This window comes from Klebsiella sp. K5-204, assembly GCF_030128585.1.
Taxonomy (GTDB): Bacteria; Pseudomonadota; Gammaproteobacteria; order Enterobacterales; family Enterobacteriaceae; genus Klebsiella; species Klebsiella quasipneumoniae.
The window spans coordinates 1-56,092 of record NZ_JAKUZS010000010.1; the positions used below are offsets into that span (position 1 = coordinate 1).

The following is a 56,092-nucleotide window of genomic DNA, read 5'->3' on the forward strand; positions in this document are numbered from 1 at the left end:
TGGTCCCACCTGACCCCATGCCGAACTCAGAAGTGAAACGCCGTAGCGCCGATGGTAGTGTGGGGTCTCCCCATGTGAGAGTAGGGAACTGCCAGGCATCAAATAAAGCAGAAAGCTCAGTCGAAAGACTGAGCTTTTTGTTTTTGTGTCCACCGGCGAGGGTGTCGACATGCTTCCCCCGGTGGCGCTGCGCTTACCGGGGCTACGGATCTGACATGGGGCTACGCCCCTGTGGCGCGGACAAGATATGCAGCACCGACTCAGGAAAAATATCGCCTGAAGTCCTGCTACTGCTTCGCTAATCCGCCAACCTGACGCTCTCCAGGCGGGTGGTGTCAGAAACCTGCAACACGGGTATGGTGAATAAACAACCTCTGCAACGCTGCGGATAAAATACCTATCTATTTGCCTCGAAAAATACTGAGAATTACGCGCGTGGTGTGGTCGCTCGTACCGTGAATTTATCCAATGATACGAGTCGAAAAATAATTATCAGTAGCTACGGTTAAATATCTCTCTCTATTTCAGCGCTATTATCTTGTGCTCTGCGAAATAATAGCGCTGCTTCTTCTTTCGGGATATTAACGCGTTAGCGAAATTACGAAATTATTTCCGCCGCTGAGGACTTCACTCCCCATTTATTGCAACAATGGGTATGCATCTTGCCGGTTTTTGGGCTTGATGCGCTATATCATTAACACTTTGTTAACTTGATCTGGTTTATATGACAGCAAATTTGATATACAAAGAGGGATGATTGCCTGTATGGATGCTGTCCGACGTACCTTGCGCTATCTGCTCTGGTTATCGGCTGGCAATATGAGAATAGAAATGAAAATCCTGCTTAACTGGTCGCCGTTGCGCCGGCTCTTCACCTACCTTCAGGAGCGCTTTACCTTTCTGGTGCTGCTCTGCTGGCCAGCGATAATCTGGCTGTTCTGCCGGGTCGGCGTGTGGCTGACGGATAACCTGTATGAACTGCTGGGGAAATCACCCGCCCAGTCCTTCACTGTCTATCTGCAGCCGTTTATGACCCCCGGCACGCTGCTGCGCATCTCCATCAGCTGGGTGGTGCTGCTGTTCATTCTCTTCAGCATGGCGATGGCCTTCACCTGGGGTCTTCGCCACTTTATGAATCGCCACAAATAAACCATTCGGGCCGCCGGGAGTCGACGGCCCTTCTTAAGCCCTTACGCCATCTGACCAATCGTTTTGCGAAAACGCAGCAGGGCGATAGTAAAGAACACCGCTCCGATAGCCAGCAAGGTTAAGAACTGCGGCCAGACGATACTGAAGCTGGCGCCGCGGTACAGAATCGCCTGCGCCAGACTGACGAAGTGGGTGGTCGGCATGGTCAACATGATATCCTGGACCAGCTGCGGCATACTTTCCCGGGGCGTGGAGCCGCCAGAGAGCATCTGCAGCGGCAGCAGCACCAGGATCATCAGCAGCCCCAGCTGCGGCATCGAGCGGGCGAGGGTGCCCATAAAAATGCCGATCGAGGTGGTGGCGAACAGGCTAAGCGCCACCCCCAGCATAAACAGTGGAATCGACCCCTCAATGGGCACCTGCAAAATCCCCTGAACCATCAGCAGCAGCGACAGCCCGGAGACCACCAGCACCACCAGCCCCATCGACCAGATCTTGGCCATCATGATCTCAAACGGCGTAACCGGCATCACCAGCAGGTGCTCGATGGTACCGTGCTCGCGCTCGCGGATCAGCGCCGAGCCGGTGAGGACAATAGCCAGCATGGTGATGTTGTTGATGATCGCCATCACCGCGCCAAAGCGCTCCTGTTCCAGGTTAGGGTTAAAGCGCATTCTTACCGCCAGCTCTACCGGCAGCACGCTGTTCTCCCGGTAGCGGGCAATGAAGCCGTTTACTTCGCCGTGAATAATATTCTGGATATAGCCGTTGCCGGTAAAGGCCTGGCTCATGCGCGTGGCGTCGACGTTGACCTGCACTTCCGGCTGGCGGCCGGCCAGCACATCGCGCTGGAAATTTGGCGGAATATTGATGGCGAAAGTGTAGCGCCCGGCATCCAGGCCGGCGTCCATCTCATTGGCGGTGATCAGCTCCGGTTCGAGAAACCAGGGGCGGTAGAAAGCGTTAATGATGCGTGAAGAGAGCTGCGACTTATCCATATCGGCAACCGCAATTGGCGCCAGGTGCAGCGAGCCGGGCATCACCGTAGCTGAGGAGTACACCGACACGGTAAAAGCAAACACGATCAGCGCCAGCATCGCTTTATCACCCAGCAGGCTGCGCAGCTCTTTAACGCCGAGGTTATAAATATTACGTAATCCGCGCATCACCCCTCCTGTTTCTTCAGCAGCAACACGCTCAGCCCGAGCACCAGCGGCACCGCAATCAGTAGGGGAATAAAGGAGCCCCACAAATCGCTGAGATTCAGCGCCTTGGAGAAGGTGCCGCGGGCGATAGTCAGGAAGTGGCTGGTCGGGTAGATTTGTCCAATCCAGCGCCCGGGGCCTTCCAGCGACGCCACCGGATCGATCATCCCGGAGAACTGGGTCGCCGGGATGAGCGTAATGATGGCGGTGCCGAAGATGGCGGCGATTTGGCTCTTCATAAAGGTTGAGATCAGCAGTCCCAGTCCGGTGGCGATGGTGACATAGAGCAGCGCCGCCAGGCTCAGCGTCAGGAAGCTGCCCTTATGTGATACGCCAAAGACGAAGACCGACAGCGCGCACAGCAAAAAGAAGTTAAACATTCCCAGTACGATGTAAGGCACCTGCTTGCCGAGTAGGAATTCGCTGCGGGTGGTCGGCGTCACGTACAGGTTGATGATCGACCCGAGCTCCTTCTCGCGTACCACGCTCAGGGCGCTGAGCATCGCCGGGATCATCATCAGCAGCAGCGGGATCACCGCCGGGACGATGGCCGGCAGGCTCTTCACGTCCGGATTATAGCGATAGCGGGTCTCAATGGAGATGAGAGAGGTAGCGCGCTGCGGACTGCTCTGCCGGGCAGCCATCTCCTGCAGCCAGGCCAGATGCATGGCCTGCACGTAGCCGCGCACCGTTTCCGCGCGGTTTGGCATTGCGCCATCCACCCAGACGCCGATTTGCACCGGCGTGCCGCGGGCGATATCGCGGCCAAAGTTCGGCGGGATCTCTATCGCCACCGCCAGCTCGCCGTCGCGCATCCGCCGGTCGAGCTCATCGTAACTGCGCAGCGGCGCCTGTTCGATAAAGTAGCGTGAGCCAGCGATATTCTGCGACCAGCCCTGACTGCTGAGGGTTTGATCGCGGTCGAGTACCGCAAAGCGCAGATCCTCGACGTCCATGCTGATCCCATAGCCCATGATAAACATCAGGATCACCGTTCCCAGCAGCGCCAGCGTCGAGCGCACCGGATCGCGGCGCAGTTCCAGCGCTTCGCGGCGGCTGTAGCTGAACAGCCGTTGCAGACTGAAGGCCTGGCGCGGGGCCGCGCGTTCTGGATGGGATGCTGCAGCTGGCGCAGGTTCCTCAGGAGCTGCGGCGGTTGGCTGCGCCTCCTGGAGCCAGGCGATAAACGCCTCTTCGAGGCTGGCGGCACCGCGCTGCTCGACCAGCGCCTGCGGCGTATCGCTGGCCAGCACCTTGCCGGCGTGCATCAGCGAGATGCGGTCGCAGCGTTCTGCCTCATTCATAAAGTGGGTGGAGATAAAAATGGTCACCCGATCCTGACGCGCGAGGTCGACCATCAGCTGCCAGAACATATCCCGTGCCACCGGATCGACCCCGGAGGTGGGTTCGTCGAGGATCAGCATTTCCGGGCGATGGATGACCGCCACCGCCAGCGACAGACGCTGACGGATGCCCAACGGCAGGGCGGTGGGCAGGACGTCTTCCACCTCGCTGAGCATGAAGCGCTCGCTCATTTCCGCCACCCGACCGGGGATTTCGCCGTCCGGAATATGAAACAGGCGGGCGTGCAGTTCGAGGTTTTGCCGGACGGTCAGTTCGCTATAGAGCGAGAAAGCCTGCGACATATAGCCCACCCGCTGGCGGGTAGCGATATCTTTCGGGTCGACCGGCTGGCCGAACAGCCAGGCTTCGCCTTCGCTGGCGGGCAGCAGGCCGGTGAGCATCTTCATGGTGGTGGATTTGCCGCAGCCGTTGGAGCCGAGGAAGCCGAAGATTTCACCGCGGGCGATGCGGAAGTTAACGTGGTCGACGGCGACGAAGTCGCCAAAGCGCATGGTCAGCCCACGGGCTTCGATGGCGATCTCTTCCTCGCGGTCGTCGCGCGGTGGGATTACCACTGCCTTATGCGCCTGGCGCTGCGCTTCCGGCAGCAGGGCGATAAACGCCTGCTCCAGCATCTGACTGCCGGTCTGCGCTTTCAGCTCCGCAGCGGTACCGGTCGCCAGCACCTCGCCGGCGTTCATCGCCACCAGCCAGTCAAAGCGCTCAGCCTCTTCCATGTAGGCGGTGGCCACCAGTACGCTCATCTCCGGCTGGCGCTGACGAATGCTGTCGATAAGCTCCCAGAACTGCGCCCGGGAAAGCGGGTCGACGCCGGTGGTGGGTTCATCGAGGATCAGCAGCTGCGGGTCGTGGATAAGGGCGCAACAGAGCCCCAGCTTTTGCTTCATCCCGCCGGAGAGCTTACCCGCCGGGCGATCGCGAAATGGCGCCAGCCCGGTGCTCTGCAGCAGCTCGTTGATACGAGATTCGCGTTCGGCTTTATCGTGGCCAAACAGGCGGGCGAAGAAGTCGACGTTTTCATACACCGAAAGGGTGTGATAGAGGTTTTTCCCCAGCCCCTGCGGCATCCAGGCAATCTTCGGGCACACCTCGCGGCGGTGATGAACGTCGCGCATATCCCCGCCGAGCACCTTCACGTTACCCTGCTCAATAGCCCGCGCCCCGGCGATGAGAGAGAGCAGGCTCGATTTGCCGACGCCGTCCGGGCCAATCAGGCCGACCATGCGCCGCGCCGGGATCGCCAGACTGATATCCCGCAGCGCCACGGTGGTGCCGAAGCGCTGGCCAACGTTGTCCAGCCGGGCGACGGGGGGCGAGGTATCCTGTGGCGTCAGTATCATTGCGGCAACCTCACCGTCAGGGCTTCAGGCCAGGACTGCTGGTTATCCAGCCGCACGTAAGCCATGCCGGGCAGACCGGTTTTGACATACTCCAGGTGCTGCGCCAGCAGCTCCGGCGGGATACGCGCTTTGACGCGGAACATCAGTTTGAGACGCTCGTCGCGGGTCTCCACCGTTTTCGGCGTGAACTGGGCGACGCTGGCGACAAAGCTGATATTGGCCGGGATCACCAGATCCGGAGCGGCATCGAGGATCAAGCGCGCTTCGCTGCCGAGCGCCAGCAGACCTGCCTGTTCGGTGGGCAGAAAGAAAGTCATATAGACGTCGGCGAGATCGACCATATTCAGCACCCGACCACCGGCGGCCAGCACTTCGCCGGGCTCGGCGACGCGATACTGAATACGGCCGTCGCGGGGGGCTTTCAGCTCGCTATCGTCAATATCGGCGAGGATCCGCCGCTCGGTCGCCTGGGCGGCTTCGACGCGGGTTTGCGTCTGAATAATACTGGTGCGGGCGGCCTCGATGGCGGCGCGGGCGGCAGAGACCTGGGCTTTCGCCGACTCCAGCGCCGCGCGAGCGCTCTCCGCCGCGGCGCGATCGTCATCCAGCTGCTGAGCGGAGACGGCGCCGCGCTGGGAGAGAGTGTGCGAGCGGACGTGACGTTTCGCCGTGGAGTCGAGCTCCGCCTGACGCTGCTTCACTACCGCTTCGCTGGCGCGCATTTCACTTTGCCGCTGATCGAGCAAGGCTCTGGCGGCCAGGACCGCGCTTTCCGCTTCCTTGATTTGCGCGGCGGCTTCAAGACGCTGCTCGTTCAGTACACGGGTATCCATTCTCGCCAGCACCTCTCCCTGGTGCACGAACTGACCCTCTTTGACCAGAATGGTGTCGATACGCCCGGCGATTTTGCTGGCAATATCCACCTCGGTGGCTTCGATTCGTCCGTTGCTACTGGCAAAACCCTCCGGGAGGCCCGGCGGGCGCAGCAGCCACCATGCTGCGGCGGCGAGTACCACCAGTAAGCCGACAAAATACCCTGTCCAACGTTTCTTTATTTTGTCCATACGCGACTCGCTTGATTCCCTGTGCGAAGTGATACGCGTGTCTTCTCCGACGGGCGGAGCGTCCTCCTTGCGAAGGACGAATGAGTGGGGAAGGGCCGCTGACGCAGCGCTCTACCGCGTCGATGCGCAGCCGAACGCTGTACTACTTATGTGGTCATCATCAGCGATCCTGGCCTTAATGAAACACGCATAGTGAGAGCTACCGTTAACGTGATAGTAACATCCGCGGCGGTGTTGTCCACATGAAAGGCAGGGTCTTGTCGACGCGTTAACAAAATATCCACTACCGGAAACCTTTCACCACCTCAGAACAGGACCGGCAGCCCCAGACCTCGTTTCACCTCATGCAGCGTCTGCTGCGTCAACTGGTGGGCGCGCTCGCTGCCCTGACGCAACAATTCCAGCAACATCCCTTTATCCTGAATAAAGGTGGCCCGCCGTTCGCGGATCGGCGCCAGGAGCGCCTGCAGGCAGGTTTCCAGTTCATTTTTACACTGGCGATCCCCCAGCCCGCCGCGCTGATAGTGGGCTTTCATCTCAGCCACCAGTGCCTTATCGCTATGGAAAGCGTCGAGATAGGTAAACACCACGTTGCCGTCGACATGCCCCGGATCGCTGACTCTCAGGTGCGTCGGGTCGGTATACATCGCGCTGACCGCGCGGTGGATCTCCTCTTCACTGGCCGATAACGTCAGCGTATTGCCCAGCGATTTCGACATTTTGGCGTTGCCGTCGACGCCCGGCAGGCGGCTCACTTCGCTGAGTAGCGCCTTGCAGTGGCGCAGCACCGGTTCGCCGGTGAGGCTATTCATCTTGTGGACGATCTCGTTGGTCTGCTCAATCATCGGTAGCTGATCGTCGCCCACTGGCACCAGTTCGGCTTTGAAGGCGGTGATATCTGCCGCCTGGCTAATCGGATAGGCGAGAAAGCCCACCGGCAGCGAACGGGCGAATCCCTTCTGGGCAATCTCATTTTTGACCGTCGGATTACGTTCCACGCGGGCGACGGTGACGATATTCATATACAGCGCGCTGAGCTCCGCCAGCGCGGGCAGGGCGGACTGCAGGCAGAGCGTGGTGAGCCTGGGGTCAATGCCGACGGCCAGATAATCGGCCATCACTTCGAGAATATGATGGCTTATTTTTTGCGGGTTGCTGCCGTTGTCCGTGAGCCCTTGCAGGTCGGCGATCAGGATAAACTGCTGGTGGTCGTGCTGCAGCGCGACGCGCTGGCGCAGCGAGCCGACGTAGTGGCCAAGATGTAGCTGGCCGGTGGGGCGGTCGCCAGTGAGGATGGTTTGCGGATGGTTCATCAGGGACTCCTTATCAGACTGTTCAGCCGAAAGACGTCCTGAAAACACCAAAGCCGCCTTCCGGCGGCTTTGAAAATGGAAACGTGTATCGTGCCGCCTGTTATGCAGGCAGCCACCAACGGCGGGGATAGGTTACGATCGCGTTTCTGTTCATCTTTTTATCCTGCCACGGAATAGGCCAAGAGCGCAATCAAAAACCATATGATTTTTCTGGTATTATTTTTTTGTTGTTTTGCGGTAAATGACCAGACGGGAAAATAGGTTTTCTCATAGACCTGATAATTATTATGGAACAATAAAGTATGTTGCAGGCTTTTTGTGAAAAAGCTCACGTCACAGGATTATAGTATTATTATCCATATTTATAGCTGGATATTACCTGTCTGCTGTTACAGCTTGTGTTTATTCTCTTCTAAATTATTAACATTATTACTATTTATATCTTTTTTCCATTTTGCGTCATACCCCTGTCTGACTACAACGTATTGAGGCTAATTATTATGCATAAACGTCTGGTCGTTAATATTTTTTCATCCTTGCTGTTGGGGGCTGCGCTTATTTCCGCGCCGGTATATGCGGCGGAAAAAACGGTAGTCAATATTTCAAAAGTAGATGGCATGCCATGGTTTAACCGGATGGGAGAAGGGGTAGTCCAGGCTGGGAAAGAGTTTAACCTCAACGCCTCTCAGGTTGGGCCGTCCAGCACCGACGCGCCGCAGCAGGTGAAAATTATTGAGGACCTGATTGCACGTAAAGTGGATGCCATCACTATCGTGCCTAACGATGCCAACGTGCTGGAGCCGGTATTCAAAAAAGCCCGTGACGCCGGCATCGTCGTGCTGACCAACGAATCGCCCGGGCAGCCGAGCGCCAACTGGGATGTGGAGATCATCGATAACGAGAAGTTCGCCGCTGAATATGTGGAGCATATGGCCAAGCGGATGGGTGGCAAAGGCGGCTACGTTATCTATGTAGGTAGTCTTACGGTACCGCAGCACAACCTGTGGGCCGATCTGCTGGTGAAATACCAAAAAGAGCATTATCCGGACATGCATGAAGTCACCCGCCGCATGCCGGTAGCGGAAAGTGTTGATGATTCCCGCCGTACCACGCTCGATCTAATGAAAACTTACCCGGATTTGAAAGCGGTGGTCTCTTTTGGTTCGAATGGTCCGATTGGCGCGGGGCGCGCGGTGAAAGAGAAGCGTGCGAAAAACAAAGTTGCGGTCTACGGGATGATGATCCCATCGCAGGCGGCCTCCCTCATTAAGAGTGGTGATATTACAGAAGGCATTACCTACGATCCGGCGACAGCCGGCTATGCCCTCGCGGCCGTCGCCAGCACCCTGCTGAACGGCAAATCCATTGAGCCAGGATTTGAACTGAAAGAGCTCGGTAAAGCGGATGTCGATAGCGACAAGCATATTATCCGCTTCCATAAAGTGCTGCTGGTAAATAAAGACAATATTGATTCGCTCTACTAATCCATCTTCCGGGGCGCCTGGCGCCCCGGCTTAACCTGCCAGGGGATGTTATGGAACCTTTCCTTTCCCTTCGTCACGTCAGCAAAACCTTCCACGCCAACCGCGCGCTCAATGATATCAGCATCGATTTTATGCCCGGGGAAGTACACTGCCTGGCCGGGCAGAACGGTTGCGGGAAGTCGACGTTGATCAAAATTATCTCCGGCGTCTATCGCCCGGATGAGGGCGCGGCGATGGAGCTGGGCGGCAAGACGTGGCCCAGACTGACGCCTGCGGCCTCTGTCGCCCATGGGATCCAGGTGATTTATCAGGATCTGTCGCTGTTTCCCAATCTCAGCGTGTGGGAGAACATTGCCATCAACCACTATCACCGCGGCGTGCTGGTAAAGCGCAGCGAACTGCGGCGCAGTGCGGAGCAGGCGATGCGGAGTATTAACGTCTCGCTGCCGCTTGATGCCACCGTTGAGTCGCTCTCCATCGCCCGCTGCCAGCTGGTGGCGATCTGCCGCGCGCTGGCGCAGGACGCCCAGCTTATCATTATGGATGAACCCACGGCCTCATTGACCCATCAGGAAGTGGAGGGGCTACTGAATGTCGTGCGCCAGCTACGTGAGAGGGGGATCTGCATCGTCTTTGTTAGCCACCGTCTGGAAGAGGTCATGGCCGTATCGGATCGCATCAGCGTGCTGAAGGATGGCAATCTGGTCGGTACCTTACCGGCGGCAGAGGTGACTACTCGGCGACTCGGTTTTCTGATGACGGGCCAGGAGTTTGATTATCAGGTGCGCGACCTGTGGCAAGGGAAGGGCAGCACGCCGGTACTGGAAGTGCGCAATCTCAGCCGCAAGGGGGAATATCACAACGTCTCTCTGAAGGTCGAAGCCGGAGAAGTGGTGTCGATAGTCGGCCTGCTGGGTGCGGGGCGAACAGAGTTGTGCCTGAGCCTTTTCGGCATGACCCGCCCCGACAGCGGCGAGATCCTGATAAATGGCCAACCGGTGCGGTTGCGTAGCAATCAGGACGCTATCCGCCACGGTATCGGCTATGTCTCTGAGGACCGTATGTCACGCGGCCTGGTGATGAGTCAGTCGATTGAAAATAACATCATCAGCACGGTGTTTCATAAAGTGAAAGGCACTTGCGGACTATTGAGTGACAGTAAAGCTCAGCAACTGGTCACGAGAATGGTCAACGCGTTGACCATTAAAGCGCCAGATACGCATTTGCCGGTGAATACCCTCTCCGGCGGCAATGCCCAACGCGTCTCTATCGCCAAATGGCTGGCGATCGCCCCTAAGCTGCTGATCCTTGATAGCCCGACGGTGGGGGTGGATATCGCAAACAAAGCCGGGATCTATCATATCATCAGCGATTTGGCTGCCCATGGCATCGCCGTGCTGATGATTTGTGACGAGATCGAAGAGGCGTGGTACCAGAGTCATCGCATCCTGGTGATGAAGCAGGGCGAATTGACACATAGCTTCCTGCCGGACAGCAGTAACCAACAGCAGATAGCGGAGGTGGTTAATGGCTAATCTGTTGAAACAACATGAATTCTGGTTAGGTATGTTTATTATCGCGCTGTGCCTGATGCTGGGCTGGCGCAGTGAGGAATTTTTCACTTTCGGTAATATTTACGACCTCGCTAATAACTACGCGATGCTGACTATCCTCGCCTGTGGCCTGTTCGTGGTGCTGATCGCCGGCGGGATTGATATCTCCTTCCCGGCCATGACCATTATCGCCCAGTACGGCATGGTGGTGATGCTGCAAAAAGTGGGCGGCAACTTCGCGGTGGCCTTTGTGCTTGCCGGCGGTATCGGCGTGCTACTGGGGCTGGTTAACGCGCTGTTGGTCAATCGTCTGCGGGTCCCCTCGATCATTATCACCATTTCCACGCTCAATATTTTCTACGGTTTACTGCTGTGGTTAAGCAAAGGTGTCTGGCTCTATGACTTCCCCCCGTGGTTTGAAAAGGGGGTCATGCTGTTCAAATACACCGATGCCGATGGTTACGATTACGGCCTGGGGCTGCCGCTGCTGACGATGATAGCGGTGGTGTTGTTGACCGCGTTTATCATGAATTTCACCACCGTTGGCCGCCAGATCTATGCCATGGGCGGCAACCGGGAATCCGCCAGCCGCGTCGGCTTCAGTGTGCTCCGCCTGCAGTTGTTCGTTTATGGCTATATGGGGTTGATGTCGGGGGCCGCAGGTGTCGTGCAGGCATGGACAGTGATGACTGTCGCGCCGGATTCATTGCTGGGCTATGAGCTGACGGTGCTGGCCGCGGTGGTGCTGGGCGGTACCAGCCTGATTGGCGGGCGCGGAACCCTCACCGGTACGCTGCTGGGGGTGATTTTACTGGCGGTGATGCAGAACGGCCTGAACCTGCTGGGGGTCTCCTCCTACTGGCAGACCCTGATTACCGGGGCGATCATCGTCGTCAGTATCAGCGTAACGGCCTGGAGCCAGCATCAGAACCGGAGCTTGTTATGAAAAAATCATGGCGCAATAACGTTGAGTTTTACCTGATCGGCCTGCTGCTGCTGACGGTTATCGCCTTTAGCATTGCCATGCCAAACATCTTCTGGTCTGTCACTAATTTCCAGTCGATTGCCTCGCAAATGCCGGTGTTGGGGATCCTGGCGCTGGCGATGGCAATGACCATGCTTTGCGGCGGCATTAATCTGTCAATTATCGCGACCGCCAACGCCTGCTCGCTGGTGATGGCCTGGGTAGCGACAAGCTATCCACCGGGTGCCGCCACTGCGCTGGCGACGCTGCTGGCCGGCGGAGGGGCGGCGATGATCATTGGCCTGTGCAACGGGATACTGATCGCCGGGATCCGTGTTTCGCCGATCCTGGCTACCCTCGGTATGATGACCCTGCTCAAAGGGATAAATATTTTGATCACCGGCGGCAGCGCCATCGCTAACTATCCTCAGTGGGTGCTGTGGCTGAATCATGCCCAGTGGTTTGGTATTCCGCTACCAATGTGGCTTTTTGCGGTGGTGGCGATCGGGCTGTGGGTGCTGCTGGAGAAAAGCCCGCTGGGTCGAGCGATCATGTTGATCGGATCCAACGAGCGGGCGACCCATTATTCCGGGATCAATACCCGACGGGTGTTGATGTGGGTATATGTCATCTCGGCCCTGCTCTGCGCTGTGGCCGCGTTTCTGATGATGTCGAAGCTGAACTCAGCCAAAGCGTCTTATGGAGAATCGTATCTGTTGGTGTCGATCCTCGCGGCGGTGCTTGGCGGCGTGAATCCGGATGGCGGCAGCGGGCGCATCGTCGGGATGGTGCTAGCGCTGTTCCTGCTGCAGATCATTGAGAGTGGGTTCAATATCCTCGGTATCAGCCCCTATCTGACGATGGCGCTGTGGGGTGTATTGCTGCTGTGCTTTATCCAGGCGCGAGGCATGCTGGGGCTGGAGAGAGTCGGATAAACTACCCATCCTCGGTGGCGAAGACGGGCAGCGTTTGTCTTCTACTCGCTACGCAGATGCACCGCCAGGCCGCTTTGCCCCGGCGCCAGCTCCGGGCGAAGCGTCAGCGATGGGATCAGATAGTCGCCATGATTTTGCCGGCGAAATGGAATGGGCTCGGTTTGCCACAGCGTGTCCAGCCGCCCGGCCAGGGTGGCGCACTGGTTGGCGAACTGCGCGGCATCGGTTTTGTCCGTGCAGTAGAACACCAGCGGCGGAAGCACCTCGAAGCCGGGATAGAACAGCATACCGTGCTGAATGGGGAACAGGATGTCGTCGATGGGGCCATTGATCCCGCGCGGTGAATAGTGTTCCGCCCAGCCGCCGGCGGTGACGATCAGCATTGCCCGCTTGCCGACGAAGGTGCCTTCCCCATAGCGATCGCCCCAGTGGCGGTCGCTGTGCTCGCCGACGCCATAGGCAAAACCCCAGGCGTATACCCGATCGATCCAGCCTTTCATGATCGCCGGCATCGAGAACCACCACAGCGGGAACTGAAAAATCACCGTATCGGCCCATAGCAGCTTTTCCTGCTCGGCTGCGATATCCGCGCTTTGAGTTCCTTGCGAAAAGGCCAGTTTTGAATCAAGGGTAGGACGCCAGAACTCGCCGACCGGCGGCGCGCCGCTGTCGTCGGCGTCATACTCGGCCTTCCAGCGCATGGCGTAGAGATCGGACACCTGGACTTCATGACCGGCCTGCTGCAGATGACGGATGGCGAAATCTTTGAGTCCGCCATTGAGGGAGCGCGGTTCCGGATGGGCGTAAATCAGCAGTACTTTCATAACATCACCTCTGAAGTGGGAAGATCTGCAGAGTAGGAAAGCTGGCGCTATAGTAGAAATTAATTACTTCAATCCCAGGTATAGCTGTGATTAATTTACATCGTCTGGATCTCAATCTGCTGCGCACGCTCGACGTGCTGCTCAGTGAAAACAACGTCACCCGGGCGGCGCAGCGGCTGAATCTGTCGCAGCCGTCGGTGAGTATTCAGCTCGCCAGGTTACGGGAGATGTTTGCCGACCCGCTGCTGATGCCGGGCCCGCGCGGCATGCAGCCCACCGCCCGCGCCGATGAGCTTCGCCAGCCGCTGCGCGCCGCGTTAGCCGCGCTGGAGCAGGCGGTGGCGCCGGTCAGCCCTTTTGATCCGGCGACGGCGGCGGAGACCTGGCGGGTGGCAGCGACGGACTATATGGCCTCGGCGATCCTCCTGCCGATGCTGGGCAGGCTACGCCTGGCCTCTCCCGGCAGTCGGCTGGCGGTGTTCGAGCTACAGCCGGCGCGGCTGGAGCAGCAGGCGGCCAGCGATACAGTAGATCTCTTCTTTCATACCCGCGAGGGCGCGCCGCCGGGGCTGCATCAGCGCCTGCTGTTTCGCGAACGCTACGTGCTGGCGGGCCGGGCCGGGCATCCGGCGCTGGGGCAAGGGTTGAGTCTGGAAACGTTCTGTCAGCTGGAGCAAGCGATCGTCTCCCCGGACGGGGGCGGCTTCAGCGCGGCGACCGATACCGCGCTGGCGAATCTTGGCCTGGCGCGGCGGGTTGTCCTTTCCGTGCCACATTTCCTGTTTATGCTGGAGACTCTGCGCAACAGCGATTTGGTGGCGATGCTGCCGGAGCGGCTGGTGCGCGGGCAGAGCGGGCTGGCGGTCGTCGAGCCGCCGCTGGCGGTCGCCGGCTTTGAGATGCTGATGCTGTGGCACGAGCGCTGGCACCGCGACCCGGCGCATCAATGGCTGCGCCAGTTCATTGTGAATTCACTGGAGGAACAGACATGCTGAGCGGACTGAATCACCTGACCCTGGCGGTCAGCCAGCTGGCGCCGAGCGTGGCGTTTTATCAGCAGCTGCTGGGTATGACGCTGCACGCCCGCTGGGAGAGCGGCGCCTATCTCTCCTGCGGCGATCTGTGGCTATGCCTGTCGCTGGATCCGCAGCGGCGCATCACCCCGCCGGAGGAGAGCGATTACACCCATTATGCGTTTAGCATCAGCGAAGCCGATTTCGCCTGCTTCGCCGCTCGCCTTGAGGTTGCCGGCGTGGCGGTGTGGAAGCTGAACCGCAGCGAAGGCGCCTCGCACTACTTCCTCGACCCCGACGGCCATAAGCTGGAGCTGCACGTCGGTAGCCTCGCCCAGCGTCTGGCCGCCTGCCGCGAACAGCCGTATAGGGGGATGGTGTTTTTTGACCAGTGAAGCGCTTTGCTGACGCGGGATCATCCGTAGCCCCGGTAAGCGCAGCGCCACCGGGGAGAACAGGTTGCACTTCACTCCATCGCCACCTTCACCGCTTCTCCCAGCTTCACCATCACCGCTTTATGTTTCTCGGTCGGCGGCAGGGCGCAGTTGATCCTGACGCAGTTGCGGTACTTGCCCGCCGCGGAAAACAACGAGCCCGGCGCGACCTGGATCTTCAGCCGGCACAGCTGTTTGGCGACGCAGACCATATCCACCTGCTCCGGCAGCTCCACCCACAGCATAAAACCCCCCTTCGGCCGGGTGACGCAGATCCCGCAGGGGAAAAATTCCCGCAGCCAGCAGGTATAGATCTCCATATTGCGCTGATAGATCTGCCGCATCCGCCGCACATGACGGTGGTAGTGGCCTTCGCGAATAAAGTTACAGGCCGCCAGCTGAGTGGAGGGGACGTTGGTGCCGCTGGCGGCGTACTTCATCTGTAGCAGCTTGTCGTAGTAGCGACCAGGGGCGATCCAGCCGATGCGCAGCCCGGGGGCGATGGTTTTGGTAAAGGAGCTGCAGAGCATCACCCGACCGTCGATATCCCAGGAGTGAATCGTGCGCGGGCGCGGGTACTCGGTAGCCAGCTCGCCGTAGATATCATCCTCGAAAATAACGATATCGTGGCGCTGGGCCAGGTTCAGCACTGCGCGTTTGCGAGCGTCCGGCATGATAAAGCCCAGCGGGTTGTTGCAGTTCGGCACCAGGATCACCCCTTTGATCGGCCACTGATCCAGCGCCAGCTCCAGGGCCTCGATGCTGATCCCGGTTTCCGGATCGGTGGGGATCTCAATCGTCTTTAATCCCAGTCCGCGCAGCATCTGCATGGTGCCGTAGTAGCAGGGGGATTCCACGGCGATGATGTCCCCTGGCTGGCACACCGACAGCAGGGCCAGCGACAGCGCGCTGTGGCAGCCGCTGGTGAGCACCAGATCGTCGGCAGTCACCACCGATCCGCCGTCGAGCATCAGGCGGGCGATCTGCTCCCGCAGCTCGCGGCGCCCGGCCAGTTCGTCATAGTTCAACACCTCAGTGAGGTTGTGCTGGATCGCCCGGCTCAGTTCGCGCCAGATGGGCTTCAGGCTTGGCTGCGTCACGTCCGGCGAGCCGCCGCCGAAGGGGATGATCGTTTTATCGTAGCGGGCGTCGAGCATGGTCAGCACCTGATCCCACTGGGTGATCTCCACCGGGCGCTGCACCGGGCGCGACATCGGCGGCACCGGCGGCTGGGCCTTGCGGGGGGCGACGAAATAGCCCGATCGCGGCTGCGGCACAATCATCTGCTGCTGCTCTAGCAGCTGATAGGCCTGCTGGACGGTGCTGATGCTGACGCCGTGCTCCTGGCTCAGGCTGCGCACCGACGGCAGTTTTTCGCCGTGGCGATACAGGCCCTGTTCAATGCGTTCGGCCAGCAGCGTCGCGAGATGTTGATAGCGGGTCATGTGTATCCTTAATTGCCGCCATACAGATGGAATAACCAGTACAGATGGCCGTAAAAAGTGGGGTCTGCTGTACGTTTTAGCTAATCTGTATGTTAAAGAAAAGTGTTTTGTGAATCTGTATTCCTTACCCCCAAATCCGTGAAGATAAAGCCTCTGGCAAGGTGAGGAGGTAGAGGATGGAATTTCACGAGAACAGGGCAAGACAGCCATTTATCGGTTTCGTACTGCTGGCGCGATTTGTCAAAAAATGGTGGCTTCGGGAGCAAACGCGCAGAGCTTTGCAGAAAATGAGCGACGAACAGCTGAAAGATATCGGCCTGCGTCGGGATCAGATCAATTAAAAAGTGCGGTTTTTTTTCAGACATCATTTCTTCTTTGCCCCGGTAAGCGCTGGCGACGCCGGGGAAACATTCACGAAATTTATCAATTGATGCGACGCGACCTTCCGTTTCTTGATACTTACCCTGATAAGTATTATTTTCTTCTCAACAATGAGAGGAAAAGCTGTGACTGAAGACGAACTGTTTGCCCGCCGCCCGCTGGGGATGCGGATGGCCATGGTGGTGCGCCAGTGGCGCGCGATTATTGACTCCGCTATCACCGATACGGGACTCACCCAGTCCAGCTGGACGGTGCTGATGCAGTTGCATCAGCTGGGAGACAACGTCTCGGTCAGCGAACTGGCGGAGGTGCAGGGGATTGAACTGCCGCCGCTGACGCGCACCCTCTCATTACTGGAAAAGCAGGGCTATCTGTTGCGTTCCACATCGCCATATGACAAACGCATTCGCCTGCTGACGCTGACCGCCGAGGGGCGGGCTATTCTGGAAAAACTGAGCCGCGTGATCGAGACCTATCAGGAGCGCGTAACCCAGACCATCCCGGAGGCCGACCTCGCCACCTTCAGCGCCACGTTAAATCAAATCGCCTGCCGTTTGCGGACTATCCGCGAAGAAGATAACAAGATCTAACACACTATGATGACGCCTGAACAAAAATTTGCCCGCTGGGTACGGGTGAGTATTGCCGCTTTTCTGGGAATATTCGCCTGGTTTATCGTTGCCGATATCTGGATCCCGCTGACGCCGGACTCCACCGTCATGCGCGTGGTGACCCCGGTTTCGTCGCGGGTCTCCGGCTATGTCTCGCACGTCTACGTGCATAACAATAGCCAGGTGAAAAAGGGCGACCTGCTGTATGAGCTCGACCCAACACCATTCATTAATAAAGTTGAAGCGGCACAGATCGCCCTTGAACAGGCGAAGCTGAGCAACCAGCAGCTGGACGCGCAAATCGCCGCCGCCCGCGCCAACCTGCGCACCGCGCAGTACACCGCCCGTAACGATAAGGTCACGCTCGATCGCTATCAGCGCCTGAGCACCATGCAGAACGTCTCGCAGTCCGATCTCGACAAGGTGCGGACCACCTGGCAGACCAGCGAGCAGTCGGTCTCGGCGCTGAACGCGCAGATCCAGAACCTGCTGATCCAGCGCGGCGAGCGCGACGATAAGCGCAACGTCACCCTGCAGAAATACCGCAACGCGCTGGAGGAGGCGCAGCTGAACCTGGCCTGGACCAAAGTGCGTGCGGAAACTGACGGCATGGTCAGCAACCTGCAGCTTAACCCGGGGATCTACGCCACCGCGGCGACGGCCGTGCTGGCGCTGGTCAACAACAATACCGATATCGTCGCTGACTTCCGTGAGAAGAGCCTGCGCCACACCGCGGTAAACACCGATGCGGCGGTGGTCTTTGACGCCCTGCCGGGGGAAGTCTTCCCGGCGCATGTCACCAGCAGCGATGCCGGGATTCTGGCGGGGCAGGAGGCGGTTAACGGTCAGCTGTCGCAGCCGGAACAGTCCACCCGCTGGGTGCGCGACGCCCAGCGAATGCGCATTCACGTCGCGCTGGATCAGCCGCTGGAGAAACCGCTGCCGACCGGCGCCCGCGCCACGGTGCAGCTGTACAATAGCGAGGGACCTTTCGCCCGCACCTTCGCCGGCCTGCAGATCCATCTGGTGAGCTGGTTGCACTATGTCTATTAATACCCTGGCGCACGTCTTTACCCCGCACGGCAATATCGTCTACACGGCGAATGATTTTCGCCAGACGGTGCGTATCGCCGTGGCCGGGACCATTGCCCTCAGCATCTCCACCTTCTACGACGTGCAGTACGGCGTATTTTTTGTGGTTTATCCGCTGATGCTGATGTCGCTGGTGCCGGTGTTCAACCGCCATGTCGCCCGCCAGTTTGTATTCAGCGCGGCGGTGAACTGCGTCGAAATGGTATTGATCGTTGGCTATCTGTCACAGTGGCCGGTGATCATGACGCTGGTGGTGTTCGCCCTGTACGTGATGCGTTTTCGCTTTATGAGCCAGGGGCCGCTGTTTCTGCTGGGGTCGATGGGGGTGGTGTGTCAGAGCACGATGCTCAACTTTATGAGCTACCCGACCAGCAACTGGCACACCCTGATGTTCTCCAACATGGAAGCGTGCGTGCTGGCGGTGGCGCTAAGCGCGCTGCTGCATTACCTGATCCCGGACGTCGAGCCGCGCAAGCCGCCGCCGCGCCTTGAAAAAGACGCCGCCCGCATCCGCCACGAGTCGCTGCTCTCCGGCACGGTGGCGACGATCATCTTCGTGGTGTTTCAGATCTGCGATCTCAGCGACTCGCTGTCAGCGCTGATGGCCGGGATCCTGATCCTGTTCCCGATGCACTATCGCGGGGCGGTGATCAGCTCGATCTGGCGCGTGGCGGGGGTGGTGCTGGCCTGTCTCTATATTCTGGTGGTGCAGTTGATTATCTATGACTTCAGCAACCACATGGTCCTGATGATGCCGCTGATTGGCCTCGGGCTGGCCTTCAGCGCCCGTCTGCACGTGATGGAGAAAGTGGGCGCCGGGGTGGGCTTCGCCAGCATCACCACCATCGGCATTATGTTTGGCCAGAATCTGCATCCCTATCAGGATCTGGTATTCAGCGATCTGTACCGCATCACCTCGGTGACGGTCTCGCTGGTGGTGACGCTGACCCTGGTCTTTCTGATGCACCGCCTGCTGAACTGCTTCGCGGCGACGCGCTTTGTGGTAAGCGATTAACCTGCCGATGGGAAGGTGGCAAGACAGCGCCACGCTTCCCCGTCCTGCTGATACAACGCCGCCGTCAGCTCCGGCAGGATCCAGCTTCGCGCATCGGCTTCCGTCCCCTCCAGCAGGATGCACAGCCCGCAGCCGCTGCGCAGCTGGCGGGGAATATCTTTGACCTCGAAGGTCATTCCCGCCGCCTGCAGGGCTTTGCGCGTGCGCACCACTCCCACCGTGGAATGAAATAAAAACAGAAAGGTTGTCATCCGCGCCTCCGCTGACGCTGGCCGATCAGCGCCGCGCCGATCGCCCCGGCATACTGGGCGTCGGGATGGGTTGTCACCGCCATGCCGACATGGCTTTCCAGCATGCGGGCAAAGGCGGCGCAGTGGCTGACGCCGCCGGTAAACAGCAGCGGTCCCTGCGCCGATAAGCGGCCGATAAAGTTCGCGCTGCGCCGGGCCATGGCGTTAATCACCCCCGCCAGAATCGCCTCCGGCGCGACCCCGGCCGACCGCAGGCTGATGACTTCCGATTCGGCGAATACCGTACACATGCTGGTGATGGCGTGCGGTTCCACGCCGTCGGTAATGACGTCCAGCTGTTCGACGCTGGCGCCGAGGGTTCGTGAAATGACCTCCAGAAAACGGCCGGTACCGGCGGCGCATTTGTCATTCATCAGAAAGTCGCTGAGGTTGCCCCCGGCATCCAGCTGGATAACCTTGCTGTCCTGGCCGCCGATATCAATCACCGTGCGGGTGTCCGGCGCCAGCAGGCGGGCGCCGAGGCCATGACAGGAAATCTCCGTCACCTGTTTATCGGCAAAATCCACCAGCTGGCGGCCATAGCCGGTGAGGGTTAAAAAGGGCGTTTCCGCGAGGCCAGCGCGCAGCGTCTCCCAGGCCTCATGGATGGCGTCGGCGGGGCGAAAGGGGGTCGGGCAGAGGAAACGACGCGTAATCACCCCGTCCGCCAGCAGGATACCTTTCGTGGCGGTGGAGCCGGAATCAATACCAACCGTGTAGATCACGCCTGCTCCTTACAGCATTTCGATAAAGGCGGCGACGCGGGTGCTGAGCTGGCCGAGGTCCGCTGTCGAATAGTCGGTTTCAATCGCCATATAAGGAAGGTCGTGCTGCTGGCGCAGATGGCGTTTAATGGCCAGCGATTCCACGGCATAGGTATGGCAGGCCTGCAGGATGACGTCGATTACCCCGTCGGCCTGGTACTCCTCCACCATCTGGCTCAGCAGCTGCAGGCGCTGATCGTTAGGGGAAATACAGGAGCAGCCGATGGCGAGATATTTATCGGTTAAGGCGTCGTAGACGTCACCCTCTTCCGCCACGCAGCGCTCGGTAGCCTTCGCGCCGGTGCAGTTTTCATAACCCACCACCCAGCCGCCGTTTTCTTCGATGGCGCGAACCACTTTCTCCGCCGCCCCGCCGATCGGGCAGCCGGTGATCAGAATGCGCGGGCGTGAGGCCAGTCGTTTACCCTGCCGCCACTCCTGACGGATGCGCTCCGCCATGGCGTTGATCTCGTCAATCAGCGCGGTTTTGTCGAAGCGGAAGGTGGCGCCATACACCACTTTCAGAATGTCGCCGCCGCTGAGCGCCGGCGGATTGAGCTGCCCGAGACGATAAAAGTGGGCCAGCGCCCGGCGTTCGCGGTTTTTCAGCACGATGGCCTCGCGCAGCGCCGCCTCGCTAATCGGCGCGCCAAACTGCGCCTCAATCACCTGCTGCAGGCGCAGGATCTCCGCTTTCCACAGGGCGCGGGAGGCCGCGTCGCTGGCGCTGTTCGGCAACTGCATCACGTGGACCGCCTTGAAGTCGGCCATGTACTCGTACATTTTCTTTTTGCCGTCGCAGGTGGTTTCCCCAACCACCAGGTCAGAGAAATAGAAGTAGGGGCATTTATCGGTTTTGCCGAAGCCGTAGCTGCTTTTGATTAACGGACAGAGGTTGCGCGGCAGATCTTTTTCCGCTTCCTCGATGGTTTCATCGGAGGTGGAGCACAGCGAGACCACCACGGCCCCCGCCGCCATGGCGATCTCCTGAGGCATAAAGGTGCAGTAGGTGCCCACCAGCGGCACGTTCTGCTCTTTAAGATCCATGACGGTGAGAAAGCCCTTCTGGCGAGCTTCCGAGAACTGGTCAAAAATGGCGGGTAGATCGGTGATAAGCGACATGGTTTTCCTTCCCCGTACACGGGAGATGCTGAAAGAGTCGCCATTATAACCCCGTTGTTTGTATGCTTTTATTGATCTCCTGCGTCTGCGCGCGGCGTTAATAGACCTTCTTTAAATCCATCTCTTCCTGGATCCGCTCGCTCCATGCCAGATGGGTGCGGATGGCCTCTTCGATACCGGCGTTGTAAAACAGCGGCCCCAGCTCTTGGGCGATAAAGTCGACAAAAAATTCAGCGTCAAACTGCTCCAGTTCGAGGTTAAATGTCTCTTCGCAGTACCTGCTGAGCCTGTCGCGCAGCAGGTCGCGCTGCGCCGGGCTGAGTTCAATCTCACTCATGATGGGGCTTTCTCCGTAAAAGGGGTCACGACTGCCGGGCTTCAATGACCGCTTGCGCACACTGACGCTGGTGGCGTAACAGTCCGGCGAGGCAGCAGGCGGCGGCGAGCCCCGCGACCACCGCCAACAGGTGGAAGGGCAGTCTCCCGCCATGGAACCACAGCCAGCGCGCGCCTTCAATCGATAAGGCGCTGACGCTGAGGATCACGATATTCAGCGAGGCGGAGACCGTGCCTTTCGGCAGGTCGTTGGAAAAGAGGGTAAAGCGGAACAGCGTCGGGAAAATCAGCCCGATGCCAAAGGCGTAGAAGCAGGTGCCGAGCACCGACCACAGCCAGACGTGCGGCCAGGCCAGATTCCCGACGATCAGGATGGCCAGGCCGAGCATCTGTACCGGCACCGCGCTCAGCACAAAGCGCGGACGGGTGGGATCTTTTACCCAGCGCGCCACCGACAGGTTGGCAATGATGACGGCGCTGAAGACCGGCACCTGGCTCCAGGCGAACTCGCTGGTGGTCAGCCCGCCGGCGTCCATTAAAATCACCGGCGATACCGCCACCCAGCTCATCAGCGGAATATAGCTCAGCGACAGCGTGGCGGCGCCGAGCAAAAAGATGCGGTTGCGAAAGACGTTGCGAAAATCGCGCAGCACGCCCAGGGGGCTGAACGGCACATCGCCGCGGCGCACCGTCTCCGGCATGGTCAACAGCAGCCCCAGCCAGGCCACCAGCCCCATGGCGGCGATAATGCCGAACAGCGCTTTCCAGTGGATAAAATGCATCAGCGCCGCGCCGGAGAGCGGGCCGACGATCGGCGCCACCAGCACGACGGAGGTGATCACCGCCATCAGCCTGATCGACCTTTTTTCCTCAAAGGCTTCCTGTACGGTGACGTAGCCGACGGTGGCGATAAAGCAGATGCTGGTGCCCTGCACGAAGCGGGCGATCAGGAACTGGGTCATGGAGGTGGTGAACAGCGTCGCCAGGCAGGCAAGGGTGAAAATCAGCGCGCCGGTGAGCAGTACCGGACGCCGTCCGATCCGGTCAGAGAGCGGCCCCAGCAGCCACTGCAGCGCCATGCCGCCGGCCATATACAGGCTCACCGAGGCTGGAGCCAGCGCCACATCGGCGTTGAAATCCCGCACCACGTGCAGGATCCCCGGCTGGATCAGGTCGGTGGTGAGATAGGCGGAAAAATCATACAGAATGAGCGCCGCCGGGAAGAACAGCGCGGCGGCGTGCCGGGTTAGCCAGCGGGTCATCCGGTGCATCATCTCGCCCTCCCTGTGGAATATTTTTCAGCGCGATTGTTCAGATAGTATCATTGCTAACCAATATGCAGATGCAGCAGCGACGGGATCTGCGAGAGCAGCCACAACAACAGGCCGATGGTTCCCCCGACCAGGGTGCCGTTGATGCGGATGAACTGCAGATCTTTACCGATATTAAGCTCGATCTGCCGCGACATATCGCGGGCGTCCCAGCTCTTCACCGTGTCGCTGATATGCCGAGTGAGGAAGGCGGCGAACTCCGGCGCCACCCGGTGCGCAGCCTGCTCCAGGTGTTCGTTAAGCGATTCGCGCAGCGCATCGTCGCGGAGTAAGGTTTCACCGAACCACTGGCCAGCCTCGGCGATGCGCTGCTTGATACGCGAGTCGTCGCTGCTGATATCGTTTTTTACCCAACCGCGCAGGTCGCCCCACACTTCGCCAAGATAGCGGTTGAAGGTCTCATCATTTTTCAGCCAGGCTTTGATGTTATCGGCCTTCTGCGCCAGTTCCGGGTCGGATTTCAGGTTATCGATTAGCTTTTGCGTCGCGCGGTCAAAGGTCTGGCGGATCTGGTGGGTGCGATCGTGAGTGACCTCGTCCAGCAGGGTATTCACGGCGTCGGTGACCATCTCGGCGCTGTGCTCGCCGAGCCACTCGGTGGGTAATAGCCTGGCCTTCAGCGGGTGTTCGGTCTCCAGCCAGCGCACGATGCCGCGGGCGATAAAGGCGCGGGAGCTGTCGCGCTGCAGCAGGGCGATCAGCTGATTTATCAGCGAATCCAGCAGCTTTTGATGGCGGTTGTCGCGGGTCAGCCCCTCCAGCATCATGGCGCTGGTCTGCGTCAGGTCGACCTTATCGATCGCCTTATGCACCGCGCGCCGCAGCAGGCGCTGAATGCGGGCGTCATCGGTCAGTTCGAGAAAACCGCTCATCACCTGTAGCAGGTGCTGGCCGACCCGCCGGGCGTTCTCCGGCTGGCTGAACCAGTTGCCGAGCATCAGAGCTGGTTGATAGCGGCGGATCAGCGCCACCAGCGACGGGGTATCGAGGAACTTCTCTTCCACAAAGCGGCCGAGGTTGTCGGCGATGCGATCTTTGTTGCGCGGGATAATCGCGGTATGGCGGGCGACAAAGGGCAGCGGAATACGACGAAACAGGGCCACCACCGCAAACCAGTCGGCCAGCGCCCCGACCATCGCCGCTTCGGAAATGGCCTTCAGCGCGCTGACCCATGGCGTCGGCGGCAGCAGCAGGGTGGTGATAAATAGCGCGGCGGCGATCAGCAGCAGCGACAGCGCCAGCAGTTTGGCGCGTTTCAGTTCAGCGAGTTTTTCCATAAACTTAAGCATATAACCTGACGGCGAGGTCGTGCAAAAATCGCCAGATAATCCACAGACCGAACATCATCAGGATCGCCCCCGCCGCCCGCTCGACCCGCCAGACGATGGCGCTCAGGCGGTGCTGCACCTGCGGCAGCGCAATCGCGCTCACCAGCAGTAAATCCCAGAAGAACACCACGCTGACCATCCACAGGCCACTTACCGTTTGCTGCAGCAAGGTAACCGCCGGCCCCAGCAGGGAGGTCATCAGCGCCAGATAAAACAGCGCGTTCTTCGGGTTGAGCAGCGATGACCCCAGCCCCAGCAGCAGCTGCTTGCCGAACCCCGGACACGATGCGCGAACGCTCTCCACCGCCAGCGCCGCGGGACGGCTGCGAATCAGCAGGCTGCCAATCCACAGTAAATAGCCTGCGCCCAACAGCTCGATGAGCAAAAACAGCAGCGGCGCCTGGCGCAGAAGCCCCCAGCCAACGATGGCCAGGACTATATACAACGCATTCCCGGCGGCGATGCCGAGACACAGTCCGAGGCTGCCGCGGATCCGGTAGCGTACAGCGTAACCGACCAGCAGAAAAAAATCGGGGCCCGGGCTGAGCAGAGCGACAAAGTGGGACAGGGCTAACGCCGGAAAGGCGGCGGGGAAGAGAGTCGATAAGGTATTCATAGTGGCCTCGATAATGGTGCTGAGGCCACCCTACGCCAGGTGGAAAATTACTTATTGTCGGAAATTGATCGGCTTTGCGCATACTGCCGCGGCGTGGCGGCGGTATAACTGACGAAGGTTTTATGGAAATGGCTCTGATCGGCAAAGCCGGCCTGATAGCCGACGTCGGCAATAGGGTCCCCGGCACGTAATCGCGTTTTCGCATATTCAATGCGCGCCATATTGATCAAACTGGCGGGCGTCAGGCCGGTATCCTGTTTCACGGCGCGGATAACGGTCTCTTTACGTAGCGCGCTGTCGTGGGCCAGCTTATCCAGCGATGGCGGCGCCGGCAGATCTGTCGCCAGGCGCTGAAACAGCAGGGCGCTGGCGTGATGTGGCGCCTGCGGCGCGGCGGCGCACAGCGGCAGCGCGTGCAGGAGCTGCGCCAGCCGGGCGGGCAGTTGCTCAATGCGGCCGCGGCTCATCAGGGCGACAATCTGCTGAAAGCAGGCAAAGAGAGGGCTGTCGCGCAGCAGCGGCTGCGGCGAGGTGATACTGGCGCCAGGGGGAATATCCGGACGCTGCGCATGGCACCATGCCGCCTCCAGGTACAGCATATGATAGCTGCGCGGCCGGTCACGCAGCGGATTACAGCTATGCGGCGCGTGCGGCGGGATCACGATCAGATCCCCGGGCTGCAGGAGATATTCCTGACCATTGCACAGGCAGCGCGTTTCACCGTCGATAATCGCCCCCACCGAGAGCTGCGGGTGGCTGTGGCGCTTATAGGCCTGACGGCTGCCCCAGGTGCTGCGCAGCTCCAGCCACGGCAGGCGTTCGTCTCGCCAGAAGGTTTGGGGAATATCTCGGGTATGGTTCACCGCATCGACCTTTGCTGAGGGGATAAATCGTTTATAGCATGCTGCGCCGAGGCTGTCGCCCGCCGGGATTTGCGTACCGCGTCGAAAAAGGATGTCACGCTTGCAGTCCGGGGAAAAATGTTTTCGTCGCGGAATGTAAAATCCCGGTTTCCGGGGTGTCAGCGACATTCATGGGAGGTAGAGTCCCTGCAGGATAAGCAGGCAGGGATGAGCCGATGGCAAAGGGCACCACCTCGACGCCGCATGATGCGGTGTTTAAACAGTTTCTCACTCAGGCCGACATCGCGCGTGATTTCCTGGCGATCCATCTACCGCCTGCGCTGCGTCAGCGCTGCGACCTCGATACCTTACAGCTGGAGTCGGCAAGCTTTATCGAGGAGAGCCTGCGGGCCTGGTACTCCGATGTGCTGTGGTCACTCAAAACCGCGTCTGGCAAGGGATACATTTATGTGGTTATCGAACATCAGAGCTCGCCGGACGTGCAAATGGCTTTTCGCCTGATGCGCTACGCCATCGCCGCGATGCAGCGCCATCTGGATAGCGGTCATACCAGACTGCCGCTGGTGGTGCCGATGCTGTTCTATCACGGAGCGACCACGCCATGCCCGTGGTCGCTCAGCTGGCTGGACTGCTTTGCCGATCCACAGCTGGCGAGGGAGCTTTATGCCTCGCCCTTTCCGCTGGTGGATATCACGGTGATCCCCGACGATGAGATCGTTCGTCACCGGCGCGTGGCATTACTCGAGCTGATACAAAAGCATATTCGCCAGCGCGATTTAATGGCGATTGTTGAGCAGCTGACGACGATTTTACTTAGCGGTGACGCTAATGACAGGCAGATAAAAACGCTGTTTAATTATCTGCTGCAGACTGGCAACGCGCGTCGCTTTGGCCGGTTTATCCAGGAAGTGGCGCAACGGGTTCCTCAGCACAGGGAGAGATTGATGACCATCGCCGAACGATTACAGGAAGTGTGGCGCAGAAAAGGCAAGCGTGAAGGACAGCATGCCGAGGCGCTGCGCATTGCCCAGAGGATGCTGGCCGACGGCATTGCCCGCGAGACGGTGGTGAAAATCACCGGCCTGACCGCCGACGAGATCGCCGCGCTGGCGCATTGATAACGCCGGGACGGCCTGACGGTCGCCCCGGTTAGCCACCGTTATGGAATATTCCGGATATACCTAACTTTACCCGCATCGCCAGCCATCTCGACTACTCTTAATATCCTTAACGGCATTTTTGACTGCCTTAATAGCGATAACAAGGAGACATGCGATATGGCCTATCAGACGGTGAATCCTGCGAACAATCAGCTTATTAAAACGTACCCAGCGCACAGCGATGCGGACGTGGAGGCGGCGCTGCGGCAGGCGGATGCGCTCTATCATTCTGCCTGGGCGAAAGGCGATATTGAACCGCGTCTGGCGGTGCTGCATAAGCTGGCGGATCTGATCGACAGCCGGGCGGAAGATCTGGCGAAAATCGCCAGCGAGGAGATGGGGAAACTCATTAAGCAGAGCCGCGGCGAAGTAAAACTGTGCGCGCAAATCGCCCGCTATTACGCCGATAACGCCAAATCGATGCTGGCGCCGGTGAAATACCCCACCGAACTCGGCGACGCCTGGGTTGAACACCATCCCATCGGCGTATTAGTGGCGGTGGAACCGTGGAACTTCCCCTATTATCAGCTGATGCGCGTCCTGGCGCCAAACCTGGCGGCCGGGAACCCGGTTATCGCCAAACACGCCAGCATTGTGCCGCACTGCGCGGAGACCTTCGCTCATCTGGTGCGCGAGGCCGGCGCACCAGATGGGGCGTGGACCAATCTGTTTATCTCCCAGGATCAGGTGGCGAAGATTATCGCCGACGATCGTGTGCAGGGCGCGGCGCTGACCGGGTCGGAAAAAGCTGGCAGCGTGGTGGCGGCGCAGGCGGCGAAGCATATTAAAAAATCGACCCTGGAACTCGGCGGCAACGATGTGTTTGTGGTGCTCGACGATGCCGACCTCGATCGCGCGGTGAAAATCGGCGTCCAGGCGCGGCTGAACAACGCCGGCCAGGTGTGTACTGCCGCCAAGCGGTTTATCCTGCATGAGAACATCGCTGAGTCGTTTCTGACGAAATTTAGCGAGGCGTTTCGCCAGGTAAAAATAGGCGATCCGCTGGATGAAAGCACCACGCTGGGGCCGCTCTCCTCTAAAGATGCGCTGGAAACCTTAAGCAAGCAGGTTGACGAGGCGGTCAAAAACGGCGCCACGCTGCATCTGGGCGGCAAACCCGTGGCGCGAGACGGTAACTTCTTTGAACCCACTATCCTGACCGGTATCACCCGCGACAACCCGGCGTACTTCGAAGAGTTCTTTGGCCCGGTGGCGCAGATCTACGTGGTGAAAAACGATGAGGAGGCGATTGCGCTTGCCAACGATTCTCACTATGGCCTGGGCGGCGCGGTGTTCAGTCAGGATATCGAACGCGCTAAACGGATGGCATCCGCCATTGAAACCGGGATGGTCTATATCAACTGGCTGACCGATACCGCGCCTGAACTGCCGTTTGGCGGCGTGAAGCGTTCCGGTTATGGCCGGGAGCTCTCCGATCTCGGCATCAAAGAGTTTGTGAACCAAAAGCTGGTGGTGGTTCGCCGCTAAGCCCGACCATAAAAAAACCTGCCATCCGGCAGGTTTTTTTATAATAGATTTATTGCACTTCGACTTTATCCCAGCCGCTTTTGAACATACAGCTGTCGACTAAGGTCTCCCGCTGATATTCATTCGCGTCTTCTACCGTATAACTTGTTTCAACATCCTGTTTCTTATGCTTTTTGTCGGTTTTTTCTGAACTGGACCCGGTCACCACGTTATCCGGAGGGAGATCGACCAGGGCCTGCGCTTCACATTCGGTGAGCTTTTTATGCATGTCGGCATCGCTTAAACCCGGCTTCACCCAGGTATACTGAGTGCAGCCGGTGAGCAGCAACGCCAGGCTCAGCGCAGAGAGCGCGGCGAGACGTGATTTCATCAGAAGGTAATCCCGCCGCCCACGTAGGCGCCATCAATCAGGGTGTGGTTTGGGCGGCCCTCTTTGCCGTCAACGCTCACGTGACGGTAACCGACCTTCAGGGTCAGTGGACCAACCGGGGACCAGCTCACGCCGCCGTTCGCCTCAACATAGTTTTTCACGCTGTTGTTCAGGCCGTCGGGGGCGACATACCCTTCGCCAAACACGTGGATGCTGTCGGTCAGGGCCACGTTGACTCCGCCGCCGACCGGAAACGCGACGCCGTTATCGCCTTTTTTCGGCCCGAGGTAGATAGCTTTCGCGCCAGCGTTGAGCATCACCGGGCCAACTTCCAGATTGTAACCCGCGCCAACGCCGCCGGTCTGGCTACCATCATCGGTATTCTTCAGCCAGTGGCTTTCGGCATACAGGCCGGAAGAGGATTTACCCATTTCCATATTCAGGTTGGTAAAATTCTTACCTTGTTCAACGGTAAACCCCATTGCCATGGCGGAACCAGAGACCGCGGTCAGGGCAGCAACAATCAGGATGTTAAGCTTTTTCATGGTTTGCTCCTCGTCATTAAATTTGTCTGAGGGCACCTTAACAATCGATGTTTACCTCTGCAAATGTGACTTACGTCGATTTTTTATGCTGTATTTGTCAGGAAGGTGTTTTGAAAATGTTGTAATGACGTTGGGTTACGGCGAGGTCAATCATCAAATTTGGTCTGTTTAGCCACAGTTTAATGGGTGGGCTAAACAGAAACTGAACAGGGCGGGCATTAATTATTAAGCATCCTATTCATTGAATTTCTTATTATTTGCAAAAGTGTTTCTGCTGTTACTTATAAAAACGTTGATTTACATTTTTCGACGCGATGACGACGTTTTATCCCTGTCTTTGACGATGTACGGGGAGAGAAGGGGCCTGCGCCTTAGCGCGCAGGCGGGCAGATTAGCGTCGTAGCCCGGCAAATGCCGCGCGAATCTCCTCTTCCGGCAACTGAATGCCGATAAACACCAGCGTGCTGTGCGGCGTTTCATCGCCCCACGGGCGATCCCAGTCGGCGCTGTAGAGGCGCTGCACGCCCTGGAACAGCAGGCGATTTGGCTCGCCGTCGATCCACAGCATCCCTTTATAGCGCATCAATTGCTCGGCGAAGGAGAGCAGCAGATTTTCCATTACACGCGACACTTCGCTGATATCCACCGGGTAATCCATCTCAACCACGATTGATGACACGTCGTTTTGCTTCTCTGCCATAAAGTGGAAACGCGGTTTGCTGTTTACGACGTTCTCTTCCAGCATAAAGCCGCTGGTGTTAAACAACTGGCTAAGATCGATATCGCCGTGAATGACGGTATAAATCGGCGCCCGGGCATTAATGCGCGCCAGCCGTTCGCGCAATTTTTCGGTGTCGCCGGCAACATCAGTTTTGGTCAGCAAAATGCGGTCTGCATAGCCTACCTGCGACTGGGCGATGGTGAACTGATCCATCTGCTGGTCGGCATGGACCGCATCCACCAGGGCGATCACGCCATCCAGCAGATAGCGCTCGCAAAGCACCTCGTGGGAGAAAAAGGTCTGGATAATCGGCCCGGGGTCGGCCATGCCGGTGCATTCAATCACCAGCCGGTCGAACTCGATTTCACCGCGGTCGCGGCTGTCGAGCAGATCGAGCAGGGCGTCTTCCAGTTCGTTGGAGCGCGTACAGCAGATGCAGCCGTTGGTCAGGGTTTTAATCTGCGTGGCGCGGTCGCCGATCAGCTGATCGTCAACGGCGACTTCGCCAAATTCATTTTCAATCACGGCGATTTTAAAGCCGTGCTGTTCGTTAAGAATATGGCGCAACAGGGTGGTTTTACCTGCGCCGAGAAAACCGGTGAGTAGGGTGACTGCAATCGGTGCCATTATTGCCTCCATTAACAGCAGCGGACGCCGCCTTTGCCGTCGCCGCCGTAGCGGGCCTGCTGGCGTTCGCGGAAGAATTCTTCATAAGTCATGTACGGCTGATCCGGATGGTTGGTTTGCATATGGGTGACGTAGTTGTCGTAATCCGGAATGCCAATCAGCATTTTCGCCGCCTGACCGAGATATTTTTTTGCCTGACCTAAGTTACCAAACATTGTAAGTTCCAGATAACGAATAAAGCCGGATGGCGGCTAGCGCCTTCTCCGGCCTACGTTGATGCGCTTTTTTGTAGGCCGGATAAGCGTAGCGCCATCCGGCATCGGGGTTAATGATGTGACGAGGTCTTCACGCCGCCTTCCGGTACCGGCACGTACGGGGTCTCTTTGTCGGTACGCACTTTATTGTTGCGGACAGTGAGCCAGGTTTTGATGCCGTAGAAGATGATGCTGTACACCACCACCAGGAACAGGATACTCAGGCCGGCGTTGGTGTAGTTGTTGACCACGATATGGTTCATGTTGGCAATCTGCTGTGCGGTCAGTTCGCCGCCGGAAGCGATCTTCTCTTTATACTGCTGAGCCATAAAGAAGAAGCCTTCCATCTGCGGGTTGGTGCTGAACAGCTTCAGGCCCAGCGCCCAGGTGGTGCACAGCAGCAGCCACGCAGCCGGGATCACGGTGACCCAGATATATTTGGTGCGCTGCATTTTGACCAGCACCACGGTGCCAAGCACCAGCGCCACCGCGGCCAGCATCTGGTTAGAGATACCGAACAGCGGCCACAGGCTCTTCACGCCGCCCAGCGGGTCGACCACGCCCTGATACAGCAGGTAGCCCCACAGCCCGACGCAGCCGGCGGTACCGATAATCCCGGCGACCAGCGAGTCGGTTTTTTTCAGGAACGGCACGAAGTTACCCAGCAGATCCTGCAGCATAAAGCGGCCTGCGCGGGTCCCCGCATCCAGCGCGGTGAGGATAAACAGCGCTTCAAACAGGATACCGAAGTGGTACCAGAAGCCCATATCCGCCATCGGGATGATTTTGTGGAACACATGAGCGATACCCACGGCCAGCGTCGGCGCGCCGCCCGCGCGGTTCAGTACTGACGGTTCGCCGATATCTTTCGCCGTCTGCAGGATCTGCTCTGGTGAAATTACGAAGCCCCAGGAGCTGACGGTCGCTGCCGCGTGAGCGGTGACATCCCTCAGCTGGGCGGCAATCAGCGCGGCGTTTTCACCGCCCATTTCGTGCAGGTTCGGCATGGTGATGCCCAGACCCGCCGGCGGAGTGTTCATCGCGAAGTAGAGACCCGGTTCGATAATTGATGCCGCCACCAGCGCCATCACCGCCACGAAGGACTCCATCAGCATCGCGCCGTAGCCGATAAAACGGGCGTCGGTTTCGTTAGCCAGCAGCTTCGGCGTGGTGCCGGAGGCGATCAGGGCGTGGAAGCCGGAGACCGCGCCGCAGGCAATAGTGATAAACAGGAACGGGAACAGGGCGCCTTTCCACAGCGGACCGGTACCGTCAATGTACTGGGTCACCGCCGGCATTTTCAGGTCCGGGTTAAGGATCACGATACCCAGCGCCAGGCCAACGATGACGCCGATTTTCAGGAAGGTCGCCAGGTAGTCGCGCGGCGCCAGAATCAGCCATACCGGCAGCAGAGCCGAGATAAACGCGTAGCCAATCAGGGTAAAGGTGATGGTGGTGTCTTTAAAGGTCAGCGCCGGGCCCCAGTACGGGTCGTGGGCAATCACGCCGCCGAAGTAAATAGACGCCACCAGCAGGACGATACCGATGACCGATACTTCGCCTACGCGGCCCGGGCGCAGGAAGCGCATGTAGATCCCCATAAACAGGGCAATAGGCACCGTCGAGCAGACGGTGAAGACGCCCCACGGGCTTTCCGCCAGCGCTTTCACCACGATCAGCGCCAGCACCGCGAGGATGATGATCATTATCAGGAAGCAGCCGAACAGCGCGATGGAGCCCGGTATGGGGCCCATCTCCTGTTTGATCATCTCGCCCAGCGAGGCGCCGTTACGCCGTGAGGAGATAAACAGCACCATAAAGTCCTGTACCGCGCCTGCCAGCACGACGCCCGCCAGCAGCCACAGGGTACCCGGCAGGTAGCCCATCTGCGCGGCGAGCACCGGGCCCACCAGCGGACCGGCGCCGGCAATCGCGGCAAAGTGGTGGCCAAACAGCACGTAGCGGTTGGTCGGCACATAGTTCAGGCCATCGTTATTAATGACCGCCGGCGTGGAGCGCGTCGGGTCTAGCTTCATCACCTTCTGCGCGATATACAGGCTGTAATACCGGTAGGCGACGAGGTACACGGAAACCGACGCCACCACGATCCACAGGGCACTGACGTGCTCACCGCGGCGCAGGGCGACGACTGAGAGGCAAAATGCCCCGATGATCCCGAGAATCACCCAGGGTATGTGCTTGAATAGTTTTTTGGTATCCATAGTAAAACCTGGCGTTAATGAGATGAATAATTGGCCGAAGCCGTCTGGTTTTAAGTAAGAGTTGATGGAGGTATTGATTAGCTAGGCTGCCTCCGATCTTGCCAGACCGGCGCGCGCGTAAAGATGAGTAAATGGGTGAGTGGTTGTATAGGAGGTTAAGCGGTTACTGGAAGGGGTAAGCGGTTGGCTACGAAGTGAACAGGGCGGGATTATGTGATTGTGATCACAGGAGATTGTGGCCTGCGACGCTGTGGGTTAACGCTCCTCCCCAACCGGGGAGGAGCAGACAAGGCGATTACACTGCGACTTCCATTTCCATCATTACCGGGTGGAAGCGGCGCTTAAAGTAGATCAGCCCGTGGCCCTGCTGGCTCAGGGTTATATTCCTGATTTCTACCAGATAGACCAGGTGGGTGCCGATGGTTTGTACCTGGCTAATCTCCCCTTCGAGACTGGCCAGCGACCCCTTCAGCACCGGCTGCCCGAGCGCGCCCTGCTGCCAGCCGCTGAGGGCAAAACGCTCTTCCATCGTCACCCCGGTCATCCCGGCGAAATGACGGGCCATGATTTCCTGTTCATGGTTCAGCACGTTGATGCACAACTTGCCGTTGCCCTGAAACACCGGGTTCATCGCGCTGTTGGCGTTGATACACACCATCACCGAGGGCGGCGTATCCGTCACCGAGCACACCGCCGTGGCGGTAATCCCGCAGCGGCCGGCTTCGCCTGCGGTGGTGACCACGTTAACCGCCGCCGACAGGCTGGCCATGGCATCGCGAAAACGCAGGCGTTGTTCATCTAATTGCATTATGACCTCCCGCTGCGAATTACTTCAGCAGCTTATCCAACATGTTGATATCAGCGTTATTGTGCAGATGCGGCACCGTCCAGCCGTTCTGGTCGTACTCGGACAGGCAGCGGTCGACCATCGCCATCATCTTGTCCATATTGCCGGAGCTCTGCGCCTGGCGCAGACACTGCAGGCGAATCTCATCCTGGCTACCGGAGTAGTTGATTTCATACAGCTCGTGGCGGCCGCCGAACTCGCTGCCGATGGCGTCCCACATCAGTTTGAGGATCTTGATACGTTCAACGTGATCCATACCGTTGGAGCCGCGCACATACTTCGCCAGATACTGGTCAATCTGCGGGTTGTTCAGATCGCGGGCGCTGGACGGCAGATAAATCAGGCCGCTGGTGACGTTGCGCTCGATGATGTTCTTGATCTTGGCGTAGGCCATCGGGGCCATCACGCGATAGGTCTGCAGCGCGGCGTGATCCGGCAGCCATGCGCCGTTGACCCACGGCGTCGCTTCCGAGCACATGGAATCGCTCAGCGCCCAGAACATGTTGCGCCATGCCACCACTTCGCCGAGGTCGGCCTGCACGCCGCGGAACTCGAGGGTGCCGGTACATTCCAGCGAGCGCTTCAGCAGGGCGGTGATAAAGTCCAGTTTTACCGCCAGACGTACGCAGGCCTGCAGCGGGTACATGCGGGCGAAACCCCCTTCCATGGTCCAGCGGCGGCAGCGGTCGAAGTCGCGATAAATCAGCACGTTCTCCCATGGGATCAGCACCTTATCCATTACCAGAATCGCGTCGTTCTCGTCGAAACGGCTGGAGAGCGGATAGTCGTACGGGGAGCCGGTCGCGCCGGCGACCATCTCATAGGAGGCGCGGGAGATCAGCTTGACGCCTTCGGCGTCCATCGGCGCGACGAACATCAGCGCGAAGTCCGGGTTTTCGCCCATCACCTGCGCGGAGCCGAAGCCGATCATGTTGTAGTGGGTCAGCGCCGAGTTGGTGGCGACCACTTTCGCGCCGCTGACGATGATCCCGGCATCGGTCTCTTTTTCCAGCTTGATGTAGACGTCCTTCACTTCATCGGCCGGCTTGTGGCGGTCGATCGGCGGGTTGACGATCGCATGGTTAAAGTACAGGCCGGTTTCCTGAATGCGGGTGTACCAGTTGCGGGCGTTCTGCTCGAACTGGCCGTAAAACGCCGGGTTGGCGCCCAGCGCGCAGCCGAAGGCGGCTTTATAGTCCGGGGTGCGGCCCATCCAGCCGTAGCTTAGGCGCGACCACTCGGCGATGGCGTCGCGCTGCTGGCGCAGATCGTCGGCGCTTTTCGCCACGCGGAAGAATTTGTGGGTGTAGCCGCCGCTGCCGGTATCGGTGCCCCAGCACAGGGAATCCTGCATCTCCGGTTTGTGCAGTGCATCGTACAGTTGAGCGACGGAGGCCGCGGCGTTACGGAAGGCCGGGTGGGTGGTGACATCCTTCACGCGCTCGCCGTAGATATAAATTTCGCGGCCATCCTGCAGGCTTTTTAAATACTCTTCGCCAGTTAACGGGCGTTTCGCGTCGGCGCGGAAATCTTCAGGTTTCATAGGGGCCTCTTCAGTATTTATCGGAAAATGATGTTAAATATATGTTTTGTTTTTGTTGTTCAATTGAAGCGGTTATTGCGCTTGTCGTGAAGGGACGTTTGCGACAACGACGGGTACTTTTCAGGCGGGAGTGAATTTTGTGATCTCTGCAGCGTTTGTCGGCTGACGCGGCGCTGAACCGACCTGTGGACCATCGCCCGGCAGGCGCAGCGCCAGCGGGGAATTACGATACCGGTACTTTTTGCGCCCGGTAGCTGCTGGGCGAGCAGCCGACCTGGCGGCTAAAAAAGCGCGCAAAATAAGCGGGGTCTTTAAACCCCAGCTGCCAGGCTATCTCATTGACGGCGCTATCGGAGAACAGCAGCAGGCGCTTCGCCTCGCGCAGCTGGCGGTCGAATATCAGCCGTTTGGGCGAACGGTTGGCAAAGCGGCGACAGATATCGGTCAGCCGCGATTCGGTCAGGTGCAGTTCCCTGGCGTAATCCGGTACCGTCCAGTGCTGATGGTAGTGGCTGTCGATCATCTGGTTAAAGCGCTGGAATAGCTTCAGCTCGCCGCGCATGCCGCTGGCGGCGTGATCGTCGAGCTTTGCGTTACGCAAAAGCAGGGTAAAGACCGCCTGCGCCAGCAGCGCCAGGGTGTGCTCGCGCCCCGGCAACTGGGCGGTGGATTCCCGGCGGATCAGCTGCCAGTAGTGGGTCAGCGCCGCCAGCTCGTCGGGTTTGTCCGCCAGCGACAGGCAGATCCCCGGCAGGCCGAAGGTCTCCCGCGTGCCGGGATAGAGCACCTCCAGCAGCGGCCAGATGAGTTCTTCGTGCACCGTCAGCACATGGCCATCGCTATCGGACTCGGTAATAAAGGCGTGCGGCACCGAGGGCGGCGTTAACACAAACAATGGCGCCTGCACCGAATAGCGATGGTCATCAAGCTGCAGCTCAATCTGCCCGGTATCAAGATAGTGCATCTGGAAATAGCGGTCGTGGCGATGCGCCTGCATGTCGCGGCCAAAAAAGGCCGCCATGCGGGAAAACGACTGATAGTGCACCTCTTCGGTGCCCAGGCTCTCGTCGTAATCTTTATTGATATCGATATTGGCGATGGAATGCTGGCACATACCCGCTCCTTAGTGGCCTTTTTGCGCCGCTAAGCCCGGCGCGGCGGCGGCGTCCTCACGCTGGCTCATTGGAATGCGGGTGAGCACCAGCGCGCCGACAATCAGCAGCCCGGCGACAAACCACAGCCCGGAGCTAAAGCTGCCGGTGGTATCGCGCAAAATGCCGATCAACAGCGGGCTGACGGCAGAGCCGACGTTGCCGATGGCGTTGATCACCGCCAGCGCCACCGCGCGCGACTGCAGGCTGATCACCCGATCCGGGGTGGTCCAGAAAATGGCCATCGCGGTAAAGGATCCCACCGAAGCCATAATAATGCCGATCAGCTGGATCAGGCTGTGGTGAGTTGCCGAAGCCAGCAGCCAACCCGCCGCGGCGAACAGGTAGGGCAGGATGGTATGCATCTTGCGCTCTTTGCGCCGGTCGGAGCGGCGGCTCCACCAGATCATGCCGAAAATAGTGCAGAACTGCGGGATCGCCGCCAGCAGGCCAATCATGATGTTGCTACTGCCGGTGTTGAAGCTCTGCAGGATCTGCGGCGTCCAGATATTAATGGCGCTCAGGGTATTGGTCAGGCAGAAGTAGGCCAGGGTATACATCAGCACCGCTGGCGTCAGGACTTCGCGCAGCGTGGAACGCGGCGAAGCCGGAACGACCGCCGCATTTTCCCGTTCACGATCGATCATCGCCTTCAGCGCCTGTTTTTCTTCGCTATCGAGCCAGTTGGCTTTATCCGGCGTGTCGTTGAGGAAGAACCAGGTGACGACGCCGAGCACCACCGACGGCAGGCCTTCCAGCAGAAACAGCCACTGCCAGCCCTTCAGGTTCCACAGGCCATCGAGCGCCAGAATATAGCCGGAAAGTATCGATCCGAGCATCATGGTCACCGGCATGGCGATCATAAACAGGGCGTTGGCGCGGGCGCGATGGTAGGCCGGGAACCACCAGGTCAGATAGACGAGGATCCCCGGTAGAAAACCAGCCTCGGCGATGCCGACCAGCATGCGCAGGATGTACAGCGTATGCGGGCTGGTGGCGAACATGGTGCAGGTCGAGGCGATCCCCCAGACCACCATAATTCCGGCGATCCAACGGCGCGCGCCGACTTTCGCCAGCATGATATTGCTGGGGATCCCGCACAGCACGTAGGTGACGTAGAACAGCGTCGCCGCCAGGCCGAACATGGTGGAGGTCAGACCGAGGTCTTTGCCCATCGTCAGGCCGGCGAAGCCGATATTAATGCGGTCCAAAAATGAGAAAACAAAGAGAACAAACAGGAAGGTAATCAGGCGGCGGAACAGCTTTTTGATCACCCGGTTTTCTACTTCAACGGCTTTATTATCATTGTGTTGCAGGGTAGAGGTAGTCATGTTGCGCTCCACATTATCCGTTCAATAGACGGATTTATTGTTATCGGTTGTGGTCGTTGCGGTGTGGGTAAAACGGGCCGCCAGCGCTTCTGCGCCGCGCGCCAGCAGGGTGGTATCGACGCCGACGGCGACGAACAGCGCGCCCAGTTCGAGATAGCGCTTCGCCAGCGCTTCATTGGCCATCAGGATCCCCGGCGCCTTACCGGCCTGACGGATTTGCTGGATGGCCTGTTCAATGGCGGCCTGCACTTCCGGGTGCTGCGGATTGCCGCCATGGCCCATATCGGCGCTGAGGTCCGCCGGGCCGATAAACACGCCGTCCACCCCGTCGACATCGAGGATCTGCGGCAGATTTTTCAGCGCTTCGCGGGTTTCAATCTGTACCAGGACGCACATGGCGTCGTTGGCCTGGTGAAGATAATCCGGCACCCGATTCCAGCGCGAGGCGCGGGCCAGCGCGCTGCCGACGCCGCGAATGCCGGCGGGCGGGTAGCGGGTGGCTCTGACTGCCAGCCGCGCTTCGTCGGCGTTCTGCACCATGGGCACCAGCAGGGTTTGCGCGCCGATATCCAGCAGCTGTTTGATCTGTACCGGGTCGTTCCACGATGGGCGAACCACCGGCTGGCTGGGGTAGGGGGCGATGGCCTGAAGCTGGGTCAGCACCGTTTGCACATTGTTGGGCGCGTGTTCGCCGTCGATCAGCAGCCAGTCGAAGCCGGCGCCGGCCAGCAGTTCGGCGCTGTAGCTACTGCACAGCCCCAGCCACAGGCCGATTTGCGGACGCCCGGCCTTAAGCGCCGCTTTAAAAGCGTTGTTCATGTTGCTCTCCTCAGACAAAGCGGCAGCTGATGGCGCCCATGTTGCCGTAGTCGACGTGGAAGGTATCGCCCTTGCGCGCCGGGACCGGACGGGTGAAGGAGCCGCCGAGGATGATTTGCCCGGCTTCGAGCTGGACATCGTACGGCGCCAGTTTGTTGGCCAGCCAGGCCACGCCGTTGGCCGGGTGATTGAGCACCCCCGCGGCGACGCCGGTCTCCTCAATCACGCCGTTGCGATACAGCAGGGCGGAGATCCAGCGCAGATCCAGCTCGTCGGGCTTGATCGGGCGGCCGCCGAGGATCACCCCGGCGTTGGCGGCGTTATCGGAAATGGTGTCGAACACTTTACGCGGGCGCTGGGTTTCCGGGTCGATGTTGTGGCAGCGGGCGTCAATCAGCTCCAGCGCCGGGATCACGTAGTCGGTGGCGTTGTAGACATCAAACAGGGTGCAGTTCGGGCCGCGCAGCGGTTTGGCCAGCACGAACGCCAGCTCGACTTCGATACGCGGAACGATAAAGCGGTCGGTGGGGATATCGCTGCCGTCGTGGAAGAACATATCGTCAAGCAGCGCGCCGTAGTCCGGCTCGCTGATCTGCGAGCTGGCCTGCATGGCTTTTGAGGTCAGGCCGATCTTGTGGCCTTTGAGTACGCGGCCTTCGGCGATCTTCATCTCGACCCACTCGCGCTGTACGGCGTAGGCGTCCTCAATGGTGATCGACGGATAATCCAGCGAGATCGCGCGGATCTGTTCACGCTGTTTTTCGGCCTGATTCAGCCGCTGGGCAATCAGGGTTCGGGTCTGTTTATCGAGCATAGTGATTCCTGTGGCATTGTATTGCCGGATGGCGCTTCGCTTATCCGGCCTACAATTCATGGCCGCTGTAGGCCCGGTAAGCGCAGCGCCACCGAGCAATTTGCACGTTATTTAAATAAGGCGTGCACGTTGTTCTGTTTGTAGTTCAGCGTCGGATCGAGCTCTTCCATGGCGAACGACAGCGCCAGGTAGCGGCTCTCCATCAGCGCCGCGAAGTGGGATTTGATCAGCGCGAACAGCATATCTCCCACGTCCTGACGGCTCTCCAGGCTGCGCCCGGCACCGATCTTCAGCGTCATATGGACAAAGGCGTAATCCTGCCTGCCGTCGGCCATCTGCCAGGTATCCAGCCAGTGGGCACGGCTGCGGATCCCGCCGATCGGAAAGATGCCGGTAGCGGCCAGCGCCTCGTTGACTTTGGCGAACAGCCCAGGCAGATCGGCCTGCTCGCGGATGTTGTCGGTACATTCGGCGATAAAATGCGGCATAGGGCCTCCTTACGCCTGCGCCGGCAGCGGGAACACGGCGTTAACCTGGCCGGTGCCGGAGCTGGCGAACAGCTCGGTGATAAACTCCACCTTGCCGTCGTATTTATCCCAGCCCAGCAGACCGAGCAGCATCACCGTGTCGTGCATGTTGCCTTCGCCGTAGCAGTAGTCGGCGTACTCCGGCAGCATGGTGCAGAACTCTTTAAATTTGCCCTCGCGCCACAGCTTCACCACCCGCTCATCCATCTGATGATCGAACTCGCGGGTGTAGCTGTTCATGCCTTCTTCGGCACGCTGATCGTCGATAAAGCGGTGCGACAGCGAGCCGCTGGCCAGCACCGCCACGGTGCCGTCATATTTCTCAATGGCTTTGAGGATCGCTTCGCCCAGCCTGCGGCTGTCGGCAAAGTCGTGAACGGTACAGAAGGCGGAAATGGACACCACCTTGAAGTGCTTATCGCTGTTCATGTAGCGCATCGGCACCAGGGTGCCGTACTCCAGCTTCAGGCTCGGAATATTGTGCGCTTTGGCGCGTACCCCGAGCTTCACCGCCTCGTCGGCGATGAGCTGACCCAGCTCCGGGTTGCCGTCATAGTCGTAGGTCATGTCGCGAATAAAGTGCGGCAGTTCGTTACTGGTGTAGACGCCCTGGAAATGGTCGGCGCAGTTGATGTGGTAGGCGCTGTTGACCAGCCAGTGGGTATCGAACACGATGATGGTATCGACGCCCATTTCCCGGCAGCGCTTGCCAATTTCTTTATGCCCGTCGATAGCGCCCTGGCGGCAGCCGTGGTTTTTCCCCGGCAGCTCAGACAGGTACATCGACGGCACGTGAGTGATTTTTGCTGCTAACGCTAACTTACCCATATCAGACTCCCCATTTCGGGATCGGATGGTCGCCCATCGAGATGCAGACGTTTTTCATTTCGGCGAACACTTCAAAGCTGTACTCGCCGCCTTCGCGGCCGGTGCCGGAGGCCTTCACGCCGCCGAACGGCTGACGCAGGTCGCGGACGTTCTGGGTGTTGACGAACACCATCCCGGCTTCAATACCGCGCGCCAGACGCAGCACTTTGCTGACGTCCTGGGTCCAGATATACGACGCCAGGCCGTATTCCACATCGTTCGCCAGGCGCAGCCCTTCCGCCTCGTCTTTGAACGGCAGCAGGCAGGCGACCGGGCCAAAAATCTCTTCCTGCGCGACGCGCATGCGGTTGTCGACATCCGCCAGCACCGTCGGGCGCAGGAAATTGCCGGCTTTCAGATGCGCCGGCAGGTCGGACGGTTTATCCGCGCCGCCGGCCAGCAGGGTCGCCCCTTCTTCAATGCCGAGGCGGATATAGCCGGAGACTTTCTCCCAATGTTGCTGGCTAATCAGCGCGCCAACCTGGGTGTTCGGGTCGGTTGGATCGCCGACGCGCAGGCGGTTAGCGCGCTCGGCGAAGCGCTTAACGAACTCGGGGTAGATGCTCTGCTGAATGAAAATGCGCGAGCCGGCGGTGCAGCGTTCGCCGTTGATCGAGAAGATGGTGAACAGCGCGGCGTCGAGGGCGCGCTCAATATCGGCGTCTTCGAAAATCAGCACCGGCGATTTGCCGCCCAGCTCCATGGAGTACTTTTTCAGACCGGCATTTTTCATGATGTTGCGCCCGGTGGCGGTACCGCCGGTAAACGATACCGCGCGCACGTCATGGTGGCGTACCAGCGCATCGCCCGCCGTCGCGCCGTAGCCCTGCACCACGTTCAGTACCCCCGCCGGAATACCCGCTTCCAGCGCCAGTTCGCCCAGACGGTCGGCGGTCAGCGGCGACAGCTCGGACATCTTCAGCACCGCGGTATTCCCCAACGCCAGGCACGGCGCCACCTTCCAGGTGGCGGTCATAAACGGCACGTTCCACGGCGACACCAGCGCGCAGACGCCCACCGGCTGCACCAGGGTGTAGTTCAGCATCTTGTCGTCGACCGGATAGGTCTTACCGTTCATCTGCTGGCACACTTCGGCGAAAAACTCGAAATTGTGGGAGGCGCGCGGGATCAGCACGTTTTTGGTCTGGTGGATAGGCAGACCGGTATCGGCGGTTTCCATCGCCGCGATCTCCGGGACGTTCTGATCGATCAGATCCCCGAGGCGGCGCATCAGACGCGCGCGCTCTTTCATCGGCAGGTTAGCCCACTTCGGGAAGGCCTCTTTCGCCGCCGCTACCGCCTGATGGACTTCGGCTTCACCGCCGGCGGCGACTTCCGCCAGCACTTCGCCGGTGGCCGGGTTGGTGGTATGAAAATAGTCTGCGCCGGCAACGTTTTTACCGTTGATCCAATGGTTAATCTTTTTCATGACAGTGTCTCCTCATACGCTTGCTGGCTGATGATATGGTTGACCAGGCGGCCCACGCCCTCGACTTCAACGATCACCTCGTCGCCTGGCACCACGTCGGACAGCCCTTTCGGCGTGCCGGTGGCGATCATGTCGCCCGGTTGCAGGGTCATAAATTCGCTTAAGTAAGCGATGAGAAACGGGATGCTGAAGATCAGATCGGCGGTGGTGCCCTGCTGGCGCAGCTCGCCATTGACCCAGGTGCGCAGGGCCAGATTATGCGGATCCGGGATCGCCTCTTTGCCGACGATCCACGGGCCGATCGGCGTCAGGGTGTCGCGGCTTTTCACCCGCAGGTTTGGCCGGTAGTAGTTTTCCAGATAGTCGCGGATCGCGTAGTCGTTGCAGACGGTATAGCCGGCGACATAGTCCATGGCCTCGGCTTCGCTGACGCGGCGGGCGGTTTTACCGATCACCACCACCAGTTCAGCTTCGTAGTGCATGTATTCCACGTTATCCGGGCGTACCGACTGCTGCTGGTGGCCAGTAAAGGTGTTTGGCGCTTTGATAAACACCAGCGGCTCGGTTGGCGGCTTAAACGCCAGCTCGCTGGCGTGGTCGGCGTAGTTCAGCCCCAGCGCGAACAGCGTGCCGTCGGCGGGCGGCAGCCAGCGGAATTCACCTTCTTTCAATACCGTGCCATCGTCCAGGCGTACCTGGTCGCGTTCATCGACCACCGCATCGCGTACCTGTCCCTGCCATTCAATACGTGCCTGTTTCATGCCAGCTCTCCTTCTGCGACAACCGGGTTTTCCAGCGCCGGGAAGCCCTCGGCGAGAATACGTACGCGATCGCCGGGACGCAGCGTAACGCGGGAGTGGGGCGTACCGATGAGGATCGCGTCGCCGGGATTGAGAGTGGCGAATTCGCTCAAGGCGCTCAGCAGCTGCGCGGCGTTACGCTGCAGATCGCCGGTATGCCAGCTGTCCGCTTCGCGGCCGTTGATTTCGGTGATGATGGTCAGGTTATCGACGTTGCGCACCGGCGACAGCGCGCCGACGGGGCAGAAACCATCGCGGCACTTGGCCTTGATCGCCGGGCGATAAAAACTCTCTTCCGGCAGGCTGACGTCGTTCGCCAGCGCGTAGCCGGCGATATAGTTCGCCGCCTCTTCCGCCGCCACCTTGCGCGCGGTTTTGCCGACAATCAGCGCCACGGTGGCGCCGCTTTGCACGGTTTCGCCCTGCGGATAGGGGATCGCCTCGCCATCGCCAATCACGGTATTGCGCGGCTTGATAAACCAGACCGCGGTTTTCGGCGGCGTTTTGTAGGGGGCCTGTTGAAACGCCTCGCGCCAGGCGTCGAGCTGGCTGCGATGATTGAGCGCAACGGCGAAGATGGTACCTTTCATTCACCACTCCTCTGGGACTGATTTCGGTTCAAAGGGATTTCGTTAATATATTAATGATCATCTTTTATGCTTTGCGATGAGGTTTAGCAACTGGAAGTGAATGTTTTGTGATCGGATTAACACAATATTTACACATCAATAACTTATTCGTTATTAATCAAATATTTGAATATTTTTCTGGGAAAGGCTGGTACTTTTCAGGTGCAGAAACCGGTTGTACATGGCAGGATTAAAGCTAATTATTAAGTTGTTAATAAGTTTTAGATGAGGCCGTTGAGGGAATACTATGCATGATTCATTAACCATTGCCTTGTTGCAGGCGCGTGAAGCGGCGATGGCCTACTTTCGACCGATCGTCAAACGACACAATCTCACCGAACAGCAGTGGCGGATCGTGCGTATCCTCGCCGAACGTCCGTCAATGGACTTTCACGATCTGGCTTTTCGCGCCTGTATTCTGCGCCCCAGTCTGACCGGGATTTTGACGCGCATGGAGCGGGATGGACTGGTGCTGCGGCTGAAGCCGGTTAACGATCAGCGCAAGCTGTACGTCTCGCTGACGCCTGCCGGAACCGCGCTGTACGAAAGCGCCCAGGCGGAGGTGGAAGAAACCTATCGCCTGCTGGAGGCTCAGTTCACTACGGAAAAGCTGCAGCAACTGACCTCGCTGCTGGAGGAGTTTATTGCGCTTGGCGTCCCTGCCGGGCGCGGTGATGAAGAAGAGTAGCGGTTACGGCTCGGCGCTCAGCCTGGCGAGGGCAATAAGCGTTTCCGCACGGGCGGGAGACAGCGGCTCTCTCGGCTGCGGCAGCGGCCAGCCATATAGCCAGCGGGCGCTGGCGGCGCAGGTGCGCCCCTGACAGGCGCCCATTCCGCAGCGCTGGGTAAGCTTGGCCTGTAGCCAGTCGTCGGCGGTTGCCACATCGCCGCAGCGCACATCTTCGCAACGGCACAGCAGGCTCTCCGGCGTCGCCGCGTTTTTCAACGACTCCGCCAGCCGGAAGGTGCTGTTGATGGCCGTGGCGAAGCGCTGCCAGCGGGCGCGACGGGCAAATAACGCCTGGGCCTGCTGGCTGGCCCCGGCGGCGGCATACCCGGCGATTTCGCCCTCCGCCAGCGCCAGCTCGCTCCCGCCGAAACCGGTGCACTCCCCGGCGGCGTAAATATCCGCGAGGCTGGTCTGCTGCCAGCGGTTAACCTGGATCGCCTCCTGCGCCGTGGCGCAACCGAACAGCAGCCCCGTCTCGATATTGGGCACCAGCCCGTAGCCGATGGCCAGCCGATCGCAGGCGACAGTCCGCTCGACGCCGCGCTGGCGCAGCGTCACGGCTTCCAGCCGCGTTGTACCGTGGGCGCGGATCGCCTGGGCGCCGCTAAGATAGCCTTTCGGAGCCAGCGTTGCTAACTGGCGCAGTTTCTGCGGCCAGCGCCACAGCCCGCTGGCGAAGCGCAGCAGCGCCGGGAGCGGCGCTTGCTCAACGATATTCGTTACCTGGCCTCCGGCCTTGTTCACCGTATCCGCCACCGCCAGCAGCAGCGGGCCGCTGCCGGCAATCACCACTTTTTCGCCTTTTAGCGACAGGCCATGTTTGATCTGCGCCTGCAGGCCGCCCGCGCCGGTCACGCCGGGTAAGGTCCAGCCGGGAAAGGGCAGCGACAGCTCGCGCGCGCCGCAGCAGAGGATCAGTTTCCGCCAGTAAACCACGCCACCGCCGTCGGCGGTTTCAAACAGCACGCTGCGCGCGGAGGGGCGGGCAATCAGCCGCGCGCCGTTCACCACCCGGATGGCGGCAGACGCGGCGATGGCGTCGCGGTAGCGCCGGGCCAGGGCGGGCAGCGTCGTCTGCGGGCCGGCGCGCCAGATTTGCCCTCCGGGGGCGGGGTTATCGTCGAGAATAATGACCTGTTTATCGCAGGCGGCGGCAGCGAGGGCTGCCGCCATGCCGGCGGGGCCGGCGCCGAGGATTAAAATGTCACAGCGCAGCGTGTACATAGCGGCTCCTTTCTATTTGCATGCCGGCCCGGCACAGGGTCTGGCAGGCCAGCACCCGCCGGCCGTCGACGGTGATCCGGCACTCCTGGCAGACCCCCATGCCGCAAAACGGCGCGCGGGGGTCGCCGTTAACCGCCTGGCGGGTGGTGGGATCGCCGGTCAACGCCAGCGCTGCCGCCACGCTGATACCTTCCGGCACCGTCAGCGCTTCGCCATCGACAGTGATATTGAGCGTGCTATTCATGCGATCGCCTCCTGATGGTACAGACGGGCCGGGAGCCAGGCCTCAGGCGCCAGCGGGCAGCGTTCGCCGAGGATCTGCGCCGCCAGCAGCTCAGCCGTCGCCGGGGCGGTGGTGACCCCCAGTCCTTCATGGCCCAGCGCCAGCCATACACCGCGGCGCGTGGGGTGCGGGCCGATCAGCGGATTGCCATCCTGCGAGGCGGCGCGCAGGCCGCTCCAGCAGCGGATGATATTCAGCGTCGCCAGCGCCGGCACAAAATGGCGGGCGCGGTCGAGCATCTGCCCCAGCAAGGGGAGATCCAGCTGGCGCTCGCGATTATCGAACTGGCGCGAAGAGCCAATCAGCAGCTGGCCAGTGGGCCGCGGCTGCAGGTTAAACGCTACCGAGGTACCGCCGCCGTGGGCGCTGGCGCCGTAGCCCAGCTCAACCAGCTGGTGATGCACCCGCGGCCCGTAGCGATCGGTAATTGCCAGCTGACCCTTCCTGGGCCGCAGCCAGTTTTCCACCAATAGCGTATTGGCCTCCAGGCCGCAGGCCACCACGATGGCCCGCGCCTGTAGCCGTTTGCCGCTGGCGAGCAGCACCTCCGGTTCGGTAATCGCCTGCGCGCTGTCGTGCAGGCAGGTGAGATGGTCTCCGGCATCGGCCATCAGCCAGCGGGCGACGTTTGGCGCGTAGACGATGCTGTCGCCGGGTACCCATAGCCCGCCGGCCAGCCCGCTGCGCAGCAGCGGCTCGCGCCCGGCGATCTGCTGTGGGGTCTGCAGTTCGCTGTGGACCTGATAGCCAGCCAGCCGCCGCTGTTTTTCACCCGCGACGGCCATCTCTTCTTCGCTTTCCGCCAGCCACAGCGTGCCGCAGCCGCGCCAGGCGCAAGTGGCGGGCATCCGCGGGGTGATGGCGCGCCAGCGCGCCAGCGACCACGCCGACAGCGCCAGTTCGGCGGGATCGTCATCCATGCACACCAGATGGCCCATACCTGCCGCTGTGGCGCCGGGTTGACCGTCATCGATAAGCGTCACTTTCTGCCCCCGCTTCGCCAGCTGCCACGCGCAGGCGGCGCCGATGATCCCGGCGCCGATCACGATGACATCGCACGGCTTCACGGCGCGATCCCCCAGCAGAAGGGATCGTCCGGGTTGAGGATCAACTGGTTATCGCCGCACACCCAGGCTTCGCCGCGGATCGTTGGAATGATGCCTGCGGCGGCGCGCTGGTAGCTGGCGGTAAACTGGCTGCCGATGATGCTGGCCTGGCGCCAGATCGCTCCCGGCTGGAGTTTGCCATCCTGCGCCAGGCAGGCCAGCTTGGCGCTGGTGCCGGTGCCGCACGGCGAACGATCCCAGGCCTTTCCCGGACAGAGTACGAAGCTGCGGCTGTCGGCGGCATCGTCATCGGCGAACAGCTCGATATGGTCGATAACGCCGCCGTCGTCGCCGCGGATCCCCGCGGCCTCCAGCCCCTCGCGCACCGCCCAGGCGTAGTCGGTGAGCTGTGGAATGTGCGCCGGGGTAATGGCTAACGGGTGATCGTTAATCAGGAAAAACCAGTTGCCGCCCCAGGCAATATCGCCGATGACGGGACCCCGCGCGGTCTCCACGCGGACCTGCTTTTTCCAGCGGCGGGCCGGGACGTTTTGCACCGATACGCTGCCATCGTCGTGCAACGTGGCGCTTACGTCGCCGACCGGGGTTTCAATCAGATGAACGCCTGGCTGGATACGGCCAAGCCACGCCAGCGAGGCGATAAGCCCGATGGTGCCGTGGCCGCACATATTCAGAAAACCGGCGTTGTTGAAGAAAATGACGCCAGCGGTGGCCGCCGCCGAGATCGGTTTGCAAAGCAGCGCGCCGACCAGCACATCGCTGCCGCGCGGTTCGAGAATCACCGCCTGACGCCAGCGATCGAAGTCACGGGCGAAACGGTCGCGACGCTCCGCCATGCTGCCGCCGCCGAGGTCGGGGAAGCCGTCAACGATCAGGCGGGTGGGTTCGCCGCCGGTGTGTGAATCAATGGCTCTCAGCGCAATAGGGGGGCGTGGCGCGGTCATTCTGCTCTCCGGAAGTTAACAACATGTTTCATCATGCTGGCGCAACCCGTGACGGGCGGCTTGAACGCTTTCGGCAGAGATAATGACGAAATCGGCATAATAGCGCTGGGGGGATGTTCATATGGTGCATAATTATTTCTTATTAATCATTCTGTTAATGGCGTGGTAAATCGAAAGTGGCGATTGCGCCAGTGGATAAACCAGGGGAAGGCGTAAAGCGGATCCAGGATCGCAAAACCGGCGGTTGCCGCTTGAGGTGTTAACAGGAAGTGAATAAATATCCTTCGGTCACTTACCATGAGGAAGCCCTATGATCGGTGTGTCTGAAGCGGCGCCGCCGCGCGCTGTTAATCAACCGGAGCTGGCGGTCGATGAGCTGAGCCAGATCTGCGAAGGGCTGGCGCGCCAGCGGCCGGAGAATATGGCGGCGCTGCTCAATGCCCTGGCGCTGATCGCCCCCTTGCTCAATGCCATCCCCAACGTGGTCTTTTTTATCAAAGACAGCGAAGCGCGTTATCTGCTGACGAATCTGACGCTGGCCCGCCGCTGCGGTTTCAAAACCGTCTCCTCGCTGCTGGGGAAAACCTCCGCCGACGTCTTTCCTTCCGCGCTGGGTCAGGGTTACACCGAACAGGATCTTCGGGTATTGCGGGAGGGCGTGACCCTGCGCGACCAGCTGGAAATGCATCTCTACAATGGCCGGGAACGCGGCTGGTGCCTGACGCAGAAGCTGGCGCTGCGCGATGTCCGCGGACAGGTGATCGGCATGGCCGGGATCTCTCACGATCTGCAGGAGGCCCACGCCCGCCATCCGGCGTGGCAGCGGCTGGCGATCGTCGACGATCATATCCGCCGCCACTATCACCGGCCGATCGCCATGGAAGAGCTGACCGCCTTGAGCGGGATGTCGATTGCGCAGATCGAGCGCTACTGCAAACGGATCTTTCATCTCACGCCGCGGCAGATGATCCACAAAGTGCGTCTGGAAAAAGCCACCGAATTGCTGGCCGGCGATACGCCGATTACCGATATCGCCTTGCAGTGCGGCTATACCGATCACAGCGCCTTCAGCCGCCAGTTCAAAGCGATGACCGGCTCGACGCCGCGCGATTTTCGCCTGACGCTGCAGGGATAACGGCTGGCTCACACTTTTGTCGACTGTGCTAATTTCGTCATCGGATTAAGGGAAAACCGACAAGCCGCCGGTTCCGCGACGCGTCAATCTGTCAGTGAATATTCACCAATCATTCACCTCGACTTAACAAAATGACGACAAGGAACCGAGCATGAGCAATAAAGCGATTCACTGGAGCGGCGTATTCCCGGCGGTTAGCACGCAGTTTCGTAGCGATTACTCCCTCGATTTAGACGCCACCCACGCGGTGATGAAAAACCTGGTCAAAGATGGCGTTTCCGGGCTGGTGGTGTGCGGCAGCGTAGGGGAGAACACCTCCCTGAGCACTGATGAAAAATTGCAGATTATCGAGGTGGCGAAAGATGCCGCCGGCGGCAAAATTCCGGTGATCGCCGGGGTGGCCGAGTTCACCACCGCCTTTGCCCAGAAGATGGCGAAAGAGGCGGAGCGCGTCGGCGTCGACGGGATCATGGTGATGCCGGCGCTGGTCTACTCCTCAAAACCGCATGAAACCGCCGCCCACTTCCGCAGCGTGGCCACCGCCACCGACCTGCCGATCATGGTCTACAACAACCCGCCGATTTACAAAAACGACGTGACGCCGGACATTCTCGCCACCCTGACCGATTGCGACAACATCGTCTGCTTTAAAGACTCCTCCGGCGATACCCGCCGCTTTATCGACCTGCGTAACACCGTTGGCGACCGCTTCGTGCTGTTTGCCGGGCTGGATGACGTGGTGGTGGAAAGCATCGCCGTCGGCGCGGAAGGGTGGATCTCCGGAATGTCCAACGCCTTCCCGCGCGAAGGGGAAACGTTATTCCGTCTCGCCCGCCAACAGCGTTACGAAGAAGCGATGGCGCTGTACCGCTGGTTCATGCCGCTGCTGCATCTCGATGCGCGTCCGGATTTGGTGCAGTGCATCAAACTGTGCGAAGAGCTACTCGGACGCGGCAACGCTGTGACCCGTCCGCCGCGTCTGGCGCTGGAAGGCGAAACGCGCCAGCAGGTGGTGGCGATCGTGGAACAGGCGCTGGCGACTCGTCCTGCCCTGCCGGACGTTGGCCTCTGAGCACAGGAGTCAGTATGAATGCATCTCAAACCACGGCGGGACGGCAGTTTATCGCCGGACGCCGCGTTGCCAGCGGCGAAGCGACGCTATTGAGCCTGCGGGCGGTGGATGGCGAAGCCACCGGCCATCGCTTTTATCCGGCTTCCCGCGCGGAGGCTGCCCAGGCCGCGGAGGCGGCGCAGCAGGCGTTTGCCGTTTATTCACAGACCGCGCCGCAGCAGCGGGCGCACTTTCTCTGCGCCATTGCCGATGAACTGGACGCGCTGGGGGAGGCGTTTTTTGCTATCGCCGAACAGGAGACCGCGCTGCCGCTGGCGCGGCTGCAGGGCGAGCGGGCGCGAACCAGCGGCCAACTGAGGATGTTTGCTGGCGTGATCCTGCGCGGGGATACCTTCGCCGCCCGTATTGATACCGCCTTAGCCGACCGTCAGCCGCTGCCGCGCCCGGACCTGCGTCAATATCAGCAGGCGTTAGGGCCGGTGGCGGTGTTTGGCGCCAGCAACTTTCCGTTGGCCTTTTCCACCGCTGGCGGCGATACCGCCTCGGCGCTGGCGGCTGGCTGCCCGGTGGTGGTGAAGGCCCATGCGGGCCATATGGCCACCGCCGAGCTGACCGCTGACGCGATCGTCCGGGCGGTCGCGCGGTGTGGGTTACCCGGCGGCGTATTCAATATGATTTTCGGGACGGATATCGGCGCCGAATTAGTCCGCCATCCCGCGATTCAGGCCGTTGGCTTTACCGGCTCGCTGGCCGGCGGTAAGGCGCTATATCAGCTGGCGCAGCAGCGCCCGCAGCCAATCCCGCTGTTTGCTGAAATGTCGGCGATTAACCCGCTGATTATTCTGCCGCAGGCGCTGCAGACACGGGCCGAGGCGCTGGCGAACGCGCTGGTGGCGTCATTCACCCTCGGCGGCGGCCAGTTCTGTACCCGTCCGGGGCTGATTCTGGCGCTGCGCGGCGCCGGACTGGAACGCTTTAAGTCGGCGCTGTGCGCGGCGGTAGCGGGCTGCGCGCCGCAGGTGTTGCTCAATGCGCCGACCCTTCAGCACTACCGCCAGGGCGTGGCGGCGCTGGCGGCGCATCCGCGTATCGAGAGGCTGGCGAGCGGCCTCGCCGCCGGCGCCGGGCAGGCGCAAACCCAGCTGTGGCAGGCTCAGGTCGAGGATCTGCTGGCGCAGGATACGCTGCTGCAGACCGAAGTTTTCGGCCCGCTATCGTTGCTGGTGGAAGTGGACGACGCGGCCCAACTGCAGGCGGTGGTGAAAGCGCTGCAAGGACAGCTCACCGCGACGCTGCACGCGGAAGCGGACGACGGCCCGCTGGCGGCGAGTCTGCTACCGCTGCTGTGCGAGAAGGCCGGACGGGTGCTGTTTAACGGTTATCCCACTGGCGTGGAAGTGTGCGATGCGATGGTCCACGGCGGCCCATGGCCGGCGACGACCGATGCGCGCGGGACGTCGGTCGGCAGCCGGGCGATTGAGCGTTTTCTGCGCCCGGTCTGCCTGCAGAATGCGCCGGCCGCCCTGTTACCGCCGGCGCTGCAGGATGCGAACCCTTTAAACCTGCTGCGCCTGGTCAACGGCCAGTGGACCCGGGAAGCGATTTCCTCCTCTCATTGACGCAAGGGCATCACCATGACCATTCACACTACGCATAACAGTCAAACCCGCGTTGCGGAGTCGGGTAAGTTTAAAAAACAGCTGACCCTGACCGACCTCACCTTTATCGGCCTGGGGGCGATCTTCGGCTCCGGATGGTTATTCGCCGCCAGCCATGTGGCATCCATTGCCGGTCCGGCCGGTATCGCGTCGTGGGTGATCGGCGGCTTTGCGGTGCTACTGCTGGGGATTGTCTACTGCGAGTTGGGGGCGGCGCTGCCGCGCGCCGGCGGCATTATTCGTTACCCGGTCTTTTCCCACGGCGAGCTGATGGGTTATCTGCTGGGGTTCATCACCCTGATCGCCTTCTCCAGCCTGATCTCGATAGAAATTGTCGCCGCCCGGCAATATGCCGCGGCCTGGTTTCCGGCGCTGACCCAGCCGGGCTCCAGCTCGCCGACGCTGCTGGGGTGGGGGGTGCAGTTCCTGCTGCTCTGTTTCTTCTTCGCGCTGAACTACTACAGCGTCAAGACCTTCGCCCGCTCGAACAACTTCATCAGCGTGCTCAAGTTTCTGGTGCCGCTGCTGGTGGTGGTCACGCTGTTCGCCTTCTTTAAACCTGAGAACCTGCATGTTCAGGGCATTGCGCCGTTTGGTATGTCCGGGGTGGAAGCGGCGATCAGCGCCGGGGGAATTATCTTCGCCTATCTGGGACTGACGCCGATTATCTCGGTGGCCAGCGAAGTACAAAAGCCACAGCGGACTATCCCTATCGCGTTGATTTTATCAGTGGTGCTGTCGACGATTATCTACGTGCTGCTGCAGCTGGCGTTCCTTGGCAGTATCCCCACCGAGATGCTGAACGGCGGTTGGGCCGAAGTGAGCAAACAGTTCTCGCTGCCGTATCGCGATATCGCCATTACCCTCGGCATGGGCTGGCTGGCCTTTATGGTGATAAGCGATGCGATCATCTCCCCGAGCGGCACCGGCAATATCTATATGAACGCGACGCCGCGGGTGATCTACGGCTGGGCGAAGGCGGGTACTTTCTTTAAAGCCTTTACCCATATTGATAAAGCGTCCGGTATTCCGCGCCCGGCGCTGTGGCTGACCTTTGGGCTGTCGATTTTCTGGACGCTGCCGTTCCCCTCCTGGGAACAGCTGATAAGCGTGGTGTCGGCGGCCCTGGTGCTGAGCTACGCCATCGCCCCGGTGACCGCCGCCGGGCTGCGCCGCAACGCCCCGGATCTGCCGCGGCCGTTCCGCGTGCGCGCCTTCGGCATCATCGGCCCGGTGTCGTTTATGGTCTCGGCGCTGATCGTCTACTGGTCCGGCTGGAATACGCTCTCGTGGCTGCTGGGGCTGCAGATCGTGATGTTTGTGGTGTATGTGATGTGCAAAGGCAAGGTGCCGGAACATACCGTGAGCCTGGCGCAGCAGGTGAAGTCTTCGCTGTGGCTGATCGCTTTTTATGCGTTGATTATCCTCTTTTCCTGGCTGGGCAGCTTCGGCGGGCTTAATGTTATTGGTCACCCCTGGGATACGGTGCTGGTGGCGGCGATGTCGCTGGGGATTTATTACTGGGGCGCGCGCAGCTGTCTGCCGCAGGCTAATTTTAGCGGAGACGAAGAAGAGTAAAGGAGAACAGTATGGGGTCGGTAACTCTATCGTTACCAGAAGCTTATGACCTGGCGCTGGCGGTGCTCAGCGCCAATGGATTCAGCGCCGACCACGCGGCGGCCATCGCCCGTAACGTGGCTGCCGGGGAGCGCGACGGCTGCGCTTCCCACGGCCTGTGGCGGCTGTTGGGCATTGTCGATACCTTGCGTAAAGGTAAGGTTTCGCCTGATGCCGAGCCGCAGATCCACGACCAGGCGCCGGCGATTGTGCGGGCGGATGCCGGGGGCGCCTTTTCGCTGCTGGCCTACGAACGCGCGCTACCGCTGCTGCTGGAGAAAGCGCGGCACAGCGGTATTGCGGCGCTGGCGATTAACCGCTGCGTCCATTTTTCCGCGTTGTTTGCCGATATTGAGCCGTTGACTGAGGCAGGGCTGGTGGGGCTGGCCTGTACGCCAAGCCATGCCTGGGTCGCCCCGGCGGGCGGCACCCGTCCGCTGTTCGGCACCAACCCTATCGCCTTTGGCTGGCCGCGGCGGGAGGAACCGCCGTTTATTGTGGATATGGCGACCAGCGCCGCGGCGCGCGGCGAAATCCAGCTGCATCAGCGTGCTGGCAAAGCGCTACCGGAAGGGTGGGGAATCGACAGCCAGGGGCAGCCGACGACCGATGCCACAGAGGTACTGAACGGCGCGATGTTAACCTTCGGCGGCCATAAGGGCTCGGCGCTGGCGGCAATGGTTGAGCTGCTGGCCGGGCCGCTTATCGGCGATATGACCAGCGCCGAATCGCTGGCGTGGGATAACGGCGCGGGCGGTTTACCCTACGGCGGAGAACTGATTCTGGCGCTGGATCCGCAGCGTTTTCTCGGCGCGCAGGCACAGGAGCAGCTGGCGCGCGCCGAAACCCTGTTCAATGCGATGCAGGATCAGGGCGCGCGGCTGCCGGGCGAGCGGCGTTTCGCCTGCCGCCAGCAGAGTGAGCGGCAGGGGGTCGCCATCAGCCGTTCATTGCATGATGAGATTTGCGCCTTGCGCCAGGGCGGGTAAGGCGCGAATCGCCGTCCCCCGGGACATCCCCCGGCTTGCGCTACGCTTAGCCGGGCTACCGAACGTCGCGGGTTGTGTAGCCCGGGCAAGGCGCGAAGCGCCGCCACCGGGGCATCCCCCGGCTTGCGCTACGCTTAGCCGGGCTACCGAACGTCGCGGATTGTGTAGCCCGGGTAAGGCGCGAAGCGCCGCCACCCGGGATGCCTGTCAAAACAGCGTGTCGAGCTCGTCCAGCACGTTGTAGTCGTCATCGACCAGCAGCAACGTCTTCCACTTATCAAAGGTCAGACAGGGGTGCGAGGTGCCGAACAGCAGAATATCGCCAACCTGCACATCGCTGCCCGGCGCCAGGCGCAGCATGCAGTGCTGATCCATGATGCCGATACTGACGATCGACTCCGCGCGCAGCGCTAACTGCTGGCCGTTACGATAATGGGCGATCGGCTGCGGCAGCCCGGCGTCGAAGGCGCAGTCGCGCTTGCCGAAATTCACCACCGCGCGATCCGCCTCAGGCACCGATTGCACCATCGCCATCAGCTCCAGCGCTGATGTAAGATCGCCGGCGAGATCGCAGGCAATCGGATCGCGGGCGATCAGCGCTTGTTGGGCGAGATCGTAGATCCCGCGATCGTGGGTGATATAACAGCCAGGGCGAATGACGATACGGCAGCGGCGCGGTTTTGCCGCCGCCAGCCAGATGTTGCACACCACGTCATACCAGACGGTGCCCGCGCCGGTGAGAATAAATTCGCCGTCAACCAGCGGCTCCATGCGGCAGGCTAGCGCTGCAGCCTGTTGTAATAGCGCTTCCACCTGCGGTTGCGGATCGTCGCCGTGCAGGACCCCTTCATACAATTCCAGACCGCGTAGCCGTAGCCCCGGCAGGTCGCTGACCCGCTGCGCCAATGCCAGCGCGTCATCCACGCTACGACAGCCGCAGCGCCCGCCCGGCACGCCAAGTTCAATCAGCACATCCAGCGTTTGCCCCTGGGCGGCGAAGAACGCGGAGAGGGCGCGCACGTTGGTCTCGCTATCTACACAGCAGATAAAATCCACTGCCCGGTAGTGGGCTTTTAGCTGCGCGACCACCTGCATATTGGCCTTACCGACCAGCTGATTGACCATCAGGACGCGCTGGATGCCGCTGGCCATCGCCGCGCTGGCCTGCCAGGCGCTGCCCACGCCGATCCCCCACGCTCCCGCTCGCTGCTGCGCCTGAAATATCCATGGCGTCATTGTCGTTTTACCATGCGGCGCCAGCGATACGCCGCGGGCATCGGCGTAGCGCTGCATCCATGAAATATTATTTTCCAGCGCCGACTTTTTTAGCAGCGCGGCAGGCAGACAGACCTCTTCCGCCAGCAGATTAGCCGGCGCGGACATGAGGGCGGA

Annotated in this window: 54 protein-coding genes, 1 rRNA gene and 1 pseudogene (1 of these 56 cut by a window edge); 20 read left to right on the forward strand and 36 right to left on the reverse strand. The window is 60.2% G+C overall.

Annotated features, from left to right (window positions below; translation table 11 throughout):
* A 5S ribosomal RNA gene (gene rrf / locus MKR05_RS22880) occupies window positions 1–97 on the forward strand; the annotation flags it as partial.
* Window positions 98–831: 734 nt separating this feature from the next.
* Window positions 832–1,149, forward strand: a complete 318-nt coding sequence (locus MKR05_RS22885) for a hypothetical protein (protein WP_004204117.1) — start codon at window positions 832–834, stop codon at window positions 1,147–1,149.
* A gap of 41 nt (window positions 1,150–1,190) precedes the next feature.
* Here the strand turns inward: MKR05_RS22885 and MKR05_RS22890 are convergent, their stop codons facing one another.
* The 4 genes from MKR05_RS22890 to trpS all read right to left on the reverse strand — a co-directional run bounded on the left by MKR05_RS22890 (window position 1,191) and on the right by trpS (window position 7,436).
* Window positions 1,191–2,315: an ABC transporter permease gene (locus MKR05_RS22890; protein WP_087824321.1), complete on the reverse strand. Its 1,125-nt coding sequence runs from the start codon at window positions 2,313–2,315 to the stop codon at window positions 1,191–1,193.
* A complete protein-coding gene (rbbA, locus tag MKR05_RS22895) occupies window positions 2,315–5,059 on the reverse strand; it encodes a ribosome-associated ATPase/putative transporter RbbA (protein WP_101989785.1) in 2,745 nt (914 codons plus the stop codon). Before rbbA ends, MKR05_RS22890 begins: the two co-directional genes overlap by 1 nt.
* Window positions 5,056–6,123, reverse strand: a complete 1,068-nt coding sequence (locus MKR05_RS22900) for an HlyD family secretion protein (RefSeq protein ID WP_101989786.1) — start codon at window positions 6,121–6,123, stop codon at window positions 5,056–5,058. The genes rbbA and MKR05_RS22900 overlap by 4 nt, the downstream gene beginning before the upstream one ends.
* Before the next feature lie 305 nt (window positions 6,124–6,428).
* Complete coding sequence (trpS, locus tag MKR05_RS22905) at window positions 6,429–7,436, reverse strand: tryptophan--tRNA ligase (RefSeq protein WP_072421090.1); 1,008 nt, start codon at window positions 7,434–7,436, stop codon at window positions 6,429–6,431.
* A gap of 500 nt (window positions 7,437–7,936) precedes the next feature.
* On the opposite strand from trpS, the gene MKR05_RS22910 reads away from it, so the two are divergent.
* Genes MKR05_RS22910 through MKR05_RS22925 form a run of 4 tightly spaced genes read left to right on the forward strand, consistent with a single transcriptional unit; the run spans window position 7,937 to window position 12,372 of the window.
* On the forward strand, window positions 7,937–8,920 hold the full coding sequence (locus MKR05_RS22910; RefSeq protein WP_023291822.1) for an autoinducer 2 ABC transporter substrate-binding protein: 984 nt from the start codon (window positions 7,937–7,939) through the stop codon (window positions 8,918–8,920).
* A 50-nt stretch (window positions 8,921–8,970) separates the two neighbouring features.
* Window positions 8,971–10,455 (forward strand): sugar ABC transporter ATP-binding protein, encoded by a 1,485-nt coding sequence (locus MKR05_RS22915; protein ID WP_137910601.1) that lies wholly within the window; start codon window positions 8,971–8,973, stop codon window positions 10,453–10,455.
* Window positions 10,448–11,419, forward strand: a complete 972-nt coding sequence (locus MKR05_RS22920; RefSeq protein ID WP_101989787.1) for an ABC transporter permease — start codon at window positions 10,448–10,450, stop codon at window positions 11,417–11,419. Before MKR05_RS22915 ends, MKR05_RS22920 begins: the two co-directional genes overlap by 8 nt.
* Window positions 11,416–12,372 (forward strand): ABC transporter permease, encoded by a 957-nt coding sequence (locus MKR05_RS22925; protein ID WP_023291825.1) that lies wholly within the window; start codon window positions 11,416–11,418, stop codon window positions 12,370–12,372. Before MKR05_RS22920 ends, MKR05_RS22925 begins: the two co-directional genes overlap by 4 nt.
* A 41-nt stretch (window positions 12,373–12,413) precedes the next feature.
* Here MKR05_RS22925 and MKR05_RS22930 read toward each other — a convergent pair whose 3' ends face one another.
* Window positions 12,414–13,196 (reverse strand): NAD(P)H-dependent oxidoreductase, encoded by a 783-nt coding sequence (locus tag MKR05_RS22930; protein WP_101989788.1) that lies wholly within the window; start codon window positions 13,194–13,196, stop codon window positions 12,414–12,416.
* 86 nt (window positions 13,197–13,282) lie between these two features.
* Here MKR05_RS22930 and MKR05_RS22935 point away from each other — a divergent pair, with 86 nt between their 5' ends.
* Both MKR05_RS22935 and fosA read left to right on the forward strand, forming a co-directional pair.
* Window positions 13,283–14,191: a LysR family transcriptional regulator gene (locus MKR05_RS22935; RefSeq protein WP_101989789.1), complete on the forward strand. Its 909-nt coding sequence runs from the start codon at window positions 13,283–13,285 to the stop codon at window positions 14,189–14,191.
* Window positions 14,185–14,604: a FosA5 family fosfomycin resistance glutathione transferase gene (fosA, locus tag MKR05_RS22940; RefSeq protein ID WP_044525272.1), complete on the forward strand. Its 420-nt coding sequence runs from the start codon at window positions 14,185–14,187 to the stop codon at window positions 14,602–14,604. Before MKR05_RS22935 ends, fosA begins: the two co-directional genes overlap by 7 nt.
* 71 nt (window positions 14,605–14,675) lie before the next feature.
* Here the strand turns inward: fosA and MKR05_RS22945 are convergent, their stop codons facing one another.
* Window positions 14,676–16,088 (reverse strand): PLP-dependent aminotransferase family protein, encoded by a 1,413-nt coding sequence (locus tag MKR05_RS22945; RefSeq protein WP_023291829.1) that lies wholly within the window; start codon window positions 16,086–16,088, stop codon window positions 14,676–14,678.
* Window positions 16,089–16,264: 176 nt separating this feature from the next.
* Here MKR05_RS22945 and MKR05_RS22950 point away from each other — a divergent pair, with 176 nt between their 5' ends.
* The 4 genes from MKR05_RS22950 to MKR05_RS22965 all read left to right on the forward strand — a co-directional run bounded on the left by MKR05_RS22950 (window position 16,265) and on the right by MKR05_RS22965 (window position 19,187).
* The gene (locus MKR05_RS22950; protein WP_044525273.1) at window positions 16,265–16,429 is read left to right on the forward strand and encodes a DUF1127 domain-containing protein; all 165 of its coding nucleotides are present in this window, start codon (window positions 16,265–16,267) and stop codon (window positions 16,427–16,429) included.
* Between the two features lie 165 nt (window positions 16,430–16,594).
* The gene (locus MKR05_RS22955) at window positions 16,595–17,059 is read left to right on the forward strand and encodes a MarR family winged helix-turn-helix transcriptional regulator (protein WP_023291830.1); all 465 of its coding nucleotides are present in this window, start codon (window positions 16,595–16,597) and stop codon (window positions 17,057–17,059) included.
* 6 nt (window positions 17,060–17,065) lie between these two features.
* Window positions 17,066–18,133: an HlyD family secretion protein gene (locus MKR05_RS22960; protein WP_023291831.1), complete on the forward strand. Its 1,068-nt coding sequence runs from the start codon at window positions 17,066–17,068 to the stop codon at window positions 18,131–18,133.
* Window positions 18,123–19,187 carry a DUF2955 domain-containing protein gene (locus MKR05_RS22965; RefSeq protein WP_023291832.1) on the forward strand — a complete coding sequence of 355 codons (1,065 nt, stop codon included), beginning with the start codon at window positions 18,123–18,125 and terminating at the stop codon, window positions 19,185–19,187. Before MKR05_RS22960 ends, MKR05_RS22965 begins: the two co-directional genes overlap by 11 nt.
* Here the strand turns inward: MKR05_RS22965 and MKR05_RS22970 are convergent.
* The 8 genes from MKR05_RS22970 to MKR05_RS23005 all read right to left on the reverse strand — a co-directional run bounded on the left by MKR05_RS22970 (window position 19,184) and on the right by MKR05_RS23005 (window position 25,837).
* Complete coding sequence (locus tag MKR05_RS22970; protein WP_044525274.1) at window positions 19,184–19,438, reverse strand: DUF3343 domain-containing protein; 255 nt, start codon at window positions 19,436–19,438, stop codon at window positions 19,184–19,186. The genes MKR05_RS22965 and MKR05_RS22970 overlap by 4 nt on opposite strands.
* Complete coding sequence (gene yjiL / locus MKR05_RS22975; protein WP_023291834.1) at window positions 19,435–20,202, reverse strand: putative 2-hydroxyacyl-CoA dehydratase activator YjiL; 768 nt, start codon at window positions 20,200–20,202, stop codon at window positions 19,435–19,437. The genes MKR05_RS22970 and yjiL overlap by 4 nt, the downstream gene beginning before the upstream one ends.
* 9 nt (window positions 20,203–20,211) lie before the next feature.
* Complete coding sequence (locus MKR05_RS22980; RefSeq protein ID WP_284118797.1) at window positions 20,212–21,363, reverse strand: double-cubane-cluster-containing anaerobic reductase; 1,152 nt, start codon at window positions 21,361–21,363, stop codon at window positions 20,212–20,214.
* 97 nt (window positions 21,364–21,460) lie between these two features.
* Complete coding sequence (locus MKR05_RS22985) at window positions 21,461–21,700, reverse strand: DUF2164 domain-containing protein (RefSeq protein ID WP_044525276.1); 240 nt, start codon at window positions 21,698–21,700, stop codon at window positions 21,461–21,463.
* A gap of 25 nt (window positions 21,701–21,725) precedes the next feature.
* On the reverse strand, window positions 21,726–22,973 hold the full coding sequence (mdtM, locus tag MKR05_RS22990) for a multidrug efflux MFS transporter MdtM (RefSeq protein ID WP_023291836.1): 1,248 nt from the start codon (window positions 22,971–22,973) through the stop codon (window positions 21,726–21,728).
* Between the two features lie 53 nt (window positions 22,974–23,026).
* Complete coding sequence (locus MKR05_RS22995) at window positions 23,027–24,319, reverse strand: DUF445 domain-containing protein (protein ID WP_023291837.1); 1,293 nt, start codon at window positions 24,317–24,319, stop codon at window positions 23,027–23,029.
* Entirely contained in the window at window positions 24,312–24,974 is a 663-nt protein-coding gene (locus tag MKR05_RS23000; RefSeq protein WP_023291838.1) for a LysE family translocator, read from the reverse strand. The genes MKR05_RS22995 and MKR05_RS23000 overlap by 8 nt, the downstream gene beginning before the upstream one ends.
* 47 nt (window positions 24,975–25,021) lie before the next feature.
* Window positions 25,022–25,837, reverse strand: a complete 816-nt coding sequence (locus MKR05_RS23005) for an AraC family transcriptional regulator (protein WP_101989790.1) — start codon at window positions 25,835–25,837, stop codon at window positions 25,022–25,024.
* Between the two features lie 215 nt (window positions 25,838–26,052).
* Here MKR05_RS23005 and MKR05_RS23010 point away from each other — a divergent pair, with 215 nt between their 5' ends.
* Together MKR05_RS23010 and MKR05_RS23015 are read left to right on the forward strand one after the other, a co-directional pair.
* A complete protein-coding gene (locus MKR05_RS23010) occupies window positions 26,053–26,955 on the forward strand; it encodes an Rpn family recombination-promoting nuclease/putative transposase (RefSeq protein ID WP_101989791.1) in 903 nt (300 codons plus the stop codon).
* Between the two features lie 159 nt (window positions 26,956–27,114).
* Window positions 27,115–28,485: an NAD-dependent succinate-semialdehyde dehydrogenase gene (locus tag MKR05_RS23015; protein ID WP_048296596.1), complete on the forward strand. Its 1,371-nt coding sequence runs from the start codon at window positions 27,115–27,117 to the stop codon at window positions 28,483–28,485.
* A gap of 49 nt (window positions 28,486–28,534) precedes the next feature.
* Here the strand turns inward: MKR05_RS23015 and MKR05_RS23020 are convergent, their stop codons facing one another.
* The 17 genes and pseudogenes from MKR05_RS23020 to MKR05_RS23100 all read right to left on the reverse strand — a co-directional run bounded on the left by MKR05_RS23020 (window position 28,535) and on the right by MKR05_RS23100 (window position 44,164).
* Window positions 28,535–28,855, reverse strand: coding sequence for a hypothetical protein (locus tag MKR05_RS23020; RefSeq protein ID WP_023291842.1), 321 nt, complete (start codon window positions 28,853–28,855; stop codon window positions 28,535–28,537).
* On the reverse strand, window positions 28,855–29,400 hold the full coding sequence (locus MKR05_RS23025; RefSeq protein ID WP_023291843.1) for a YfaZ family outer membrane protein: 546 nt from the start codon (window positions 29,398–29,400) through the stop codon (window positions 28,855–28,857). Before MKR05_RS23025 ends, MKR05_RS23020 begins: the two co-directional genes overlap by 1 nt.
* Window positions 29,401–29,791: 391 nt before the next feature.
* Window positions 29,792–30,748 (reverse strand): GTPase, encoded by a 957-nt coding sequence (yjiA, locus tag MKR05_RS23030; RefSeq protein ID WP_023291844.1) that lies wholly within the window; start codon window positions 30,746–30,748, stop codon window positions 29,792–29,794.
* Between the two features lie 11 nt (window positions 30,749–30,759).
* The gene (locus MKR05_RS23035; protein ID WP_002887451.1) at window positions 30,760–30,963 is read right to left on the reverse strand and encodes a YbdD/YjiX family protein; all 204 of its coding nucleotides are present in this window, start codon (window positions 30,961–30,963) and stop codon (window positions 30,760–30,762) included.
* Between the two features lie 110 nt (window positions 30,964–31,073).
* Complete coding sequence (btsT, locus tag MKR05_RS23040) at window positions 31,074–33,224, reverse strand: pyruvate/proton symporter BtsT (protein WP_101989792.1); 2,151 nt, start codon at window positions 33,222–33,224, stop codon at window positions 31,074–31,076.
* Window positions 33,225–33,519: 295 nt separating this feature from the next.
* Window positions 33,520–34,032: a 4-hydroxyphenylacetate 3-monooxygenase reductase subunit gene (locus MKR05_RS23045; protein ID WP_023291846.1), complete on the reverse strand. Its 513-nt coding sequence runs from the start codon at window positions 34,030–34,032 to the stop codon at window positions 33,520–33,522.
* A 19-nt stretch (window positions 34,033–34,051) separates the two neighbouring features.
* On the reverse strand, window positions 34,052–35,614 hold the full coding sequence (hpaB, locus tag MKR05_RS23050) for a 4-hydroxyphenylacetate 3-monooxygenase, oxygenase component (protein WP_002887473.1): 1,563 nt from the start codon (window positions 35,612–35,614) through the stop codon (window positions 34,052–34,054).
* A gap of 223 nt (window positions 35,615–35,837) precedes the next feature.
* Complete coding sequence (gene hpaA, locus MKR05_RS23055; protein ID WP_032454759.1) at window positions 35,838–36,728, reverse strand: 4-hydroxyphenylacetate catabolism regulatory protein HpaA; 891 nt, start codon at window positions 36,726–36,728, stop codon at window positions 35,838–35,840.
* A 9-nt stretch (window positions 36,729–36,737) separates the two neighbouring features.
* On the reverse strand, window positions 36,738–38,096 hold the full coding sequence (gene hpaX / locus MKR05_RS23060) for a 4-hydroxyphenylacetate permease (RefSeq protein WP_023291848.1): 1,359 nt from the start codon (window positions 38,094–38,096) through the stop codon (window positions 36,738–36,740).
* A 21-nt stretch (window positions 38,097–38,117) separates the two neighbouring features.
* Window positions 38,118–38,915, reverse strand: coding sequence for a 4-hydroxy-2-oxoheptanedioate aldolase (gene hpaI, locus MKR05_RS23065; protein ID WP_044525283.1), 798 nt, complete (start codon window positions 38,913–38,915; stop codon window positions 38,118–38,120).
* 10 nt (window positions 38,916–38,925) lie between these two features.
* The gene (hpaH, locus tag MKR05_RS23070; RefSeq protein WP_002887487.1) at window positions 38,926–39,729 is read right to left on the reverse strand and encodes a 2-oxo-hept-4-ene-1,7-dioate hydratase; all 804 of its coding nucleotides are present in this window, start codon (window positions 39,727–39,729) and stop codon (window positions 38,926–38,928) included.
* A gap of 107 nt (window positions 39,730–39,836) precedes the next feature.
* On the reverse strand, window positions 39,837–40,217 hold the full coding sequence (locus tag MKR05_RS23075; protein WP_023291850.1) for a 5-carboxymethyl-2-hydroxymuconate Delta-isomerase: 381 nt from the start codon (window positions 40,215–40,217) through the stop codon (window positions 39,837–39,839).
* 9 nt (window positions 40,218–40,226) lie between these two features.
* The gene (gene hpaD, locus MKR05_RS23080) at window positions 40,227–41,084 is read right to left on the reverse strand and encodes a 3,4-dihydroxyphenylacetate 2,3-dioxygenase (RefSeq protein ID WP_002887492.1); all 858 of its coding nucleotides are present in this window, start codon (window positions 41,082–41,084) and stop codon (window positions 40,227–40,229) included.
* 1 nt (window position 41,085) lies between these two features.
* On the reverse strand, window positions 41,086–42,552 hold the full coding sequence (gene hpaE / locus MKR05_RS23085) for a 5-carboxymethyl-2-hydroxymuconate semialdehyde dehydrogenase (protein ID WP_023291851.1): 1,467 nt from the start codon (window positions 42,550–42,552) through the stop codon (window positions 41,086–41,088).
* Complete coding sequence (locus MKR05_RS23090) at window positions 42,549–43,313, reverse strand: fumarylacetoacetate hydrolase family protein (protein ID WP_044525284.1); 765 nt, start codon at window positions 43,311–43,313, stop codon at window positions 42,549–42,551. Before MKR05_RS23090 ends, hpaE begins: the two co-directional genes overlap by 4 nt.
* Window positions 43,310–43,942, reverse strand: coding sequence for a fumarylacetoacetate hydrolase family protein (locus tag MKR05_RS23095; protein WP_049014166.1), 633 nt, complete (start codon window positions 43,940–43,942; stop codon window positions 43,310–43,312). Before MKR05_RS23095 ends, MKR05_RS23090 begins: the two co-directional genes overlap by 4 nt.
* Window positions 43,943–43,999: 57 nt before the next feature.
* Window positions 44,000–44,164: pseudogene (locus MKR05_RS23100) on the reverse strand (hypothetical protein).
* A gap of 64 nt (window positions 44,165–44,228) precedes the next feature.
* On the opposite strand from MKR05_RS23100, the gene hpaR reads away from it, so the two are divergent.
* Window positions 44,229–44,669: a homoprotocatechuate degradation operon regulator HpaR gene (gene hpaR, locus MKR05_RS23105; RefSeq protein ID WP_002887503.1), complete on the forward strand. Its 441-nt coding sequence runs from the start codon at window positions 44,229–44,231 to the stop codon at window positions 44,667–44,669.
* A gap of 3 nt (window positions 44,670–44,672) precedes the next feature.
* Here hpaR and MKR05_RS23110 read toward each other — a convergent pair whose 3' ends face one another.
* The 4 genes from MKR05_RS23110 to MKR05_RS23125 are packed head-to-tail and all read right to left on the reverse strand — an operon-like array spanning window position 44,673 to window position 48,229.
* Window positions 44,673–45,935: an FAD-dependent oxidoreductase gene (locus tag MKR05_RS23110; protein ID WP_137910600.1), complete on the reverse strand. Its 1,263-nt coding sequence runs from the start codon at window positions 45,933–45,935 to the stop codon at window positions 44,673–44,675.
* Window positions 45,916–46,179 (reverse strand): (2Fe-2S)-binding protein, encoded by a 264-nt coding sequence (locus MKR05_RS23115; protein WP_032455020.1) that lies wholly within the window; start codon window positions 46,177–46,179, stop codon window positions 45,916–45,918. Before MKR05_RS23115 ends, MKR05_RS23110 begins: the two co-directional genes overlap by 20 nt.
* The gene (locus MKR05_RS23120; protein ID WP_101989876.1) at window positions 46,176–47,285 is read right to left on the reverse strand and encodes an FAD-binding oxidoreductase; all 1,110 of its coding nucleotides are present in this window, start codon (window positions 47,283–47,285) and stop codon (window positions 46,176–46,178) included. The genes MKR05_RS23115 and MKR05_RS23120 overlap by 4 nt, the downstream gene beginning before the upstream one ends.
* On the reverse strand, window positions 47,282–48,229 hold the full coding sequence (locus tag MKR05_RS23125) for a 4-hydroxyproline epimerase (protein ID WP_101989875.1): 948 nt from the start codon (window positions 48,227–48,229) through the stop codon (window positions 47,282–47,284). Before MKR05_RS23125 ends, MKR05_RS23120 begins: the two co-directional genes overlap by 4 nt.
* A gap of 310 nt (window positions 48,230–48,539) precedes the next feature.
* Between MKR05_RS23125 and MKR05_RS23130 the strand changes: the two genes are divergently transcribed.
* The 5 genes from MKR05_RS23130 to MKR05_RS23150 all read left to right on the forward strand — a co-directional run bounded on the left by MKR05_RS23130 (window position 48,540) and on the right by MKR05_RS23150 (window position 54,700).
* Window positions 48,540–49,364 carry an AraC family transcriptional regulator gene (locus MKR05_RS23130; protein ID WP_064158446.1) on the forward strand — a complete coding sequence of 275 codons (825 nt, stop codon included), beginning with the start codon at window positions 48,540–48,542 and terminating at the stop codon, window positions 49,362–49,364.
* Window positions 49,365–49,515: 151 nt separating this feature from the next.
* On the forward strand, window positions 49,516–50,436 hold the full coding sequence (locus MKR05_RS23135; RefSeq protein ID WP_101989874.1) for a dihydrodipicolinate synthase family protein: 921 nt from the start codon (window positions 49,516–49,518) through the stop codon (window positions 50,434–50,436).
* 14 nt (window positions 50,437–50,450) lie between these two features.
* Window positions 50,451–52,055, forward strand: a complete 1,605-nt coding sequence (locus MKR05_RS23140; RefSeq protein ID WP_101989873.1) for an aldehyde dehydrogenase (NADP(+)) — start codon at window positions 50,451–50,453, stop codon at window positions 52,053–52,055.
* 15 nt (window positions 52,056–52,070) lie between these two features.
* Window positions 52,071–53,672: an APC family permease gene (locus tag MKR05_RS23145; RefSeq protein ID WP_060591511.1), complete on the forward strand. Its 1,602-nt coding sequence runs from the start codon at window positions 52,071–52,073 to the stop codon at window positions 53,670–53,672.
* 11 nt (window positions 53,673–53,683) lie between these two features.
* The gene (locus tag MKR05_RS23150) at window positions 53,684–54,700 is read left to right on the forward strand and encodes an Ldh family oxidoreductase (protein WP_032454766.1); all 1,017 of its coding nucleotides are present in this window, start codon (window positions 53,684–53,686) and stop codon (window positions 54,698–54,700) included.
* Between the two features lie 207 nt (window positions 54,701–54,907).
* Here the strand turns inward: MKR05_RS23150 and MKR05_RS23155 are convergent, their stop codons facing one another.
* Window positions 54,908–56,092, reverse strand: the 3' portion of a protein-coding gene (locus MKR05_RS23155; RefSeq protein WP_044525290.1) for an amino acid deaminase. The gene runs 36 nt beyond the window's last position; 1,185 of the gene's 1,221 nt are visible here — the last part of the coding sequence; the start codon falls outside the window, past its right edge; its stop codon occupies window positions 54,908–54,910.

Bases quoted from the DNA above. Each gene is read 5' to 3' on its own strand.
- MKR05_RS22885 (WP_004204117.1), top strand. From the start codon at position 832: ATGAAAATCCTGCTTAACTGGTCGCCGTTGCGCCGGCTCTTCACCTAC.
- MKR05_RS22890 (WP_087824321.1), bottom strand. From the start codon at position 2,315: ATGCGCGGATTACGTAATATTTATAACCTCGGCGTTAAAGAGCTGCGC.
- rbbA (WP_101989785.1), bottom strand. From the start codon at position 5,059: ATGATACTGACGCCACAGGATACCTCGCCCCCCGTCGCCCGGCTGGAC.
- MKR05_RS22900 (WP_101989786.1), bottom strand. From the start codon at position 6,123: ATGGACAAAATAAAGAAACGTTGGACAGGGTATTTTGTCGGCTTACTG.
- trpS (WP_072421090.1), bottom strand. From the start codon at position 7,436: ATGAACCATCCGCAAACCATCCTCACTGGCGACCGCCCCACCGGCCAG.
- MKR05_RS22910 (WP_023291822.1), top strand. From the start codon at position 7,937: ATGCATAAACGTCTGGTCGTTAATATTTTTTCATCCTTGCTGTTGGGG.
- MKR05_RS22915 (WP_137910601.1), top strand. From the start codon at position 8,971: ATGGAACCTTTCCTTTCCCTTCGTCACGTCAGCAAAACCTTCCACGCC.
- MKR05_RS22920 (WP_101989787.1), top strand. From the start codon at position 10,448: ATGGCTAATCTGTTGAAACAACATGAATTCTGGTTAGGTATGTTTATT.
- MKR05_RS22925 (WP_023291825.1), top strand. From the start codon at position 11,416: ATGAAAAAATCATGGCGCAATAACGTTGAGTTTTACCTGATCGGCCTG.
- MKR05_RS22930 (WP_101989788.1), bottom strand. From the start codon at position 13,196: ATGAAAGTACTGCTGATTTACGCCCATCCGGAACCGCGCTCCCTCAAT.
- fosA (WP_044525272.1), top strand. From the start codon at position 14,185: ATGCTGAGCGGACTGAATCACCTGACCCTGGCGGTCAGCCAGCTGGCG.
- MKR05_RS22945 (WP_023291829.1), bottom strand. From the start codon at position 16,088: ATGACCCGCTATCAACATCTCGCGACGCTGCTGGCCGAACGCATTGAA.
- MKR05_RS22950 (WP_044525273.1), top strand. From the start codon at position 16,265: ATGGAATTTCACGAGAACAGGGCAAGACAGCCATTTATCGGTTTCGTA.
- MKR05_RS22960 (WP_023291831.1), top strand. From the start codon at position 17,066: ATGATGACGCCTGAACAAAAATTTGCCCGCTGGGTACGGGTGAGTATT.
- MKR05_RS22965 (WP_023291832.1), top strand. From the start codon at position 18,123: ATGTCTATTAATACCCTGGCGCACGTCTTTACCCCGCACGGCAATATC.
- MKR05_RS22970 (WP_044525274.1), bottom strand. From the start codon at position 19,438: ATGACAACCTTTCTGTTTTTATTTCATTCCACGGTGGGAGTGGTGCGC.
- MKR05_RS22980 (WP_284118797.1), bottom strand. From the start codon at position 21,363: ATGTCGCTTATCACCGATCTACCCGCCATTTTTGACCAGTTCTCGGAA.
- MKR05_RS22985 (WP_044525276.1), bottom strand. From the start codon at position 21,700: ATGAGTGAGATTGAACTCAGCCCGGCGCAGCGCGACCTGCTGCGCGAC.
- mdtM (WP_023291836.1), bottom strand. From the start codon at position 22,973: ATGATGCACCGGATGACCCGCTGGCTAACCCGGCACGCCGCCGCGCTG.
- MKR05_RS22995 (WP_023291837.1), bottom strand. From the start codon at position 24,319: ATGCTTAAGTTTATGGAAAAACTCGCTGAACTGAAACGCGCCAAACTG.
- MKR05_RS23000 (WP_023291838.1), bottom strand. From the start codon at position 24,974: ATGAATACCTTATCGACTCTCTTCCCCGCCGCCTTTCCGGCGTTAGCC.
- MKR05_RS23010 (WP_101989791.1), top strand. From the start codon at position 26,053: ATGGCAAAGGGCACCACCTCGACGCCGCATGATGCGGTGTTTAAACAG.
- MKR05_RS23015 (WP_048296596.1), top strand. From the start codon at position 27,115: ATGGCCTATCAGACGGTGAATCCTGCGAACAATCAGCTTATTAAAACG.
- MKR05_RS23020 (WP_023291842.1), bottom strand. From the start codon at position 28,855: ATGAAATCACGTCTCGCCGCGCTCTCTGCGCTGAGCCTGGCGTTGCTG.
- MKR05_RS23025 (WP_023291843.1), bottom strand. From the start codon at position 29,400: ATGAAAAAGCTTAACATCCTGATTGTTGCTGCCCTGACCGCGGTCTCT.
- yjiA (WP_023291844.1), bottom strand. From the start codon at position 30,748: ATGGCACCGATTGCAGTCACCCTACTCACCGGTTTTCTCGGCGCAGGT.
- MKR05_RS23035 (WP_002887451.1), bottom strand. From the start codon at position 30,963: ATGTTTGGTAACTTAGGTCAGGCAAAAAAATATCTCGGTCAGGCGGCG.
- btsT (WP_101989792.1), bottom strand. From the start codon at position 33,224: ATGGATACCAAAAAACTATTCAAGCACATACCCTGGGTGATTCTCGGG.
- MKR05_RS23045 (WP_023291846.1), bottom strand. From the start codon at position 34,032: ATGCAATTAGATGAACAACGCCTGCGTTTTCGCGATGCCATGGCCAGC.
- hpaB (WP_002887473.1), bottom strand. From the start codon at position 35,614: ATGAAACCTGAAGATTTCCGCGCCGACGCGAAACGCCCGTTAACTGGC.
- hpaA (WP_032454759.1), bottom strand. From the start codon at position 36,728: ATGTGCCAGCATTCCATCGCCAATATCGATATCAATAAAGATTACGAC.
- hpaX (WP_023291848.1), bottom strand. From the start codon at position 38,096: ATGACTACCTCTACCCTGCAACACAATGATAATAAAGCCGTTGAAGTA.
- hpaI (WP_044525283.1), bottom strand. From the start codon at position 38,915: ATGAACAACGCTTTTAAAGCGGCGCTTAAGGCCGGGCGTCCGCAAATC.
- hpaH (WP_002887487.1), bottom strand. From the start codon at position 39,729: ATGCTCGATAAACAGACCCGAACCCTGATTGCCCAGCGGCTGAATCAG.
- MKR05_RS23075 (WP_023291850.1), bottom strand. From the start codon at position 40,217: ATGCCGCATTTTATCGCCGAATGTACCGACAACATCCGCGAGCAGGCC.
- hpaD (WP_002887492.1), bottom strand. From the start codon at position 41,084: ATGGGTAAGTTAGCGTTAGCAGCAAAAATCACTCACGTGCCGTCGATG.
- hpaE (WP_023291851.1), bottom strand. From the start codon at position 42,552: ATGAAAAAGATTAACCATTGGATCAACGGTAAAAACGTTGCCGGCGCA.
- MKR05_RS23090 (WP_044525284.1), bottom strand. From the start codon at position 43,313: ATGAAACAGGCACGTATTGAATGGCAGGGACAGGTACGCGATGCGGTG.
- MKR05_RS23095 (WP_049014166.1), bottom strand. From the start codon at position 43,942: ATGAAAGGTACCATCTTCGCCGTTGCGCTCAATCATCGCAGCCAGCTC.
- hpaR (WP_002887503.1), top strand. From the start codon at position 44,229: ATGCATGATTCATTAACCATTGCCTTGTTGCAGGCGCGTGAAGCGGCG.
- MKR05_RS23110 (WP_137910600.1), bottom strand. From the start codon at position 45,935: ATGTACACGCTGCGCTGTGACATTTTAATCCTCGGCGCCGGCCCCGCC.
- MKR05_RS23115 (WP_032455020.1), bottom strand. From the start codon at position 46,179: ATGAATAGCACGCTCAATATCACTGTCGATGGCGAAGCGCTGACGGTG.
- MKR05_RS23125 (WP_101989875.1), bottom strand. From the start codon at position 48,229: ATGACCGCGCCACGCCCCCCTATTGCGCTGAGAGCCATTGATTCACAC.
- MKR05_RS23130 (WP_064158446.1), top strand. From the start codon at position 48,540: ATGATCGGTGTGTCTGAAGCGGCGCCGCCGCGCGCTGTTAATCAACCG.
- MKR05_RS23135 (WP_101989874.1), top strand. From the start codon at position 49,516: ATGAGCAATAAAGCGATTCACTGGAGCGGCGTATTCCCGGCGGTTAGC.
- MKR05_RS23140 (WP_101989873.1), top strand. From the start codon at position 50,451: ATGAATGCATCTCAAACCACGGCGGGACGGCAGTTTATCGCCGGACGC.
- MKR05_RS23145 (WP_060591511.1), top strand. From the start codon at position 52,071: ATGACCATTCACACTACGCATAACAGTCAAACCCGCGTTGCGGAGTCG.
- MKR05_RS23150 (WP_032454766.1), top strand. From the start codon at position 53,684: ATGGGGTCGGTAACTCTATCGTTACCAGAAGCTTATGACCTGGCGCTG.